Source organism: Pseudomonas batumici, assembly GCF_000820515.1.
GTDB classification, from domain to species: Bacteria; Pseudomonadota; Gammaproteobacteria; order Pseudomonadales; family Pseudomonadaceae; genus Aquipseudomonas; species Aquipseudomonas batumici.
On sequence record NZ_JXDG01000005.1, the window covers coordinates 57,672 to 103,109 of the forward strand.

Consider the following 45,438-nt stretch of genomic DNA (forward strand, 5'->3'; position numbering starts at 1 on the left):
TGAACATGTTCTTCGGCTCGGACCTGCAGTACCTGATCATGGAGGACATCCTAGTGGTCAAGGAGGGGGCGCAGGCCTATGACTCGCTTGGTTGATGGTGTCTGCCTGCATCACTGCAGCACGGAGAATGTATGAAGCCCCGCTTCAAGGTTTTGCAGTTACTGCCGGATTACCGGGTCAAGGAAAATGACTTTGCCGATCTGGGGGAGCAGATTGTCAAATCGCTTCCGGTAGAGCGCTTCGAAGTGACTTCGGCCTATCTCAGGGGGCGCCCGGAACCGGGGCAACCCTTGAGCGTGGCGGAGCACTCCAAGTACTTCGAGTTTCCCTATAAGGCCATCAAGGGAATACGTCGCCTGGGGGCCATGTGGCAGATCTACAAGTACTGCCGCGAGCAAAAGTTCGATGTGGTGATTTGCAACCGCTACAAGTCAGTGAACATGATGCTGACGCTCAACCGCTGGCTGAAAATCCCGCTGTGCATGGCGGTTGTCCATGGTGTCGAAGAATACGAGCGTGTCTATCGTCGTGTTCATCATCAGCGTTGGGTCAGTCCGAGCTGGCGATTTGTAGGTGTTTCACCGGCAGTCAGGGATTATCTCGTGGGGTTGAACTGCGGCTTTACGCTGCAGAACACCACCTATGTCACCAATGCCATCGATATCGAACAGTCCGAGGCTTTGCAGTTGTCACGCGAGCAGGCCCGCGAGGCATTGGGCCTTGCGCTCGGGCCGAGGGTCATCGGGGCATTGGGTCGCCTGGTGCCGATCAAGGGGCATAACCATTTGCTGCAGGCTTTTGCCTTGCTCAAGGACAAGTACCCGAACGCACAAGTGGCGATCATTGGTTCCGGGCGCGCCGAGGCGGACCTGCGGGCCGAGATCGAGCGTCTGGGGTTGACCGGCCGCGCGCATCTGGCAGGTTTTCGAGAAGACGCCATGAAGTACGTGCGGGCGTTTGATATCTGGACCATGCCCTCGCTGACCGAAGGGCTGGGTCTGGCCTTGCTGGAGGGGATGAGCGGGCACTTGCCGGTCATTGCTTCCAACGTCCCGGCGATGTTGCCGCTGGTGCAAGGCGCCGGCGGCCTGTCCCACGATCCGGGCAATGTGGAGCAGCTGGCAGCGGCGCTGGATACCTATCTGGCGATGAGTGACGAGCAACTGCGCGCCAAGGGCGAGCAGGCTTTCCAGTACCTGCAAGGGCACCACACCCTCAAGGAGTTCAGGCAAAAGTACCTGGATGTGATCGAAACCGGTCTGCGCGAGGCGGGTCGGGCATGAGTTCTCAGCCGCTGGTTTCGGTTGTCATCGCTTCCTACAACCATGGACCCTACATCGAGCAGAGCATCTTGAGCGTGCTGGGCCAGACCTACCCGAATATTGAGCTGTTGGTGGTCGACGATGGTTCGAAAGACGATAGCGTCGAGCGCATCACGCGTTTGCAGGCCGAGCATGGTTTTGATTTCCGGAGCCAGCAGAACCAGGGGCTGACGCGCACCCTCAATGGGGCCATTGCCCGGGCCAAAGGTAGCCTGATCGTCTCTTTCGGCTCCGATGACATCATGTCTCCCGAGCGGATCGCCATCCAGGTTGCACATATGGCGGATAAGCCCGAAGTGGGTATCTGTGCCGGTAACATGGAGCTCATTGATAGCCATGGCGAACTGAGGTCGGAAAAGCGCCAGCGCCGTGATCGGCCATTCCGGCGCCTGAACTTCGACGACATGTTCATGGGGCTCAAGTCGTTCCCGCCGGCGCCGACGCTGATGTTGCGGCGTGAGGCCCTGGACAAGGTCGGCGGCTTCGATCCGGATATTCCCCTGGAGGATCTGTGTATCGAACTCAAGATCACCCACGCCGGTTATTACATCGATGTCCTGAATGTGGTCATGGCCCAGTACCGCCAGCATGCGACCAACACGTCCAAGAATCATCGGTTCATGATCGAGAACGTGCTCAAGACCTATGCGTTGTTCAGTGACCATCCGGGCTACGATATCGCGCGTTACAAATTCCTGAATTCGATGTTTGTCAAAGTCGCCAATCGAGATCGAGCACTGGCCCGGGAGCTGCTCAAGCAGCTCCCGTTCAAATACTTCGATCGCAAGACCTTGCGCGGTTTGGGGCGCTTGTTTTTTTCATCGCGGCACAGCGGATAGATTGTCGCGACGGTGCAGATGGCGCCTGGGCAAACCGTGATTCAAGTTTGAGTTTGCCTCGTTTTTGCCAGTTGGCCGCGGCGGTTGACGATATTCAGTGCTGCGATCAGGGCTAGGGGAATCCACAGCAGGAACCAGTGTTCACGCGGGCGTGTGAGCACCGCGCCGCCTTCGGCCAAGCCGGCACCTATGCCATAGACCAGCAGCGTGGAGGCGAGGACGAACAGTGGTTGGAGGCGCTGTCGGTAGCTGCTGAGCAGGCCCCACACCAACACGAAGGCCCAAGGGATCATGCCGATGATCCCTATGTAGTAGAGAACCCCCAGAGAAAAACTGTGGGGCTCTACAAACGGAGAGCCCATACCGACATCAATGCGCAGCTCGGAGTCGTACCCATGACCGATCCAGGGGTGCTCGGCGATTCGCTCCAGGGCAATTTGCCAGATTTGTAGGCGATGGGAGCTGCCGCGGTCGCCCAGCATCTCCGGGAACAACAGCAGGACGACGGCAGAGCCCAGCAGCATGCCGGCGATCATTGCCAGGGCTCTTCGATTGCGGCTGACAATACTTAACCACACGATGGACAGGGCAATGGCTACCAGAGGGGTTCGCGAACCCGTTGCCAGGACGGCGACTAGCATGACGGCCATAGCCGGCACACTGAACCAGAGGGTCGACAGGCGCTGGCTGGAAATGCAGAGGCACAGCCAGTAGATACAGAAAAAGCCGAACAGATGAGAGCTCAGCAGCGGATTGGTGAAGGCTCCACCTCCGATCATGCGCTGATTGGGTGCATAGTTTTTTATAAAGGGTACGAGGTAGCTGATGGTTGCGACCAGGGCGATGATCGCCGCGCAGAACATCAGGGGCTTCAGGGCCTCGCTACGGTACTGGAGCAGCATGGCGCAACCGGCGAAGAGCATGAGGGGTTGCAGGGGAATTTTCATCATCCCGAAGTCCGGGTTCTCCGGAGGGCTCCACAGCAGGCTCAGGCACAGCCAGATACAGAGCGCCAGGAACCCGGCAATGATCGGCTCACCCAGCAGTGTCTTGATTTCCCTCGGGCGCAGACAGAGCATCAGCAGCGAGGGAATACCGAACAGCCCGAGGTAAAAAGAGGTCAGCGCGCTGCGGCTCTCGAGAAAGAACATTCCTGAAAGCAAAATCAGCAACCCTAGCGGCAGAATCCATTGACACAAGAAGTCGAAAATACAGTTTGACGCAGAGGTAAGACGATGGAATTGCATTCAGACAAGTCATTCCGCAGGAGGGGGCGGCGGCCATCATAGAGGGGTAGCATTTCAATGTCATCGGTCAAGGTCCGGGATTGTTGGTCAGAACGTGTGCAAATACACCCGGGAAGCTGTGCTAAAGTCAGCCTCCTTTTTCATGACCGCCGCGTGATATGACCGAATCCAGTCTCAGCGCAAGCCCCTCGAGCTTGAAAGTGTACTTCCGCCTCCTCGGCTATGTTCGGCCTTATATCGGCCTGTTCGCGCTGAGTATCGTGGGTTTCCTGATATTCGCTTCGACCCAGCCGATGCTCGGCTACATCCTGAAATATTTCGTCGACGGTCTTTCCGACCCACAAGCCGCCCTGTTTCCAACGGTGCCTTACCTGCGCGACCTGCGGTTGCTGCAGGCCGTACCGATACTGCTCGTGCTGATCGCCGCCTGGCAAGGGTTGGGTTCCTACCTGGGTAACTTCTTCCTGGCCAGGGTGTCCCTGGGCCTGGTCCACGATTTGCGGGTGGAGCTGTTCAACAACCTGTTGACCTTGCCCAATCGTTATTTCGATACCCACAACTCCGGGCATCTGATCTCGCGCATTACCTTCAACGTGACCATGGTCACCGGGGCGGTGACCGACGCGATCAAAGTGGTAATTCGCGAAGGCATGACCGTGGTGTTCCTGTTTCTCTCGCTGCTGTGGATGAACTGGCGCCTGACGCTGGTGATGGTTGCCATCCTGCCGTTGATCGCGGTGATGGTCAGCTCGTCCAGCAGGAAGTTTCGCAAACAGAGCAAGAAGATCCAGGTCGCCATGGGCGACGTCACCCATGTCGCCTCGGAAACCATCCAGGGCTATCGCGTGGTCCGCAGCTTTGGCGGTGAAACCTACGAGCAGCAGCGCTTTCTCAAGGCCAGCCTGAGCAACACCGACCGGCAGTTGCGCATGACCCGCACCGGGGCGATCTATACGCCGTTGTTGCAAATGGTGATCTACAGCGCCATGGCGGTGCTGTTGTTCCTGGTGCTTTACCTGCGTGGCGATGCTTCGGCGGGCGACATGATCGCCTACATCACCCTGGCGGGTTTGCTGCCCAAGCCGATCCGCCAGCTGTCCGAAGTCAGTTCCACGGTCCAGAAGGGCGTGGCCGGTGCCGAAAGCATCTTCGAGCAACTCGATGTCACCCCGGAAGTCGACAGCGGTACCGTGGAACGCGAGTCGATCAGTGGCCATCTGGAAGTGCGCAACCTGAGCTTTACCTATCCGGGAACCGACCGCCAGGTCCTGGACAATGTCAGCTTCAGCGTCGAACCTGGCCAGATGGTGGCCCTGGTCGGACGCTCCGGCAGCGGCAAATCGACCCTGGCGGCCTTGATCCCGCGCTTCTATCACCATGACCACGGCGAGATTCTGCTCGATGGCGTGGAGATCGAGGACTATCGGTTGCTGAACCTGCGTCGGCACATTGCCCAGGTGACCCAGCATGTCACGCTGTTCAGCGACACCGTGGCGAACAATATCGCCTACGGCGATCTGGCTGGGGCTCCCCGGGCCGATATCGAGGCGGCGGCGGCGGATGCCTATGCCAAGGATTTCGTCGAGCAGTTGCCCCAGGGTTTTGACACCGTCGTGGGTGAAAACGGTGTGCTGCTTTCCGGCGGTCAGCGCCAGCGTCTGGCAATCGCCCGGGCGCTGCTCAAGAATGCCCCGCTGCTGATCCTCGACGAAGCGACCTCGGCCCTCGACACCGAGTCGGAGCGGCATATCCAGGCAGCCCTGGATCATGCGATGAAAGGGCGCACCACCCTGGTGATCGCCCACCGCCTGTCGACGATAGAGAAAGCCGACCTGATTCTGGTCATGGACCAGGGCCGTATCGTCGAGCGCGGCACCCATGCCGAGCTGCTGGCCCAGAACGGTTACTACGCCCGGCTCAACGCCATGGGCCTGGACGAACCGGCACACGTCGGGATCGTCTGATCCATTGGCAGGGCGCGCAATGTCGATTGTTGCGCCCTGTTTTTGTCTAGGCAAGCCTTCGGCAACCCTGTGTTAATATCGCGCCCTTGTTCATTTTTTATGTGGGTTGCTCCATGAAGTTGTCCATGCCGCGATTCGATCAAGCCCCTGTCTTGGTGGTCGGCGATGTCATGCTCGACCGTTACTGGCATGGTGGTACCTCACGGATTTCCCCTGAGGCACCGGTACCGGTGGTCAAGGTCGAACACATCGAAGACCGCCCCGGCGGCGCCGCCAACGTTGCCCTGAACATCGCCGCCCTGGGTGCCCCGGCATCGCTGGTGGGGGTCACCGGGGACGACGAGGCCGCCGACAGCCTGGCCAACAGTCTCACGGGTGCCGGGGTCCGGGCCCTGTTCCAGCGCATTGCGCACCAGCCGACCATCGTCAAACTGCGGGTCATGAGCCGTCACCAGCAGTTGCTGCGGATCGACTTTGAAGAACCCTTCGCCACCGATGCCCTGGCCCTGGGGGCTGAAGTCGACGGCTTGCTCGAAGGCATCAAGGTGCTGGTGCTGTCCGACTACGGCAAGGGCGCGTTGAAGAATCATCAGGTCCTGATCCAGGCCGCCCGGGCACGGGGTATTCCTGTGTTGGCCGACCCCAAGGGCAAGGACTTTTCGATCTACCGTGGCGCGAGCCTGATCACGCCGAACCTCAGCGAGTTCGAAACCATCGTCGGTGGCTGTGCCGACGAGCATGAACTGGTGACCAAGGGGGCCCGGTTGATGCAGGACTTGGATCTCGGTGCCTTGCTGGTGACCCGTGGCGAGCACGGCATGACCCTGCTGCGCCCCGATCATCCGGCGCTGCACCTGCCGGCCCGGGCCCGTGAAGTGTTCGATGTGACCGGTGCCGGCGATACGGTGATCTCGACCCTGGCGGCCGCCATTGCCGCGGGCGAAGAGCTGCCCCACGCGGTGGCCTTGGCCAACCTGGCCGCCGGTATCGTCGTCGGCAAGCTCGGCACGGCAGCCATCAGTGCACCTGAGCTGCGTCGGGCGATCCAGCGCGAGGAAGGTTCCGAGCGCGGTGTGCTGGGCCTGGAGCAATTGCTGCTGGCGGTCGACGATGCGCGGGCGCACAACGAGAAGATCGTGTTCACCAATGGTTGCTTCGACATTCTCCATGCCGGTCACGTGACCTACCTGGAGCAGGCGCGGGCCCAGGGCGATCGGTTGATCGTCGCGGTCAATGACGATGCCTCGGTGAGCCGCCTCAAGGGGCCCGGGCGTCCGATCAATAGCGTGGACCGGCGCATGGCGGTGTTGGCAGGCCTGGGGGCCGTGGACTGGGTCATCAGCTTCCCCGAGGGCACGCCGGAAAACCTGCTGGTCCAGGTCAAGCCGGATGTGCTGGTCAAGGGCGGTGACTACGGCATCGACCAGGTGGTCGGCGCCTCCATCGTCACGGCCTATGGCGGTACGGTGAAAGTGCTGGGGCTGGTGGAAAACAGCTCGACCACGGCGATTGTCGAGAAGATCCGCAGCAACTGATAGGCGCCAGGCCCGTGCGATATGGGCCTGGGTTGATGCCTTCACTGTGGGAGCCGGCTTGCTGCGGGCGGCTCCCACAAGGAGAACGGTGTGCCGCCTTAGCGCCCGGTCTTCACCGGCACGATCTTGCGCAGGATCTGCCGCGCCTTGCCGGTCAGGCGCCTGATCTTCGAGTCCTTCTCGGGTTCCTCCAGCCCTTGCTGGCGGACCCAGTCCTTCCAGCGAATCCGCTCCTCGCGTACCACCCAGCCTTCCTGGCGGGCAAAGCTTTCCGCCAGGTACAGGCCGCGCGTGCTGGCCGGCTGCAGTTGATCCTTTTTCAGGGTATAGAGCTCGGCGCAGGGTTGCCCGTCCTTGAGCGGCATCAGGTACAGATCGGGCCTGCCGCGGTCCAGGCGCGCCACCAGCTGGTCGTTTTCCAGGCGCTCGTCGACATGGAACAGGCTCAGGGACTTGGCCTCGCGCGGGACTTCGAGACGCAGGTCATAGATCAGTTGCAATGAAGCGGTGGGCAGGTGCACGTAGGTCTGCGGTCGCTCCATGAGTTGCAGCGTGCCGCAGCGTACCGGCCGCGCCGCGCCGGACAAGGCAGTCAGGCGAAAGGGCAGGGCTTCGCGGTAATGCAGGGCCGCCGAGTAGGGGGTCGGCAACCAGGTGTCGTTGAAGCGGCCGCCGAGCCAGCCTTCCGGGGTTTCCAGCAGGCACTCCTCGGCGATTTCGGCGATGGCGGTGAGCAGGGGAATGGCCAGCTCATGGGCCGGGACATAGCCGGAGATCAGCTTGAGCACCACATCGCCGCGATCCTGGCGCCGCTGGCGTACCAGTACCCAGTAGTCGCGGTTGTGCCAGTGCAGGGTCAGCCGCACCGACACCCCGAGGTTGGCCAGCTCCAGGGCGAAACGCTGCGGGTCGGCCACACTGACCGGTTTGCGCTTGTGCAAGGTTTGCGCAAAGTTCAACGGCATCCCGACGCTCTGGTAACACAAGCCTTCGGGTGTCGCCTCGACGAATAACGGCAGGGTCTTGAAGTCGCTGGGGTTCTTGCGTATCAGCGTCCGCGGCATCTCGGCTCCTTCTCGCGTCGGGGTCGGCCGCCTGGGCGGCATCAGTTCTGGCGAATCACCCCGGCGACCGTCGCCACATTGTGGGCGAGATGCAGCGGGTTGATCGTGCCGACAATAGCACTGGCAACGCCGGGCTGTGCAAACAACAGTTCGAAGCTGGCGCGCACCGGGTCGATCCCGGGGGCCAGGCAGGCGTGACCGCTGGCCAGGGCCTTTTTCACCAGGATCGCCTTGCCGTGGCGGGCAGCATAGTCAATGACCGGCTTCTCGCCCTGTTCGTTCAAATTGTAGGTGATCATCGCGCAATCGCCTTGTTCCAGAGCCTTCAGGCCACCCTCGACAGTCTTGCCGGAAAAACCGAAAGCGCGGATCTTGCCTTCGCGCTTCAAGGCCTCGAGGGTCTGGTAGACATCGCTGTGTTCGAGGATGGCCAGATCGTTGCCGTCGGAGTGCACCAGCACCAGGTCGATAAAGTCGGTTTCCAGGCGTTGCAGGCTGCGCTCCACGGAAAACCGGGTGTGGGCGGCGCTGAAGTCATGACGCGACTGGCCGGCTTCGAACTCTTCGCCGACCTTGCTGACGATCACCCACTCCTGGCGTTGTCCGCGCAGCAGCGGGCCCAGGCGTTCCTCGCTGCGGCCATAGGCCGGTGCGGTGTCGATCAGGTTGATGCCCAGGTCGCGGGTCAGCTGGAGCAGTTGACGGGCTTGCCGGTCGTCGGGGATCTGGAAGCCGTTGGGGTATTTGACCCCCTGGTCGCGGCCGAGCTTCACGGTGCCCAGGCCCAGGGGCGACACCAGCAGGCCGGTGCTGCCCAGTGGCCGATGCAGGTCGTGCAAGGTTGGCTGGCTCATGGCAGCAGTTGCTCCCAGGGGGTTTGCGCCAGGGCCGGTTTCGGCAGTTCGGGCAAGGCGGTGGCCGGGCCGGGGCGGATACCGTCACGTTCCAGGCTGTTGATCACCCGATCGGCGAAGTCCGGCGCGAGGGCGAGCTTGGTCGGCCAGCCCACCAGCAGGCGCTCCTGCTCGGCGAGGAAGGCATTGTCCGGGCGGGTCAGGCCCGATTGCAGCGGTTCGGCGCGCTCCACCCGCAAGGTGGCCCATTGCGCCTGGCTCAGGTCGACCCAGGGCAGCAGGTTGCCCAGTTCCTTCTGTGCGCTGGCGATCTGCTCGGCGGGTTCGCGGGCGACGCCTTCGGCTTCGGCGATATCGCCGCCGAGGTACCAGACCCACTGGCCGTCGGCCGCCGGATGGGTGGTCACGGTAATACGCGGCTTGGGCCCGCCGCCCAGGCAATGGGCATACAGTGGTTTCAGGCTCGGCCCCTTGACCAGCACCATGTGCAGGGGGCGTGTCTGCATGGCCGGCTGGCTCAGACCCAGGGTCTCGAGCAGCGCGGCGTTGCCGGCCCCGGCGCTGAGTACGATGCGCTGGGCGTGGATGTCCCGGCCGTCGACCCGCAGGCCGACCAGTTGCGCGTTGTCCAGCAGCGGTTCGATGACCTGGCCGGCCAGCAGGCCATCACCAGCCAGCTCGGCCAGGCGGGTGATCAGGCTGGGCACGTCGACCACCAGTTCGGCCAGGCGATAGACCTTGCCTTTGAAGCGTGGGTCCTGCAGGGCGGGCGGTAGTTGTTCGCCCTTGACCTGGTCGACCCGGCCGCGCACGGCCTTGCTCGCGAAGAAACTGGTGAGGTTGCCGGCCAGGGTGCCGGGGGACCAGAGATAGTGGGCTTCGGACAGCAGGCGCACGCCCGACAGGTCGAGCTCGCCGTGGCCGGCGAGGGCTTCGCGCCAGCGCCGGGGCATGTCGGCGATGGCTTCCGAGGCGCCGGTCAGGGCGCCATGCAGGGCGTACTTGGCGCCGCCGTGGATGATGCCCTGGGACTTGACGCTCTGCCCGCCGCCGAGGCTGGCACGCTCCACCAGTACCGTCGAAAAGCCCTGGCGGCGCAGCCGCGCATTGAGCCAGAGACCGGCGACGCCGGCGCCGACAATCAGGACATCGGTGGAAAGAGCGGATGGCATGCGGCGACCTCGGTGTTCAAGACAAGGTTCGCAGTATACAGGTGACGAGCGGGCGTCCTAGTGCCCGGCGGTCTTCGAGAACAGCTGGATCACCACGACGCCGAGCACGATCATGCCCATGCCCAGCATCGCCGGGATGTCCAGCTTCTGGCCGTAGAGAAACAGCGCCGCGACGCTGACCATCACGATCCCCATCCCGGCCCAGATGGCATAGGCCACGCCCACTGGCACCGTGCGCACCACCAGGATCAGCATCCAGAACGCGGTGGTATAACCGATGATGATCAGCAGCAGGGGGATCGGCGTGCTCAGGCCCTTGACCGCTTTCATGGAAACGGTGGCGATGACTTCGGCGCAGATGGCAATGGCCAGGTAGTAGTAAGCGTTCATGGGGCGATCTCTCGTATTTGAGCCTGCTGATGAGGTTGGCATTCTAGAGACCGCACAGATGGGGTAAAGTCATTACCTATCTGAAATAAAGATGGGTTTGCCATGAGCATTCAGTGGAACCTGGAACAGATGCGCCTGTTTGTCCGCGTTGCCGAGCAGCGTTCGTTTTCCGCCGTGGCGCGTGAGCAGCGCAAGGCACAGTCGGCGGTCAGCAACGCGATCGCCCTGCTGGAAACGGACCTGGGGGTGACGCTGTTCGAGCGCAGCAGCGGCCGTCAGCCGAAATTGACCGAGGCCGGGACCGCCTTGCTGGAGGAGGCGCGGGAAGTACTGCGCCAGTGCGATCGTCTCAATGGTCGGGCGCTGGCCTTGATGCGTGGCCAGGAAGCCCGTTTGCGCCTGGCCCAGGACGAGGCCATGCCCTATCAGCCGGTGCTCGACAGCCTGGAAGCATTGTCGGAGCATTTCCCCAGTGTCGAGGTGCAACTGGCCAGCGGCGCGCAGGGCGACGTCGCGCGCAAGCTGGTGGAGCGACGGGCGGACCTGGGCCTGCTGTTCCACCACGAGCAGATGCCGCAGACCCTGGAGCGGCGGGCGCTGGGCAGTGTCGAAATGGTCACGGTGTGCGCGGTCAACCATCCGCTGGCGGCTTCGCTGCGGGTCAACCGCCAGCAACTGGCCCGGCACCGGCAATTGCTGATCGCCCCGCAACTCAGCGGTTATCCCGGGGGGGAACAGCTCAGCCCGCAGGTCTGGCGGGCGGACTCCTTCTACGTGATGGCCGAACTGTTGATGCGCGGCCTGGGCTGGGCCTGGCTGCCGCGCCACGTGGTGCAATACCCGGCGTACCAGAACCAGATGGTCGAGCTGAGCAGCGAATGGACGCCGCCGGCGCTGGTGGTGGAACTGGTCTGGCGTCGCGACGAGCCCCTGGGCCCGGCGGCGCGCTGGTTGGCCGAGCGGTTTGCCGAGCACTTGCAGGCGATCGGTTGAAAAAGTCGATAAACTCCGCCGCCATGAATAGAACTCTTTACTCCTTGCTGTTTCATCTGGGGCTGCCGCTGGTGGCGTTGCGTCTATGGCTGCGGGCGCGCAAGGCGCCGGCTTATGCCCGGCGCGTCGGCGAGCGGTTTGGCCGCGGCCTCTCGGCGCTGCGCCCGGGCGGGATCTGGGTGCACGCGGTGTCGGTCGGCGAGAGCATTGCCGCCGCGCCGATGATCCGCGCGCTGCTGGCGAAATATCCGCAGCTGCCGATCACCATCACCTGCATGACGCCCACCGGTTCCGAGCGGATCAAGGCGCTGTTCGCCGACGAGCCGCGGATCCAGCATTGCTACCTGCCTTATGACTTGCCGTGGGCGGCGGCACGTTTTCTCGATGCGGCCCGGCCGAAGTTGGCGGTGATCATGGAGACCGAGCTGTGGCCCAACCATATCCATCAGTGCGCCAGGCGCGGGATTCCGGTGGCGCTGGCCAATGCGCGGTTGTCGGCGCGTTCGGCCAGGGGCTATGGGCGCTTCGCCCGGTTGACCCGGCCGATGCTGGAGGAAATGAGCCTGATCGCCGTGCAGACCGAAGCCGAAGCCGAGCGTTTCCGGCAGTTGGGCGCGCGACCTGAATCCGTCGAGGTGACGGGCTCGATCAAGTTCGACTTGAGCATCGATCCGCAACTGCTCGTGCGGGCCGCCGAGCTGCGTGGACAATGGCAGGCCCAGGAGCGGCCGGTGTGGATCGCCGCGAGCACCCACGAGGGCGAGGACGCGGTGGTGCTGGCGGCCCACCGGCAGTTGCTGAGCAACTATCCGAACGCCTTGCTGATCCTGGTGCCGCGTCATCCGGAGCGCTTCGACAGCGTGTTCGCCTTGTGCCAGGAGCAGGGCTTTTCGACGGTGCGGCGCTCCAGTGGCGCGCCGGTCAGTGCGCAAACCTCGGTGCTGCTGGGTGACACAATGGGTGAGCTGCTGTTTCTCTACGCCTTGGCCGACAGCGCTTTCGTCGGCGGCAGCTTGGTGCCCAACGGCGGGCATAACCTGCTGGAGCCGGCGGCGCTGTGCAAGCCGGTGCTGAGCGGGCCGCACCTGTTCAATTTCCTCGAGATCGCCGCGTTGATGCGTGAGGCCGGGGCGTTGCAGGAAGTGGAGGATGCCGAAGGCTTGGCGGTGGCGGTGCAGCGTTTGTTCGAATTGCCGCGCGATGCGCAGAAGATGGGCGAGGCGGGGCTGAAGGTGATGAGGGCCAACCAGGGCGCGTTGCAGCGCTTGCTGGACGGCTTGGGGCGGCTGCTGTCGCTACCGCGTTAGCCCGGTCGAACGCGATTCCTGTAGGAGCCGGCTTGCCGGCGATAGCGGCCGATCAGACGATGCAAGGCTCACGGGCCTCATCGCCGGCAAGCCGGCTCCTACAGGTTTTGTGCTGTCCTCAAGGGCGCAATCAATACTTCGGACTGGCCTTGAGATTGGCCGCTGCCGCCTTCGCCAGGTCCGGTGGCAGGAAGTCCTTGTCCGGGTTGTAGTCGGCCTTCAGGTAGCGCGCCAGGTCGCTCAGGTCGCCCGGGTTCAAGGTGCCCGCCGCCTGCTTCAGGCGCAGGTTGTCGAGGATGTAGTCATAGCGGGTGTTGTTGTAGTCGCGCACCGAGGTGTACAGCTGGCGCTGGGCATCGAGCACATCGACGATACTGCGCGTACCCACCTGATAACCGATCTGGGTTGCTTCCAGCGCGCTCTGGTTGGAGATGATCGACTGCTTGCGCGCCTGCACCTGTTCCACATCGGTGTTCACCGCGCGGTGCAGGTTGCGGGTGTTTTCCACCACCTGGCGACGCAGGGCTTCACGCTGCTGCTCGGTCTGGCTCAGGCGCGAATAGGATTCACGCACCTGGGAGCTGGTCAGGCCGCCGCTGTAGAGCGGGATATTCAATTGCAGGCCGACCGTGGTCTGCTTCACGGGACCGGCATAGTTCTGGTTCAGCGCGTTGGGGTTGCTCAAACCGAAAGCGTCGTTGTCGCCGGCCTCGTACTTCGCCACCGCGTCGAGGGTCGGCGCGTGGCCGGCCTTGCGCTGCTTGAGGGTTTCCTCGGCGGCGTCGACGGCGTAGTTGCTCGCCAGCAGATTGAGGTTCTGCCGGGCCGCGGTGTCGACCCAGGCCTTGGCGTCGTTGGGGCTCGGCGCCAGCACCGGCAAGGTGTGGACGATGCCCTGGATCGAGTTGTACTGACGGTTGGTCAGGGTGATCAGGGCTTCGAAGGCGTCTTCCACCGAACGCTGGGCGGCGATCCGGTTGGCCCGCGAGGTGTCGTAGCTGGCCTGGGATTGCAGCACGTCGGTCTTGTCCGACAGGCCGACGTCGAAGCGCTCGTTGGACTGGTCGAGCTGGCGCTTGAACGCCGCTTCCTCGGCCTTGGTCGAGGCCAGGGTGTCCTGGGCGCGCAGCACCGCGAAGTAGCTTTCGGCGCTTTGCAGGATCAGGTTCTGCTCGGTGGCCGAGAGTTGCAGGGCGGCCTGTTCGTTGACGTCCTTGGCGGCCTGGTACTGGAACCAGCGGTCGGCCCGGAACAGCGGCTGGGCCAGGGTCGCCTGGTAGGTCGTGGCGCTGCGGTTCAGGCTCGTCGACGGCTGGTCGATGCTGGTGTGGACATTGTTCGAACTGGCCCCGGCCGACAGGTTCGGCAGCAGGCCGGCACGGGCCTGGGGCACGACTTCCTTGCGGGCGTCGTAGTCGGCGCGGGCGGCCGCCAGGTCGGCGTTGTTGCTCAGGGCTTCCTGGTAGACGCTGACCAGGTCGGTTTTGGTCGTCAGGGGCGTTTCAGCTGCCCAGGCCCATCCGTTGGTCGCACAAGACACGGCCAGGGCCAGTGAAAATTTGCGCAGCATGAGGCAATTCCTAGAGTGGATATTACAGTGGTAATGCGATGGCCGAGGCTACTGACCGGCTTGCCCAGCGTCAAGAAATAGCGAGTGTAGTGCCGGGCGCGGGTCGGCAACAATCCTGCATATCTGCCATTTATCCAGACGAATAAAGGGGAGATGGCATTATGTCGCGGTCTTGTCTAAACTCGCCTCGTTCTTGTCGGGGTGCCTTGCTATGGGGCTGAGATCGGATAATTCCGGATCCCGTTGAACCTGATCAGGTTAGCGCCTGCGTAGGGAACAAGATTTCTCGTCCACCGGCGAGTCCTCTTGTGCTCCGTCCGGGATGTTGTTCGACAATCGAGCAGCGTTCGCGAGGACTGGGCACAGCACCAGCCCTGGTGCGTCCGTGCCTTTCAGGTTCGTCCCGACAATCCCCCCTGGATGCCGTCTGGAGAGCCCGTGATGAGTACAAAATTAAAAGACGCCGCTGCCCCTTTGACTAAGAGCTTGAGCGAATCGGCCAAGGTCGACGAGCAGTCGGTTCAGCCCTTTACCCGCTCGCAAAAGATCTACGTGCAGGGCTCGCGCCCGGATATCCGCGTGCCGATGCGCGAGATCAGCCTGGATGTGACCCCGACCGACTTCGGCGGCGAGATCAACGCACCGGTGCTGGTCTATGACACCTCCGGCCCCTACACCGATCCGAACGTGACCATCGACGTGCGCAAGGGCCTGGCCGATGTGCGCTCGCCGTGGATCGACAGCCGTGGCGACACCGAGCGCCTGACCGGCCTGAGTTCCAACTTCGGCCAGCAGCGCCTGGCCGACCCGGAATTGACCAAGCTGCGTTTCGCCCACGTCAACAACCCGCGCCGGGCCAAGGCGGGCGCCAACGTCAGCCAGATGCACTACGCCCGCCAGGGCATCATCACCGCCGAGATGGAATACGTCGCCATCCGCGAAAACCTCAAGTTGCAGGAAGCCCGCGCCGCCGGTCTGCTCGAGCAGCAGCACCCGGGCCACAGCTTCGGCGCCAGCATCCCGAAAGAGATCACCGCCGAATTCGTCCGCGAGGAAATCGCCCGCGGTCGCGCGATCATTCCGGCCAACATCAACCACGTGGAGCTGGAGCCGATGATCATCGGCCGCAACTTCCTGGTGAAGATCAACGGCAATATCGGCAACAGCGCCCTGGGTTCTTCCATCGAGGAAGAAGTGGCCAAGCTGACCTGGGGCATCCGCTGGGGTTCGGACACGGTCATGGACCTGTCCACCGGCAAGCACATCCATGAAACCCGTGAGTGGATCATCCGTAACTCGCCGGTGCCGATCGGTACCGTGCCGATCTACCAGGCGCTGGAGAAGGTCAACGGCGTGGCCGAGGACCTGACCTGGGAGCTGTTCCGCGACACCCTGATCGAACAGGCCGAGCAGGGCGTCGACTACTTCACCATCCACGCCGGCGTGCTGCTGCGCTACGTGCCGATGACCGCCAAGCGCGTCACCGGGATCGTTTCGCGGGGCGGTTCGATCATGGCCAAGTGGTGCCTGGCGCATCACAAGGAAAACTTCCTCTACACCCATTTCGAAGAAATCTGCGAAATCATGAAGGCCTACGACGTCAGCTTCTCGCTGGGCGACGGCCTGCGTCCGGGCTCGATTGCCGATGCCAACGACGAAGCGCAGTTCGGCGAGCTGGAGACCCTCGGCGAGTTGACCAAGATCGCCTGGAAGCACGACGTGCAGTGCATGATCGAAGGTCCCGGGCATGTGCCGATGCAACTGATCAAGGAGAACATGGACAAGCAGCTGGAGTGCTGCGACGAGGCGCCGTTCTACACCCTCGGCCCGCTGACCACCGACATCGCGCCGGGCTATGACCACATCACCTCCGGTATCGGTGCGGCGATGATCGGCTGGTTCGGTTGCGCCATGCTCTGCTACGTCACGCCCAAGGAGCATCTGGGCCTGCCGAACAAGGATGACGTGAAGACCGGGATCATCACCTACAAGATCGCCGCGCATGCTGCCGACCTTGCCAAGGGCCACCCGGGCGCGCAGATCCGTGACAACGCCTTGAGCAAGGCGCGCTTCGAGTTCCGCTGGGAAGACCAGTTCAACCTCGGCCTGGACCCGGATACCGCGCGTTCGTACCACGACGAGACCCTGCCGAAGGACTCGGCCAAGGTCGCGCATTTCTGCTCCATGTGTGGGCCGAAGTTCTGCTCGATGAAGATCACCCAGGAAGTCCGTGAGTACGCGGCCAACCAGCGGATCGAAGCGGTCGATGCGGACGCCGCCCAGGGCATGGCGGAACAGGCGGAGCGCTTCAAGCGCGAAGGCAGCCAGTTGTACAAGAAAGTCTGAGTGAGTCGGCTCCCTGGCGGAGCCGAACCCTGTGGCGAGCGGGCTTGCCCGCGCTGGGGCGCGAAGCGTCCCTAAAGCCGATGAACTCGGTGTGTCTGGTAGACCGAGATGATCGGTTTTACGACTGCTTCGCAGCCGAGAGCGGCGGTGCGGCGTTCCGACAGGCCCGCTCGCCACAAGTCCGTCTGCATCCGGCATTTTTGCCTTCCTTGAGATAACCCTTTGAACACTCCCGGCAGTACCTATTCCCCCGATCTCGCGGTCCCGGCCGACAAGCGTGTCTTCGGCGCGCGCGATCTGTTTTCCCTGTGGTTTTCCCTCGGTATCGGCCTGATGGTCCTGCAAACCGGTGCCCTGCTGGCGCCGGGCCTGGGCCTGTCCGGCTCGTTGCTGGCGATTCTCCTCGGCAGCGTGGTGGGTGTCCTGCTGCTGGCCGCCGTCGGCGTGATCGGCAGCGACACCGGCCTGTCCTCCATGGCTGCGCTGAAGCTCAGCCTCGGCCAGTACGGCGCCAGCCTGCCGGCGCTGCTCAACCTGCTGCAACTGGTGGGTTGGGGCGCGTTCGAAATCATCGTCATGCGCGATGCGGCCAGCCTGTTGGCTGTCCGGGCGTTCGGCGAAGGCAGCCCGCTGGCCAACCCGCTGCCCTGGACCCTGCTGTTCGGGGCGCTGGCGACCTGGCTGGCGGTCAGCGGTCCCTTGACCTTCGTGCGCAAGATCCTGCGCAAATGGGGCATCTGGCTGTTGCTGGCGGCCTGTCTCTGGCTGACCTGGAACCTGTTCGCCAAGGCCGACCTGGCGGCGTTGTGGGCGCGGGCCGGTGACGGTTCCATGCCGTTTGCCGTGGGCTTCGATATCGCCATTGCCATGCCGCTGTCCTGGCTGCCGCTGATCGCCGATTACTCACGCTTCGGCAAGCGCGCGAAAAGCGTGTTCGGCGGCACGGCGCTGGGCTTTCTGATCGGCAACTTCTGGCTGATGAGCCTGGGCGTGGCCTACACCCTGGCGTTCGCTCCCAGCGGTGAAACCAATGCCTTGCTGCTGGCCCTGGCCGGTGCAGGGCTCGGTATTCCGCTGCTGCTGATCCTGCTCGACGAGTCGGAGAACGCCTTTGCCGATATCCACTCGGCGGCGGTGTCCAGCGGCATCCTGCTGCGCTGGAAGGTCGAACAGCTGGCCCTGGCCATTGGCGTGCTCTGCACCCTGATCGCCTGCGTTGCGCCCTTGGCGCAGTACCAGAACTTCCTGCTGCTGATCGGTTCGGTGTTCGCGCCGCTGTTCGGTGTGGTGCTGGTGGATCATTTCATCCTGCGCGGACGCGGCGCCGAGAGCGCCGCGTCGTTGTTGCGTTGGCCGGCGCTGCTGGCCTGGGTGGGCGGCGTGGCAACCTACCACCTGCTGGCCAACTTCCATCCGGAGCTGGGCGCGACCCTGCCGTCACTGGTACTGGCCGGGCTGCTGCAAGGGCTGCTCGGCCGGGTGTTCAGCTTCGGCCGGGGAACAGCTCGGGCCTGAGTACACCGTTGAGGCGCTGGTAGGGAATGTTCATTTCGATCAGGCCCATGGCGTAGGGGGCGATGGTCGTCACGTTGTACTTGAGGATCACGCCGTCGCTGGCCAGGGTGACGTTGGGGGTTTTCCGGAAGGGCCAGGACGCAATGAAGTCCTGGTCCAGCCGGTTGCCGATCTGCCAGTTGTTATGGGCGACCTTGGCGAGTTTCCAGAACGTCTCTTCCTGGCCTGGCAGCAGCATGTCCTGCAGGCTCAGGGCCTTGTGATCCTGGCGCGACCAGGTGATGAACCCTCGTCCCGGCATGCCGTGGGCGTCGCCGTCGTCCAGGTAGCTGGCGAGTTCGACGATCACCAGGCCGTCATGCTGCTCGCGTACCTTGGCTTGCAAGTAGCTGCTGTGGCGGCTTTCGGCGCTGGCGAGGAACTGTTCGCGATAGACCTTGAGCGAGGCCGGTAGCGGCGCGTCGGGCGAGGTGCGGGCCATCTGCAGCAATGCCCGTTCCACCGCGGCGTCCAGTTGGGGCTCGTCGGGGAAATGCACGGTATCGATGTTCACCAGCGGGCAATCCGGGTCGTTGCAGCCGGGCTTGATCTGTTCGGAGGCATCGCCCTTGACGTTCAGCGGGGCCTTCAGGCTCGGCTGGAACAGGCTTTGACAGGCACCCAGGGTCAGGGCGATTGCCGTCAGCGCGGCGATTTTAAAAAACGACATGGGTGTCCTTCGTCAGCGAAAGAAAGGTCAGGTGAGCGTGCTTCGACTGTCAGCGGCGTACTCGGTTCGCCACTAAGCTAATTAGAGTAGGTTTCGGGGGCGCCCGTCTATCCCGACGCGGGGAAAGTGGCTGCATCATGGCGCTTCGGCGCGTTAGGATGGCGCGAAGTCGAGGCAGGGCCTCGCCGCTATCGCAATGAGGATCATGATGACGGACACCACCAAGGCCGGCCCGACCCAAGTCGAGGTCATCCAACGGGAGAACTGCTTCAAGGGTTTCTACCGGCTCGATCGCCTGCACCTGCGCCACGAGCTGTTCGCCGGTGGCATGGGCAATCCGATCAACCGGGAAATTTTTGTCCGGCATGATGCGGTGTGTGTCCTGCCCTACGATGCCAGGCGCGATGAAGTGCTGCTGCTGGAGCAGTTCCGGGTTGGCGCCATGGGCAAGAGCGAGAACCCGTGGATGATCGAACTGGTCGCCGGTCTGATCGACAAGGATGAACAACCGGAAGAGGTTGCCCACCGCGAGGCACAGGAGGAAGCTGATCTGAATCTGACGGCCCTGTGGCCGATCTCCCGGTACTTTCCGTCGCCGGGTGGCAGTAACGAATTCGTGCATCTGTACCTGGGGCGTTGTGACACCGAGGGGGCTGGCGGCCTGTACGGGCTGGCGGAAGAAAATGAAGATATCCGTGCCACGGTCTGGGCTTTCGAAGATGCCCTGCAAGCCGTGCGCGATGGGCGAATTGCCAACGCGGCGTCGATCATTGCCTTGCAATGGCTGGCATTGAACCGTGCTGAAGTGAGGGGGTTATGGTCGTAAGTCTGCTGCGCGAACGTTACCGGGTTGACCTGATAGGGCTGCAAGCCGCCTGCGAGGCCAACTATGCGCGCCTAATGCGGTTGCTGCCGCAGATGCGCGAGCAACAGCGTGCGCGCCGCATTGCCATGACCCAGGGCGACCAGATGCTCGGCGTGCTGGCGCTGGAGGTGTTGCAGGACAACCCCTACACCACCACCCTGCTGGTACGCCAGGAGCACAGCCTGCCGTGGTTGCCGGTGCCGCAGTTGCAGGTGCAGGTCTACCACGACGCGCGCATGGCCGAGGTGATCAGTGCCGAGCACGCCCGGCGCTTTCGCAGTATCTATCCGTATCCGAACACGGCCATGCACCAGCCGGACGAAAAAGCCCAGCTCAATGTGTTCCTGGGGGAGTGGTTGAGCCACTGTCTGGCCTGTGGCCATGAGTTCGAGGCGGTTCGCTAGGCCGATAAGGCGTTGTAGGCTCTCGCATTCAGTGGTAGAGGGCGTCCCTCATAACGGGTAAAGTAGGCGCCCTGAAACCTTGAGACATGATTATATGACGACCTGCGAAATCATTGATCTCGCTGCGATAAAGACGACCCCGGTGCAGCCATCCCCTTTCCCCTACAGTGTTGTGGGTGACGCGCTGTCAAGCGACTTCCTGTCAAGGGTTCAGCGGGATTTTCCAGCGATTGAAGATGCCGGCAGTTTTCCCTTGGCGACCGTCCGGTATGGCGGGGATTTCGCCAAGTTAATCGATGAGTTGAAAGGCGATGCATTTCGTCAGGTGATTGCCGAAAAATTCGCGATGGACCTGACGGACAAGCCGGTGATGATCACCGTGCGGGGTCAGTCTGATCATAAAGATGGGCGCATTCATACCGACAGCAAAAGCAAGTTGATTACCGTGCTTTTGTATATGAATGAAGACTGGCAGCCTGACGGTGGCCGCTTGCGCCTGTTGAACAATGAACATGATCTGGACGATTACTTTGCCGAGATACCGCCGGCGGCAGGGACGATGTTGCTGTTCAAGGTCACTGAAAATGGCTGGCATGGCCATAAGACATTTATTGGTACGCGCAAAGTGCTGCAGTTGAATTATGTCATTGATGAAGCAGCCTTGAACAAGCATGCGGTGCGTCATAAATTTTCTGCGAAATTCAAAGCATGGCGCCGGCGTTTGCTGGGTAAAAAAACTTCATGAATGTTCTGGTTGTCAAGCTCACCTCCATGGGCGATTTGATTCACGCGCTGCCTGCTATTACCGATGCGGTTAACGCTATTCCCGGCATCCAGTTCGACTGGGTGGTGGATGAATCGTTCGCCGAAATTCCCAAGTTGCACCCGGCGGTGAATACGGTGATTACAACCGCTCATCGTCGCTGGAGACGCAATATATGGCAGAGCATTAAAAGTGGTGAGTTCTCTGCGCTGTGGAAAAAAGTTCGCGCGAAAAAATATGATGTCGTCATTGATGCGCAGAATAATTTAAAAAGCGCGGTGGTCATGAGTTTTACCCGTGGCTTGCGCTGTGGGATGGATCGGCACAGTGTCAGGGAAAAGTTTGCCCACCTGGTGTGCCACAAGACCTTCACCATCCCGCCTGAGCAGCACGCCGTGGCCAGGCAGCGTCAACTGTTTGCCAAGGCTTTGGGTTATGCCTTGCCCGACACCTCTCCTGATTTTGCTGTTCGGCAGCCCTTGCCGGCATTACCGATGACCTTGCCTGGGCCTTACCTGGTGTTCGTTCATAGCACCACCTGGGACACCAAGCATTGGCCGGAGCGCTATTGGCAGCAATTGATTCAACTGGCAGTACAGGCCGGTTATCACGTGGTCTTGCCGTGGGGGAATGCCAATGAGCAAGCGCGCGCGCAGCGGCTTGCCGAAGCTTCGCCTCAGGCAACCGTATTGCCGCGTTTATCGATCACCCAGCAAGCCACGATGATTTCACAATCGGCGGGCGCTATTTGTGTCGATACCGGGCTTGGGCATTTGACGGCGGCTCTCGATAAGCCGGCTATTCATCTTTATGGGCCAACGGATCCTGCCTTGATTGGTGCGACCGGATTGCACCAGCGGCATTTGTTCGCTGAAAGCGAGTGCGTACCTTGCTACCAGCAACAGTGCAAGTTCGGAGCGGAATCTGCCTGTTTCGTGAAAAGTATGCGACCCGAAACCGTATGGGCGCAATTTGTTGCGCAGCTTGAAGCCTCCTCGAGTCGAGCGATCCTGCACTCTTGAAGTCTTGCCGCCTTGTCGTCTGCGCAAAAGCGGGGGTGACGAGGTCGCGGGTTTCAATTCGCCCGGCAGCACGTTGGGCTCATGATCGGTGGACCACTGGTTGCTCGGAGTGGGCGAGCACACCGATTGCGCCGGCTCGCGGCGATTTCCAGGTTGTATCCGGCTAAATGTGAAGTGTGTCCGTTTCGGCTATTTCCTCTTTGCCGATTCCCTGACCATAATTGCCTCCTGTGCGACTATTAACCGAACAGTCCAAAACGACTACTCAGTATTTTGCAGGAGAGCCTCTTGCCGAGCGTATCCACTCAGCCCACCCCTGCGGACGCGGTGCTGCTGGTGCAACTGTCCGACAGCCACCTGTTTGCCGAGGCAGACGGCACGCTGCTGGGCATGAATACCCGGGACAGCCTGCAACGGGTCATCGATTGCGTGCTGGCGGAGCAACCCCGGGTCGACCTGCTGCTGGCCACGGGCGACCTGTCCCAGGACGGGACGGTGGCGTCCTATCGGCAGTTCCGCGAGATGAGCGCAGCAATCAGCGCGCCGGCGCGCTGGCTCCCGGGCAATCACGACGAGTGGCGGGAAATGGCCGAGGCCGCTCGCCACAGCGACCTGCTCGACCCGGTGGTGGATATCGGCAACTGGCGCATCACCCTGCTGGATTCCGCCGTGCCGGGTTCGGTACCGGGCTATCTGCAGGACGAGCAGCTGCAGTTGCTGGCGCAATCGCTGAGCGAAGCGCCGCAGCGGCATCACCTGGTGTGTTTCCATCATCATCCGATTTCCATCGACTGTCCCTGGATGGAGCCCATCGGCTTGCGCAATCCAGAGGCGCTGTTCGCCGTGCTGGACCGCTTCCCCCAGGTTCGGGCACTGCTCTGGGGGCATATCCACCAGGAACTGGACCGCGAGCGCAACGGCGTGCGTCTGCTGGCATCGCCCTCTACCTGCGTGCAGTTCGCGCCGGGCAGCGAGGACTTCAAGGTCGACGACAAGGCACCGGGCTATCGCTGGCTGCGCCTGTATCCGGACGGACGGTTGGAGACCGCGGTTTCCCGGGTCCAGGGCTTCGATTTCGAGGTCGATTACGGCGGCACGGGCTACTGACCACTTCTGCTTAACAAGTAGGAAACGTCTCAGGGCGAGTCAGGGCGCCGGAGTCAGGCTAAACTGCGCGTCTTTGTCTGCGCGGTGCCTGGCTTTTTTGCGAGAGCCTGCCAATGGAGAGCGATCACATGTCCGCTTCGATCCTGTATATCCACGGTTTCAACAGCTCGCCGCTGTCGCACAAGGCCAGCCAGTTGATCGCCCTGATGGAGCGTCTGGGCCTGGCGGCGCAGTTGCGGGTGCCGGCCTTGCATCATCATCCGCGCCAGGCGATGGTCCAGCTGGAAGCCGCGATTGCCGAACTCGGTCGTCCGCTGCTGGTCGGCAGCTCGCTCGGCGGCTACTATGCGACGTGCCTGGCCGAGCGCCATGGCCTGAAGGCGTTGCTGGTCAACCCGGCGGTTGCGCCGCACCGGATGTTCGATGGCCACCTGGGGCCCCAGCAGAACTTCTACAGCGGTGAAACCTGGGAGCTGACCCACGATCACGTGACGGCCCTGGCCGAACTGGAAGTCCCGGCCCCCCAGGACCCGCAACGTTTCCAGGTCTGGCTGCAGACCGCCGACGAAACCCTGGATTATCGTGCCGCCCAGCAGTATTACCGGGCCTGTGCCTTGCGTATCCAGGCCGGCGGCGATCATAGTTTCCAGGGCTTTGCCGAACAATTGCCGGCCTTGCTCAGCTTTGCCGGCATCGGTGCCGATACATACCAGGCGATCGATTTCTCGCGGCTCTGATGCCTGGCGGCACGGTGCCTTGAGAATGACCCCTATTCATAGACGACTGACGACGAGACCCCATGGCCACTCCCAGCGCTAGCTCTTATAACGCAGACGCCATCGAAGTCCTCTCGGGCCTCGACCCGGTGCGCAAACGCCCGGGCATGTACACCGACACCAGTCGGCCGAACCACCTTGCCCAGGAAGTCATCGACAACAGCGTCGACGAAGCCTTGGCCGGGCACGCGAAATCGGTGCAGGTCATCCTGCACGCCGACCATTCCCTGGAAGTGTCCGACGACGGTCGCGGCATGCCGGTGGACATTCACCCGGAAGAGGGCGTGTCGGGCGTCGAGCTGATCCTCACCAAGCTGCATGCCGGCGGCAAGTTCTCCAACAAGAACTACCAGTTCTCCGGTGGCTTGCACGGCGTGGGGATTTCCGTGGTCAACGCCTTGTCGACCCAGGTGCGGGTCAAGGTCAAGCGCGACGGCAACGAATACCAGATGACCTTCGCCGATGGCTACAAGGCCACCGAGCTGGAAGTGGTCGGCACCGTCGGCAAGCGCAACACCGGCACCAGCGTGTACTTTGCGCCGGACCCCAAGTATTTCGATTCGCCGAAGTTCTCCGTCAGCCGCCTCAAGCATGTGCTCAAGGCCAAGGCGGTGCTGTGCCCGGGGCTGTTGGTCAGTTTCGAGGACAAGGCCACCGGCGAGAAGGTCGAGTGGCATTACGAAGACGGCCTGCGCTCCTACCTGGTGGATGCGGTCAGCGAGTTCGAGCGCCTGCCGGACGAGCCGTTCTGCGGCAGCCTCGCCGGTAACAAGGAAGCGGTGGACTGGGCCTTGCTGTGGCTGCCGGAAGGCGGCGACAGCGTCCAGGAAAGCTACGTCAACCTGATCCCCACGGCCCAGGGCGGTACCCACGTCAATGGTTTGCGCCAGGGCCTGCTCGATGCCATGCGCGAGTTCTGCGAATTCCGCAGCCTGCTGCCGCGTGGCGTGAAGCTGGCGCCGGAAGATGTCTGGGAGCGGATTGCCTTTGTCCTGTCGATGAAGATGCAGGAGCCGCAGTTCTCCGGCCAGACCAAGGAGCGCCTGTCCTCCCGTGAAGCCGCCGCGTTCGTTTCCGGCGTGGTCAAGGACGCCTTCAGCCTCTGGCTCAACGCCAACCCCGAGCTGGGCATGCAACTGGCGGAGCTGGCGATCAGCAACGCCGGCCGGCGCCTGAAGGCCAGCAAGAAGGTCGAGCGCAAGCGCATTACCCAAGGGCCGGCGCTGCCGGGCAAGCTGGCCGACTGCGCCGGGCAGGACCCGATGCGTGCCGAGCTGTTCCTGGTGGAGGGCGATTCCGCCGGCGGTTCGGCCAAGCAGGCGCGGGACAAGGAGTTCCAGGCGATCCTGCCGCTGCGCGGAAAGATCCTCAACACCTGGGAAGTCGACGGCGGCGAAGTGCTCGCCAGCCAGGAAGTGCACAACATCGCCGTGGCCATCGGTGTCGACCCGGGCGCGGCGGACATGAGTCAGCTGCGCTACGGCAAGATCTGCATCCTCGCCGACGCCGACTCCGACGGCCTGCACATCGCGACCCTGCTCTGCGCGCTGTTCGTCCAGCATTTCCGTCCGTTGGTGGATGCCGGTCACGTCTACGTGGCGATGCCGCCGCTGTATCGGATCGACCTGGGCAAGGAGATCTTCTACGCCCTGGACGAAGCCGAGCGCGATGGCATTCTCGATCGCCTGGTGGCCGAAAAGAAACGCGGCAAGCCGCAGGTCACCCGATTCAAGGGCCTGGGTGAAATGAACCCGCCGCAACTGCGCGAAACCACCATGGACCCCAACACCCGGCGCCTGGTGCAGTTGACCCTGGACGATTTCGAGGCCACCGCGGAAATCATGGACATGCTGCTGGCGAAGAAACGTGCAGGCGATCGCAAGACCTGGCTGGAATCCAAGGGCGACCTGGCCGAGGTCCTGGCCTGATGCGCAACGGCCCCGGCGGCGAAGCTCCGCTGTCGGGCCCGTGCCTGTTGAACACCCCCGAATTCACCAGCGCGGCGCTACCAGCGCCGCGCCAGACTACGAACTGATGAGGCCCGCATGAGCGACTCCCTTGATCTCAGCCTGGATGGCGTAGAACGCCGGTCATTGGCTGACTTCACCGAACAGGCCTACCTCAACTACTCCATGTACGTGATCATGGACCGTGCGCTGCCGCATATCGGCGACGGCCTGAAGCCGGTACAGCGGCGTATCGTCTACGCCATGAGTGAGCTGGGGCTGGATGCCGACGCCAAGCACAAGAAGTCCGCGCGCACCGTCGGCGACGTGCTCGGCAAGTTCCACCCCCACGGCGACTCCGCCTGCTACGAAGCCATGGTGCTGATGGCCCAGCCGTTCAGCTACCGCTACACCCTGGTGGACGGCCAGGGCAACTGGGGCGCACCGGACGATCCCAAGTCCTTCGCGGCCATGCGCTACACCGAATCGCGGCTGTCGCGGTATTCCGAAGTGCTGCTCGCCGAACTGGGCCAGGGCACGGCGGACTGGGTGCCGAACTTCGACGGCACCCTCGACGAGCCGGCGGTATTGCCGGCGCGCCTGCCGAATATCCTGCTCAACGGCACCACCGGTATCGCCGTGGGCATGGCCACCGACGTGCCGCCGCACAACCTGCGGGAAGTCGCCAATGCCTGCGTGCATCTGCTCGATGAGCCCAAGGCCAGCGTCGAGGAACTGTGCAAGTTCGTCCCGGGGCCGGACTACCCGACCGAAGCGGAAATCATCACGCCGCAAGCCGACCTGCTGAAAATCTACGAAACCGGCCGTGGCTCGGTGCGCATGCGCGCGGTCTATCGCATCGAGGACGGCGATATCGTCGTCCATGCGCTGCCGCACCAGGTCTCCGGCGCCAAGGTGCTGGAGCAGATCGCCGCGCAGATGCAGGCCAAGAAACTGCCGATGGTCGCCGACCTGCGGGATGAATCCGACCACGAGCACCCGTGCCGTATCGTGATCATCCCGCGTTCCAACCGGATCGACCTCGACGAACTGATGCAGCATCTGTTCGCCACCACCGACCTTGAGTCCAGCTACCGGGTCAACATCAACATCATCGGCCTGGACGGCAAGCCGCAGTTGAAAAACCTGCGGACCTTGCTGGTGGAGTGGCTGGAGTTCCGCGTCAACACCGTGCGCCGCCGCCTGAAATTCCGCCTGGACAAGGTCGAGAAGCGCCTGCATCTGTTGGACGGTTTGCTGATCGCCTACCTCAACCTGGATGAAGTGATCCATATCATCCGCACCGAGGAGCACCCGCGGGCCAAGCTGATCGAGCGTTTTGCCCTCAGCGAGATCCAGGCCGACTACATCCTCGACACCCGCCTGCGGCAGTTGGCGCGTCTGGAAGAGATGAAGTTGCGCGCCGAGCAGGATGAACTGCTCAAGGAGCAGGCCAAGCTGCAGGCGCTGCTGGCCAGCGAAGCCAAGCTGAAGAAGTTGGTGCGCACGGAGCTGCTCGCCGATGCACAGACCTATGGCGACGACCGTCGTTCGCCGATCGTTTCCCGCGCCGAAGCCAAGGCCTTGTCGGAAAACGAGCTGATGCCGACCGAACCGGTAACGGTCGTTCTGTCGGAAAAAGGTTGGGTTCGTTGCGCCAAGGGCCATGATATTGATGCCACTGGGCTGTCCTACAAGGCCGGTGATGGCTTCAAGACCTCGGCCGCGGGGCGCTCCAATCAGTTCGCGGTGTTTATCGACTCCACCGGGCGCAGCTATTCGGTGGCGGCGCACACCTTGCCTTCGGCCCGTGGCCAGGGCGAGCCGCTGACCGGTCGCCTGACCCCGCCGCCGGGGGCGAACTTCGAATGCGTGCTGCTGCCGGAAGACGAGGCCTTGTATGTCATCGCGTCCGACGCCGGTTATGGTTTCGTGGTCAAGGGTGAAGACCTGCAGGCCAAGAACAAGGCCGGCAAGACGCTGCTGAGCCTGCCTAACGGCTCCCGGGTGATGGCACCCCGGCCGGTGACCGACCGTGAGCTGAACTGGCTGGCGGCGGTGACCACCGAAGGCCGGCTGCTGATCTTCAAGGTCAGCGACCTGCCGCAACTGGGCAAGGGCAAGGGCAACAAGATCATCGGGATTCCCGGTGAGCGGGTGGCCAGCCGTGAGGAGTACGTCACCGACCTGGCGGTGATTCCGGAAGGCGCGACCCTGGTGCTGCAAGCGGGCAAGCGCACCTTGTCGCTCAAGGCCGACGACCTGGAGCACTACAAGGGTGAGCGCGGCCGGCGTGGCAACAAGCTGCCGCGGGGCTTCCAGCGGGTTGATGCCTTGTTGGTAGAAGGTCTCAGTTAAGGCGGTTTAGCGTGTTCGTTCAGCGTTTTAGCAGGAAGATCGCTAGCGCGCACTGGAGTCACGGCGCATATTCACGGATGATATGCGCCTCTTGCGGCAGCCGCCCGGCGGCGTGCCCAAACGAATTTTTGGATCAGACTGTGGCAGGGCCTTCATGGCGGCCACTTGGATGGGATGATGACTGTTCTGCGCCTTCCTTTTATTGCGCTGCTGACCGGCCTGCTGGGCCTGGCGGGATGCAGCGTGCACCAGCCGGTTTCCCTGTACCAGTTGGACAGCGGCACCCCCGGCCAACCTCAGCAAAGCGCCGGGATGTCGGTGGTGCTCGGGCCGATCACCCTGGCCGATTACCTGCAACGCGAAACCCTGCTGCAGCGTCAGCCCGATGGCAGCCTGACGGCGGCGCCCGACGGTCGCTGGGCGGGCAGCCTGTCTTCCGACATCAATCAACTGCTGGTGCGCCAGTTGGCCTGGCGCCTGGACAGCCAGCGCGTGGTACTGGCGCCGGCGATTGCCGGGAGCACCCCGGATGTACAGGTATTGTTGTCGATTACCCGACTGGATTCCGGCGCCCGGCAACCGGCGATTCTCGACGCGCAGTGGCGTCTGCTCGACCGTCGTGGACAGGTGCGTGATAACCGCATCGTTCACCTGGAGCAACAGCACACCGGGACGTCGGCGGCGCAGGTCCAGGCCCAGGGTGAACTGTTGCAGCGCCTGGCCGAGCAACTGAGCGTGGCGGTCAAGCCGCTGGCCAATCAGGCGCCGCTGGTTGAAAACCGCAAGCCGCCGGCCCCGGCTCCGGTCAAGCAGGCCGAGCCCGGGAAACCGAAGATCCCGATGGCTGCGCCGATTCGCACGGATATGGAAGTGTTTCGCTTCTGAGGCCAGTGCCCAGCCAATAAAAAGCCCGCATCGAATGCGGGCTTTTTATTGGGGGAGGTACGCCGGACTATCGTCGTGCCTCGCCCCCTGTAGGAGCGCCGGTCGACGCTCGATTGCCAGCGATGAGGGCCGTAAGCCATGTGGCGATCCAGCGGACGCCATCGCCGGCAAGCCGGCTCCCACAGGGGGATCACTGTTGGGTTAGAAGGACCGTGATCAGCTTTTCGCCCGGGTCTCGTGCATCCGCGCCAGCTGCCGCTCCAGCATCGATGGGTACGGCTCCATCAAGCGTTCCACGCAGCAGGCGCCCTCAGGGCTGGCAATCGGCCGAATGCGCGCGCGCTGGCGAATCAGCGGGTCATCGCTGATCCGTCGCTCCACCAGCAGCAGGTTGCGGCTGTGTTGCGACAGCGCCAGGGCATCCTGGGCGGTTTCGGTCAACAGCAGGTCGATCTGGCTCATGCCGAACATCTCGTCGCCCAACGTCAGACCGAGCTGCAGTTGCAAGGTGATGCCGCTGTCGGCCACCTCGATCTGTAACTGGTGACCCAGTGCCCGGAGCAGCTCGCCACAGCAGATGGCGTTGGTCAGGTAGTCATCACCGCTGTCTTCGGTATGGAAGAGCATCAGGGTGCTGCCGTCGTTCAGGGTATGCAGCTCGCTCTCATACAGCGAGGCGGCCTGGTCCAGGCAGTCGCGGTAACGGTCCAGCAGTTCCGTCAGGCGTGCGCGTGGCAGGCGCCGCAACTGGTCCTGGGCACCCAGCTGCACCGCCAGCACCGCGCTGTGCTGTGGCTGGCTCGGCGCTACCGGCTGCGGCTTCACTGCCGCGCCGCTCGCGGCCCGTGGGCTTTCCCGCAGGTCGGCGAACGGGTCTTCATCATCCGACTCGTCTTCTTCAGTGCTGACGATATGCCGGGGCGCCGGCTTGGGCGTCGGCACCGCCGCCGTCTCGTCGAAGCTCGGATCGCGCAGGTTGCGGACCTGGAAGGCCGGCTCGGCGTCCGCTTCCTCGACGTCATCTTCGTCGTACTCGATTTCCGGCTCAGGCTCGGGCTCCGGTTTGACCGGGGCGAAGCGCGAATGCAGCTGGCGCGCCAGGTCGCCGATTTCATCCTGGCGCTGGGTCGCCGGGGTATGTTCGTCCATGTCCCGCAGCCAGACCCGCAGTTGCAGCAGCGGCGTGGAGATGTGCCGGCCCAGGCGCAGGCTCAGGGCCAGCGCCAAGGCCAGCAGGATCGCGCTGAGGATGCCCATGCTTTGCAGGCTGATGGTCATCGGTTGCTGGAATTGCGCCATGTCCAGGCTGATGCGCAGGTGTCCGGCGGTCACGTCCTGGAAGGTGATCTTGGTCTGGTAGAGGCCTTCGGCCTCGCCCAGCAGGCCGTTTTTCGGGCGCTGGCCGGCCTCGGCGAGGATGCGGTTGTCCACGCTGTAGATCGCCGCGTGGGCCACCAGCGGGTTCTTGGTCAGGTTGTTCAGCAGCACGTTGAGGCTGAGGATGTCGTTGGACACCAGCAGTTCCGTGGCGGAAGTGGCCGTCTGGGTGGTCAGGCTCTGGCCGACGGCGTCGGCCTGCTGGTGCATGGCTTCCTTGAATTGCAATCCCATCACGCAGGCGTAGATCACCAGCGCCAGCGCGACGAGAATCACGTTGTGGCTGGCAATGCGCAATGCGAGCGGTACACGGCGGTGACGCAATGCCCGGAAGATCAGCAGGAAGAAGTTATCGGTTTTGACTGGCGTGGGCCGGTTCACTGAGCGCGGCTCTTTTGTCCGTGAAGTTGACGCGCAGTATAGCGAGAGGCCCTAGACCGGCAAAGCGCTGGCTGTGCCCGATGGTCAGTGAAAGTGGGTAGAATGCGTTTTTTTTAACGAGCGGGGGTGCGCTTTGCGCGAAATCGTCCTGATCAGCATCAGTGGAGAGGACCGTCCGGGTCTGACCGCAGCCATTACTGGCGTGCTGGCACAAGCTGCTGTGCACATTCTCGATATCCGCCAGGCGGTTATCCACGGCAGCCTGGCATTCGGCATTCTGGTCGAATTTGCCAATGCAGCGCAGTCTTCGTCGTCGCTCAAGGACATTGAGGCCAGCATCTCGGGACGGGAGCAGCAGGTGCGTTTCACCCAGCTTTCCGAGGCCGAGTGCCAGGACTGGATGGCGAGCCCGGGCCAGAAGCGTCATGTCGTGACCCTGATGAGTCGCCATGTCACTGCCGAGCAGTTGCAAAGGGTGACCTCGATCACCGCGCGGCACGGTCTGGAGGTGGTGCAGATCGACCGTCTGTCGGCGCACGCGCCGGACACACCGTCGGCCCGGAGCAAGAGCTGCTTCGAGCTCTCCGTGCGTGGCGAACTGGCCGATCCGCAGGCCTTGCGTCGGGAGTTCCTCAACGCGGCCGAAGAGCTGAATGCCGATATCGCGCTCCAGGAAGACTCGCTGTTTCGTCGCCACCGCCGCCTGGCGGCGTTCGACATGGACTCGACCCTGATCGAGGCCGAAGTCATCGACGAACTGGCCAAGGCCGCCGGCATCGGTGACCTGGTCTCGGCCATTACCGAGCGGGCCATGGCCGGCGAGCTGGATTTTCGCGCCAGCTTCAAGGAGCGCCTGGCGTTGCTCAAGGGCCTGGACGTCAATGTGCTGGATGCCATCGGCGCTTCGCTGCGCCTGACCGAGGGCGCCGAAGTGTTGTTCGCCGAGCTGAAGCGCCTGGGCTACAAGACCGCGATCCTGTCGGGCGGCTTCACCTACTTCGCCAAGCAATTGCAGGCGAAATTGGGTATCGATTATGTCTTCGCCAACGAATTGGAAGTGGTGGATGGCAAGTGCACCGGCGTGGCCGTCGAGCCGATTGTCGATGCCCAACGCAAGGCCGACCTGCTGCGTGAGCTGGCCCACAAGGAAGGCCTGAGCCTGGAGCAGACCATCGCGGTGGGCGACGGCGCCAATGACCTGCCGATGCTGGCGATTGCCGGACTGGGCGTGGCGTTCCGGGCCAAGCCGTTGGTCAGGCACTCGGCCAAGCAGGCGATTTCGACCTTGGGGCTGGATGGGGTGCTGTATCTGCTGGGTGTGCGTGATGGGGACGGAAGACCCTAGAGGATCTTCCACAGCGAGCCGAAATCGTCTTCGGCAACGCCAAGGCCGCCGGCACTCGGATCGGTCTTTGGCGTCACCGGCTGTTCGAACAGGCGGTATTCGAACTGATTGAAGCTGCCGGTGCTGGCCAGGCGCTTGCTCAGCCCGGCGCGGCGCTCTTCACCGTTGCTGTTGATGAGGACTTTGTGCCCTTCCTGGAACGGCAAGCGCGGCGCCAGCAGCGTGGCGGGTACGCCGATGGCACTGATCTCCGGCAACAGCAGTGCCCGCAGGTACTGGCTGTTGCCTTCGCCGCCGCGCACCAGTTGCAGGCCGCAAGGCTGGGCATGCGGGGCCACCAGTTCGATGCCCATCTGCGTGCCGCCGCTGCGCACCTGGCGTATCCAGCGCACCACGGCCACGCTCCAGCCCTGGCTTGAAGGATCCTGAACCCCGACCATTTCGCCGGCCTGCAACTGGGCGGGCACCTCCCTGGGCCAGGCCAGGCAGTAACCGCCGGGGCTGTGGTTGATGATCTGCAGGCCATGGGTCGGGAAGTCTTCGGCACTATTGAAGGCCGCCTGACTGCTGTCGGCATCACTGACGTGATACTGGATTTCCTCGTAGGGCAGCAAGGTGTCGGCGCTGCCGGCGCGCTGGGCGTCGAAGGCGTGGCTCCAGGCATCCTTCTCTGCGCTGTTGGACAACTGCACCGCGAATTGCGCGGCCTTGCTGGCCGTCGGGATCTTGAGGATATCGCTGAAGGAGCGCTGGCCGCCCAGGTAGAAGTGCAGTGCGCTCATGCCGACACACAAGGTCAGGTTGCCCTGGCCCGGCGTGCGCTGGAAGGTGCGCTCGGCGGCTTCGCCCCAGGCGGCGCTCAGGTGCTGCAGCACGTCGAGGCTCAAGCCGTTGGGCACTTGCAGGCGCGACTGGCTGCGCAGGTCGGCGGGCAGTTCGAGGTATTCCTTGATGGCATCGACCAGGGCCAGGGTATCAATCCCGATCAGGGCCGGCAGTTGCTCGGCGGCGAACAACGACGTGTAGCGCGGCGGGGTGTCGCTGCCGGGCGCGACGGCGAACAGGCTCGAAGCCTGCTCGGCGCCTTGCAGCCTGACCAGCGCACTCCAGGGTTCGAGGACCTCGGCCAGCCGGGCAATGTGATTCTGGCGCATCTGGTTGCTGCGTGCGCAACCCAGCAGTAGCGCGACAATGTAGGTTTGTTCGACGCTCAGCGGCCGTGCCTGGCTGGCCTGTTCGTCGAACACCGGGTGGTTGTGGATCTGATGGGCAAGGGCCAGTTGATAGAGCTGGTGCACCTCGAACCAGAGGCTTTCCGGCACCGGACAATAGAGTTGGCTGGCACGCACCAGGGGCCCGTTGAGGCAGTGCAAGGCCCGTTGTATGGCGGTGGTCAGCAGGGTTGTGCGGTCCTTGCCACCCCGAGAGGCCACGCGCATGGCGATCTGTTTGTAGCCGATGGCCAGGTGGTTTTGCAGGGCCTGGCAGAGGTTGGCGACTTTTCTCGGGCGTTCGTCGAGGACGATCGACTGGTTGAGAAAATGCCGTTCCAGGTGCTTGCAGACGTAGTACACCTCGGGGCGCAGCAGTTCCAGCAGTTGCAGGCGGTTTTCGCTGGGGGTGCGCAGCAGGTTGAGTTCGCCCAGGCCCTGATACAGCAGGCGAGCGGTTTCCCCGAGGTTGGCTTTCGGCAGGCCGGCGATCCAGCGCTTGAGGTCGCGTGGTGTCGCATCGCAGAAAGACAAGCTCAACTGCGTAGGCGTCGGTGCGCGCAACAACAGATGGGGACTCGGATTGCTCATGTAGCGGTCCAGCTCCTGCAGCGAAACGACCTGGGCCGTCGACCGGCCAGGATGACTAAAATGATATCAATATAATGCCATCGCTTGGCGGGATTATGGGGCCTCTGCAGCCTGCCGGTCGAATCCGGTTGCGCCCTGTTGTCCCTGTCCAGGCCCGCGAGAATGACCCGCGAGCCTTTCAAGCCTAGTGCATATCAGGTTGGGGAGGCCAGGCCTTGGCCCATGCGCACGGGCGAGCCCGCCACCAGCCCTTCGGCCCATTGTACCTGCTGTGGCCCGAACAGCACGATGGCGGTGGAGCCTAGCTTGAAACGGCCCAGTTCCGCGCCTTTTTCCAGATGGATGGGCTGGCGGGCGGCTTCGTCGTAGCGCACGGTTTTCAGTTCGCGCTTGGGCGGTGTGACCAGTCCGGCCCAGACGGTCTCGATCGAGGCCACGATCATCGCGCCCACCAGGACCACGGCCATCGGCCCGCGCTCGGTATCGAACAGGCAGACGACACGCTCGTTGCGGGCGAACAGCTCCGGCACGTTTTCGGCGGTGGTCTGGTTGACCGAGAAAATGCGCCCTGGCACGTAGACCATTTCCCGCAGGGTGCCGGCCAGGGGCATGTGGACCCGGTGGTAGTCCTTGGGCGACAGGTAGATGGTGGCGAAGTCGCCGCCCATGAATGGTGCGGCGACGGCCGCGTCGCCGCCGAGCAGTTCCAGCACGCTGAAGCTGTGGCCCTTGGCCTGGAAGACCCGGCCGTGTTCGATCGGGCCGAGTTGGCTGACCGCGCCGTCCGCCGGGCTGAGGATCGCCCCCGGGGTTTCATCCAGTGGCCGGGCACCTTCTTTCAAGGCGCGGGTGAAGAAGGCATTGAAATGTTCGTAGGCGGTCAGGTCCTCGACCAGTGCCTGGGACATGTCCACCTGGTAGCGCTTGGCGAACCAGGCGGTAAAGGCGTTCTTGAACCAGCGCACGCGGCATTCGGCAATACAGCCGGCCAGGCGCGACAGCAGGTGGTGGGGCAGCAGGTACTGGCTGAGGATGAACAAACGCTTTTTCATCAAGGATCCTTGGAAATCTCAAATCTCTACGGGGGTGTCGGGGTGGTTGCCCCATTCGCCCCAGGAGCCGGCATAACCTTTGACGCGCGGGTAACCGAGCGCCTTGGCGACCAGATAGGTAAAGCCAGAACGATGATGGGTCTGGCAGTGGGTGATCACTTCCTTGTCCGGGGTGATGCCCAGGTCGGCGAGGATCTGCGGCATGTCGCGGCGGATGCGCAGCTGGCGCTCCTTGTCCATGCCGGCGGTCCATTCGAAATTCACCGCGCCGGGGATGTGCCCGGCCTTGGCGGCCAGGACTTTCTCGCCGCTGTACTCCAGCGGGCCGCGGGCGTCCCAGATGGCCAGGTCGGCGGCCCCGAGGCGGCTTTGCAGGTACTCGCGGGTCGCGGTGGGTTCGTCGTGCAGGGTCAGCGCCACGGGGCCGCCGACAGCGGCGGGGGTGTCGCAGGAGACCGGCAGGCCTTCGCCCAGCCAGGCGTGCAGGCCGCCGTCCAGGTAGTGGTAACGGCCGTGGCCGATGACGTCCAGCAGCCAGATGAAGCGTCCGGCCCAGCCGCCGCCTTCGTCGTCGTAAACCACGTAGACCGCGTTCGGGTTGTGGCCCAGTTCGCCGAACAGTGCCTCGAGCAGGTCCTTCGGCGGCATCAACCCGGGTGCTGGCGGCAGGCCCAGTTGGGTGCGCTTGGGATCGACGAAGCGGGCACCGGGAATATGCCCGCTGGCGTAGCGGGCGCTGCTGGTCAGGTCCACCAGGATCAGTTCGGCGGCGTCGAGACGGGGCAGCAGGTCGCTGGGCTCGATCACCAACGGCAAGCCAGAGAAGTCAGGCATGTGAGGTCTCCAGGGCGCAAAAGGGGCGATTGTAGCGCAGCGTCATGCGCCGCGGTTGGTAAAGGCGTGCAGCGCCTTCTCGATGCACTGTGCGGTTTTGCCGAAGGCCTGCACGGTCATTTCCGAGAACGGGCCACCGCCCTGGTCGGCCAGCACCAGCATGACCACCCGGCCATTGCAGCCCAGGGAGCGCAGCAGCAGGTGAGTGCCGCGGAACTGTGCCCGCAGGTTGGTGGGCAGCAGGGCCGAGAACTGGGCGTTGTTGGTCGGGGTCAGGCGAATCTGCGCCGGCTGGCTCAGCAGCCGTTGCAGGACCGGACTCGGGCTGACCTTCAGTACCAGGCCGGCCGACTCTTTCTCCAGCCCGGCGATCTGGTGCACCCGCAAGGTGCTCTGGGTGCGATCGGCCATCAGGATCATGATCCGGCGCAGGCCGCAGGCGTTCAACGCGTCGCGGGCGACACCGGTCAGGTGCATGGCGTTGGTGAACCGGCTGGGTTCGGCCAGCAGTTCGGCGCAGTGTTTGCGCCAGATCGCCAGGGCGGCGGGCGAAGGGTCGGCCGCCGGTAGCAGGTCGCTGTGGATGCGCCGCATGCTGCCGCGCCAGACCAGCGCTTCGGCCGGGTGCCAGAGGTCCGCCATGCTGTGCTGGTTGGCGCTCTGCGCCGCCTGCTGGTGCAGTTGCTGCTGCAACTCGTCCATGGACTGTTGCAGGTACAGGCTGGTCAGGTACTGCCAGCGCAGGTGGTGCGGACTGTCCCAGGCCTGTTGCGCCGAGAGGGCCAGGCCGTTGGCCAGCAGCACCGTATTGGCGGGTTGGTTGAACCAGCGGCGTAGTTCCGGATCGTCGTCGAGCTGCTGTTGCTGGTGCAGGCGGTCCTCGCTGTCGCGGGCAATGTGCAGCACCCGGGCCAGCATGCGCAATTCGGTTTTCACCAGTTGATAGCCCTGGGTGACCCAGTTCGGCAGGCGCCAGATATCGGCCAGTGCCTGGCACAGGTCCAGCAGGCGCACGCCGAACAGTTCCCGCTCGACGGCCGACGCCGACTCATTCCGGTGAATCACCCGCAGTTCCCAGTCTTCGAGCAGTTTCGGGTGAGTCACGGCCAGCGGCCAGAGGGGCGAGAGAAACAATAGGCTGCCCCAGTGGATGTCCTGCCAGAGCCGCGCCAGGCGGGCGGCGAACAGGCCGTTGGCCTGCTGGCTGGCGTGCTGGCTGATCAACTGGAGCTGGCGCAGGACCACGGGGATTTCTTCCGGAGCCCGGGCCGGCAGGCGCGCCAGCAGTTCCTCGGTGCGCTTCAAGCCTAGGCGATTGATGGCCACCTCAAGGTTTTCCGCCGGCTCGGTCATGCTGCCATGGGTGTGCTGGTTGGCTTCGCGGATGACGCTCAGCGCCAGGGCCGGGCTGTCCTGCATGAACTCGGCGATATCGCGCAGTGAGCTGCGGCTGTCGCGGATAGCGCGGCAGACACGGTCGTGACTGTCCTGGGGGACGGGCAAACGCACGGCTTGCAGCAGCTTGATCCAACCCTGCAGCGTGTTCGGTTTTTGCGTGGAGACAGTCGTTTCGTTAGCCATATTCGGACGCGATCATCATCACAATTGACGGGCCCGTAAGGGCTGGGTAGGCGCTGCGCAATCGGCCCGGCAAGGCGGCGCGTGGCCGGTTTACTGGCTTTTCACCTGAACTGACTATAGTCTGGCGCAGTTTTGCCGATAAGTAGAAGAAGAGATTTATTAACTTCCGAATATGACCTTGAACCCGACTCAGTAAGTGCTCTCTACCTATGGCTAAAATTATCGGCATCATTGTCGTATTCGCGAGCGTGCTCGGCGGGTACGTGCTTTCCCATGGCAAGATTGCCGCCCTGATCCAGCCCTTCGAGGTGATGATCATCGGTGGTGCGGCCTTCGGTGCGTTCCTCCAGGCCAACCCGGGCCACATGACCATGCACGTGGTCAAGAAATCCCTGGGCATGTTCGGTTCGCGCTTCAGCCACACCTTTTACCTCGAGGTGCTGGGGTTGATCTACGAGATCCTCAACAAGAGCCGTCGTGAAGGCATGATGGCGATCGAAGGGGATATCGAAGACGCCGCCGCCAGCCCGATCTTCGCCAAGTACCCGGCCGTGCTCAAGGACGATCGCATGACCGCCTATATCTGCGATTACCTGCGCATCATGTCCTCCGGCAACATGGCACCCCATGAGCTGGAAGGGTTGTTCGACATGGAACTGTTCTCCATGAAGGAAGAACTGGAGCATCCGGCCCATGCCGTGACCGGTATCGCCGACGCCATGCCCGGCTTCGGTATCGTCGCGGCGGTACTGGGGATCGTGGTGACCATGGCCTCCCTGGGCGAAGGCGACCAGAAGTCCATCGGCCTGCACGTGGGTGCGGCGCTGGTGGGGACCTTCTTCGGTATTCTCGCCGCCTACGGCTTCTTCGGCCCGTTGGCGACGTCCCTCAACCACGATGCCAAGGAAGAGCTGAACACCTATGAAGCGATCAAGGCTTCCCTGGTAGCCTCGGCCTCCGGCATGCCGCCTTCGCTGGCGGTGGAGTTCGGGCGCAAGGTCCTGTATCCGAAGCACCGTCCCAGCTTCGCCGAGCTGGAACAAGCGGTTCGCGGTCGCTGAGTCATGGAAAACAATCAGCCGATCATTATCAAGCGCGTCAAGCGCTTTGCCGGCGGGCATCACGGCGGCGCCTGGAAAATCGCCTTCGCCGACTTCGCGACGGCGATGATGGCGTTCTTCCTGGTGCTGTGGCTGCTGTCCACCGCCACCCCTGAACAGAAGATCGCCATCGCTGGTTATTTCAAGGACCCGATCGGTTTCTCCGAGAGCGGTACGCCCTACATTATCGACCTGGGCGGCTCGCCGGTGCTGGCGCCGGACAAGACCCTCAACCCGGAGGTCAAGTCCCAGCCGCAGCCGGACAAGGTCACGGTCGACACCGATCAGGTCGAGAGCATGGCCGAGCAGGTGGAGAAAGAGCGCCTGGAACTGCTGCTGCAGGAATTGCAGAAAAAGGTCGACGAGAGCCCGGAACTGCAGAAATTCAAGGACCAGATCCAGTTCGAGATCACCCCGGATGGCCTGCGGATCCAGATCACGGACGCGGAAAACCGGCCGATGTTCGACTCCGGTAGTGCGCGTCTGAAGCCTTACTTCGAAGACATCCTGCTGGCCATGGCCGACACCATCAAGGCGGTGCCGAACAAGATCAGCATCAGCGGTCACACCGATGCCAAACCCTACGCCGGCACGGGCGACTTCGGTAACTGGGAGTTGTCGGCCAACCGCGCCAACGCCGCCCGTCGGGCCCTGGTGGCCGGCAGTTATCCGGACAAGCAAGTGGCGCGGGTGGTGGGTTATGCCTCGTCGTCGCTGTTCGACAAGGCCAATCCGTTCAATCCGGTCAACCGGCGCATCGATATCGTGGTGCTGACCAAGAAGGCCCAGAAGGCCATCGAAGGCGAGCAGGGCGCGGATGATGCCACGCCTGCGCCAAGCTCGGGGCAAGGTGCTCCGGGCGAGGTACCGGCGGACCCGAACGCACTGCCGGCGGACCAGCAGCCGCTGCCGGCCCATGAGCTGCGGCAACGCTTGAACATCTTCGAGGATGGCGTATTGAAGATGGATGAGCCGGGCAAGCCCAAGACGGGCTCGTAAGCCAGACAACAAGGCCGCGATGATCGCGGCCTTGTTGTTTCACTCGCCTCAGTAGCTGTCTTGCGGCAGGCTGGCGATGATCGAGCGGTAGCTGTTCATCCGCTGCTGCTGTACGCGGCCGTCTTCCAGGGCCTTGAGCAGGGCGCAGCCGGGTTCGCGGTCGTGCTTGCAGTCGCGGAAGCGGCAGGTGCCGATCAGGTCGTTGAATTCGATGAAGCCGGCTTCGACATCGGCACGGCTCACATGGCCCAGGCCGAATTCGCGAATCCCCGGGGAGTCGATCAGTTCACCGCCGCCGGGGAAGTGGAACAGCCGCGCGGTGGTGGTGGTGTGGGTGCCCTGGCCGGACAGCTCGGAGAGCGGGCCGACGCGGGTGTCCACCTCGGGCAGCAGGCTGTTGACCAGCGAGGACTTGCCGACCCCGGACTGGCCGACGAACACGCTGATGCGCCCGTCCAGCTGTTGCTGCAACTGTTCCATGCCATTGCCGTGATGGGCCGACACTTCCAGCAGCGGATAGCCCAACTGCCGATAGACCGCCAGCAGGGCATTCAGGGCCGGGGCGTTGTGCTCGTCGATCAGGTCGAATTTGTTCAGTAGCAGCAACGGCCGGATGCCGGCGTGCTCGGCAGCCACCAGGTAGCGGTCGATCAGGTTGGCATGGGGTTCGGGCAGTGGCGCGAAGACGATCACGATCATGTCGACGTTGGCGGCCACCGGCTTGAGCTGGCCGCGGCTGTCCGGGCGCTTCAGTTCGGTGGTGCGCGGCAGTTGCGCGACGATCACGCCGATACCCTGGTTGCCGGCACGCCAGACCACCTGGTCGCCGGTCACCAGTGCCGGCAGGTTGGCCCGCAGGTGGCAGCGGAACACCTGGCCCTTGAGCTCGCCCTCCAGCGCCTCGACTTCGACCTGCACCCCGAAGTGCGCGATCACCAGGCCCGTCTGCTCGGGTCCCAGGTCGCCGCCTTCCAGCGCTTCCACGGCCTGGGATTCGCGTTTGGCGGCGCGTGCGGCGCGTTCGCCCTGGATCTTTTCGATGCGCCAGTTCTGGCGGCGGTTGAGCTGGCGTTTGGCCATGGGTGTTCCGTGTCGTTGAATCGGCGGTAGGGGTCGAGCGGTCGCGAGTTTAGCACGCCCGGCAAGCGCGGCCTGCGCTAAACTGTGCGGCTACGCCGAGGAGCCAACCCATGCAAAACCCACAGAACCTGATCTGGATCGACCTGGAGATGACCGGGCTGAACCCGGACACCGACGTCATCATCGAAATGGCGACTATCGTCACTGACAGCAACCTCAATACCCTGGCTGAAGGTCCGGTGATCGCGATCCATCACAGCGATGAGATCCTGGCCGGCATGGATGAGTGGAACACCCGCCAGCATGGCGGTTCGGGGCTGACCCAGCGCGTGCGCGAGAGCCGCATCGACATGGCCGAGGCCGAGGCACGGACCATCGCCTTCCTGGAGCAGTGGGTGCCCAAGGGCAAGTCGCCGATCTGCGGCAACAGCATCTGCCAGGACCGGCGCTTTCTCGCCCGCCATATGAAGGCACTGGAAAGCTATTTCCACTACCGCAACCTGGATGTGTCCACCTTGAAGGAGCTGGCCGCCCGCTGGGCGCCGGAAGTGCGTGACAGCTTCCAGAAGGGCAGCACGCACCTGGCGCTGGACGATATTCGCGAGTCGATCGCCGAGTTGCGGCACTACCGCGAGCATTTCATCAAGTTCTGATCAGCACCGGTGATGACTGCGCTGCGCTCTTTTGGGGCGCGGCGCAAATCAGTAGACTGCGCGCCTTCTCCTGCCCGGATCGCCATCATGTTGCTGATGCTCTACCTCGTCGCCATTACCGCTGAAGCCATGACCGGCGCCCTGTCGGCCGGACGGCGCGGCATGGACTGGTTTGGCGTGGTGCTGATCGCCTGTGTCACCGCACTCGGCGGTGGCTCGGTGCGTGACGTGCTGCTGGGGCATTACCCGCTGACCTGGGTCAAGCACCCGGAATACCTGGTGCTGACCTCGATCGCTGCAATGGTGACGGTGTTCATCGCCCCGTTGATGCGCCACCTGCGCTCACTGTTCCTGGTGCTCGATGCCCTGGGCCTGGTGGCCTTTACCCTGATCGGCTGCATGACGGCCCTGGAAATGGGCCAGGGCCTGATGGTGGCCTCGGTCAGCGGGGTGATCACCGGGGTGTTTGGCGGGGTGCTGCGAGATATCTTCTGCAACGATATTCCGTTGGTCTTCCGTCGCGAACTCTATGCCAGTGTCTCTTTTGCGGCGGCCTGGTGTTTCCTGGGTTGTACTTATTGGCAGCTGCCTAATGAACAGGCGATTTTGATCACGCTGTTCGGTGGTTTTCTACTGCGTCTTCTGGCGATTCGTTTTCACTGGGAAATGCCGAAGTTTGTTTATAATGACGAAGCCTAGTGGGCGTATATATCTACTTCTTTAAGCCTCATTATTGATTCGTTCGGGTAGTGTCTGATCAACAAATTCCGTTTTTCTTTTGAAAAGGACTGCGCGTAGCCTTGTGACTCATAAGGAGTAATAAGGATATTGCGATGTTAGAGTCTTTTCCCCCTGGCAGCCTCCCTTCGCGCCCCCTTGTGCAGGGCGGAAAACTACTGTTCGACTATGGCGTGAACCACTATGAGGTCGCGGGTGGTGGATTGAACAAAGACAGCCTGACCTGCCTGGAAGCGGTTCGGCGCACGTTGAAAAAATATGATGTTTCCTTGCCGGGGCTTTATCTGAAGGGTAAGGAGATCTACGCCGCCCTGGGCGAAAATGCCTATGTCCTGGGTCGGATTTATACGCAGGGAGCGAATGAGCAACGCATTCTTTATCCTTGTTTTCGAGATGATTTTGTATTCGATTTTCTGAAGGAAATGCCGGACTTTTCTCTTTGGAAAGCGATGAGTGAAGAATCAAGGGAGGCGTATACAGTCCTTAAATCGCAGTTGCTGAAGACGCCCGGCGCCGAAGAACATCGGATCAACTTCGTGCTGACCCAGGACTTTACGAACCAGGCCAGTCTGGAGGGCGGGAATTTCAGGGGAAAAAAAGAAGAGCTTGAATTTTTGCATGGGCTCCTTTCTCTTTGTCAGGTGGGTGTCGCACAGGCAAGGATGAGGGTATTTCGAGGGGTGGTCCTGACGAATGCCGTGGTCTCCGCTACGAAAAACAATCGGCGTAAACGAGCCGTCGAACACTCGTTGAATCTGCTGGTGGGGGATGACGTTGCCGATATCAGGCTCTATCAGGTCATCGCGCTGCAAAATGTTGCCAACCGTAGGACCATGCAGTTGCTTTCCACGTACTATAAACGATGGAAAGGACGCATCAAAACACGACAAGACTTTATAAGTTTCCTGTCTGCCCTCAATCTTCGCTCAATGCCCATCGGTTACTTTACCGGCCTTCACCAGTTAATTGCATTGAGAGAGCATAATCTGGCCCAAACCCTTCTTTCTCTCCCCAACGTAGACTCTGTTGAGTGGCGGCGGATGCTGCTCAGTATCCACGAGGAGTTTGCTATTTTTAGAGAAAGAACCCTGGATAATCTAATCACTCCTGGCGGTCGCGTTTATTTTGCTTTGGGCGCGGATTATACGCTAAGCAATAACCACCTGGTGATCGGGTACGCTTCTTCCGCCGTGACGGGCGTACCTTTTGATGGGACTGTCAATGTTGTAGGGCATGGCATCGATATAGAGGGGCGTGTTCTCGGACACGCAGAAAAGGTAGCGAATTGGCTATACAGTAATTTGCTCGCGACCTATACCGAGGCGGGGTTCAAGAAATTAAAGGTTGTCAATTTTCAGTCTTGTCATATTTCTCAAGTGCTGGCCACCCACATCACGCTTCTTCTTCTGGAGAAAGCGCTGCCTCATTTTGAAGCAGATAAGATCCCCAATGTGCTTGTCGTCAGTAGTCCCACGGCATCTCTTGCCTTAACCGTCGACCCTACACTCGGGCATCTGTCGAGCCGCTGGCAAGAGCATCATCTCGTTTTGCCGGGCCATGTTCTCAAGGCGTTCAGGTTTCTCATCAGTACCTACCCCTATATTCAGTTGGCGGTCAGGGAGCATTTTGAATGGCCGGGCCATGAGCTTAATTTGAGCAACCCTTCATTCGTGGAGTACTTGAGGAGTACCAATGTTCTCAAGGTGAGTCGGATATCTCCCGTCGCGGGTGCTGAGTTGGAAACCGTATCGCTCAGGTATTTCAGGGGTGTTGTAACTGAGTTTTTTAATACTCGGCAGCGCGGTGTTGATGAGTATACCCGGCTCATCCGCGAACATTTTCCCGAGTCCGTTGACGCGATTCGCTCATTGGTCGCGGTCGCCTCTATAGCGGAGGCATCACAGCTATTGCCCGTCGGTGAAATCAAGACAATCAGAAAAGTAGTAGAGTTTCTGGTGAGTTTGAAGGTGGCCAGGGAACGACGTGATTTCGTGGGCGGCTATAATCTCTATACGACCACCAAATTAAAATTCCTGATTGATCCTTATGATCCTGTCGGTCCGTTGAAGATAAGGAGTTTCACGGATGTGATTTTCCGGCTGTGTGGTAGCCCGGTACCTAGCAGCGAGTCGAATTACCAGCTTGCTTACAAGAAGATGTTTGTACTCGATAAGCGGGATTACTTCGAGATGACCAACATCAATATCGATGCGGCCGCCCGTGAGTTTTTCAAAAATATACCCCATGTAGAATTCACTCCGGAGATATTCCTTTCTTTTCAAGATGCGAGCCCGCAGTCGAACACTATAGTGGTGGACACGGCCCTGCGACAGAGTCTTGTGGGCAGCGAACAGTTTGGCGTGTCGACGCGGGACCTGAGAGCAGCACTCGAATCAGGCGAGGAACCGCGGATTCTTCCCGCCATCGATCAGCTGGAAAACAGCCTGAAACGCAAGAAGGCGCTGCTGCAGGACTCGGCGTCCTTGAGAAACCTGCAAGAGACCCAGGAAAACCTGGGCCGTGCCAAGACCGCCCTCGAGAAGAAACAACTGTCCCCCGCCGTCCTGAAGACCACCGCGCGCATGGCCGCCGGCTCCAGTCGCTTGCTCGGGGCATTCGGGGTTTTCGTGGACTTCCGGACCCAGCCCTTTCACCTCGATTTTTCTTCGGTCAAATCGGGCCTGTTCAGCACCAGCGATTCACTGGCGGTGGTCAAGGGGGTCTTTGATTTCACCTCCGATGTCGGGCCGGCGCTGGCCTTGCGCCTGGCCTCCAGCGCTTCGCGAGCGCTCTGGCAGCCCAGGCTGGATCATCTGTTCTTCAAGATGAACAAGGTGCTGCTGCCCCTGGATGTGCTGTTCACGGCGGTCAGCCTGTATCGCAATGTCGAAGGCGCGCGGTTGGCGAAGACTGCCGAAGAGCAGGCGCTCTATATCACCATGACGGTGATCGACGGGGCCTCGTTTGGGGTGAGCCTGTCGGGATTTATCCTGATTGGTGTGCCCGGGGTGGGAGTGGCCTTGATCCTGGTGGGGATGGCCCTGGCCGTCGTGAATATCCTCTTGAATGCCATCGTCAGTCTCTCCCAGCTGGAGAACTATCGCTGGGACGAGAAGGTGGGGCTGTTTTTCAGCAACCTGTTCGGCGCTTCGGCGCTGCCGGGTATTTTGACCCAGCAGCAGATGCGCCAAGCGGCGGATCAACTGTTCACAGGCTTGCGGGAAGAGGGCATCGATCTGTTGCTAACGCCGATGATCAATGACGCGGACGATCACGATCAGACCAACCCGCTCAAGGATATTGGGGCAGTTAGCCAGAACACCAGCGTTCGCCAGCAGCCCAGGGGCTATACCTTGTCCCCGTCGGGACTGACCTCGGATGACTTGAGATTCTGGGCGGACTCCAAGGACAAGGAAAAGACCGAGCAGGTCCACAAGGGCTGGTACCTACGGCGCCGGGAGTCTCGCCGGGGGCGGGAGCGCAAGCTGATGGTGACGATGCCCTCGACGCCGAGCACGCGGCTGGAGGTGCTGGATTTTGGCC

General features: G+C 62.4%; 37 protein-coding genes and 1 riboswitch (1 of these 38 cut by a window edge). Of the genes, 24 read left to right on the forward strand and 13 right to left on the reverse strand.

The features are described 5' to 3' along the window. The 3 genes in view from UCMB321_RS03070 to UCMB321_RS03080 are tightly spaced (at most 36 nt apart) and all read left to right on the forward strand, a layout consistent with a single transcriptional unit that may run on beyond the window. On the forward strand, positions 1 to 95 hold the final stretch of the coding sequence (locus UCMB321_RS03070) for a carbamoyltransferase family protein (RefSeq protein ID WP_040063781.1). 1,663 nt of this gene lie to the left of the window's left edge; only the last 95 of its 1,758 coding nucleotides appear in the window; its start codon lies beyond the left edge, outside the window; the stop codon is at positions 93 to 95. 36 nt (positions 96 to 131) lie between these two features. Next, positions 132 to 1,283 (forward strand): glycosyltransferase family 4 protein, encoded by a 1,152-nt coding sequence (locus UCMB321_RS03075; RefSeq protein WP_040063783.1) that lies wholly within the window; start codon positions 132 to 134, stop codon positions 1,281 to 1,283. Further along, on the forward strand, positions 1,280 to 2,161 hold the full coding sequence (locus UCMB321_RS03080) for a glycosyltransferase (protein ID WP_040063785.1): 882 nt from the start codon (positions 1,280 to 1,282) through the stop codon (positions 2,159 to 2,161). Before UCMB321_RS03075 ends, UCMB321_RS03080 begins: the two co-directional genes overlap by 4 nt. 41 nt (positions 2,162 to 2,202) lie before the next feature. Here UCMB321_RS03080 and UCMB321_RS03085 read toward each other — a convergent pair whose 3' ends face one another. After that, a complete protein-coding gene (locus UCMB321_RS03085) occupies positions 2,203 to 3,408 on the reverse strand; it encodes an O-antigen ligase family protein (RefSeq protein WP_084614789.1) in 1,206 nt (401 codons plus the stop codon). Between the two features lie 158 nt (positions 3,409 to 3,566). Between UCMB321_RS03085 and msbA the strand changes: the two genes are divergently transcribed. Continuing rightward, entirely contained in the window at positions 3,567 to 5,372 is a 1,806-nt protein-coding gene (gene msbA / locus UCMB321_RS03090) for a lipid A export permease/ATP-binding protein MsbA (protein WP_040063786.1), read from the forward strand. A gap of 113 nt (positions 5,373 to 5,485) precedes the next feature. Then, positions 5,486 to 6,907: a bifunctional D-glycero-beta-D-manno-heptose-7-phosphate kinase/D-glycero-beta-D-manno-heptose 1-phosphate adenylyltransferase HldE gene (gene hldE / locus UCMB321_RS03095; protein WP_040063787.1), complete on the forward strand. Its 1,422-nt coding sequence runs from the start codon at positions 5,486 to 5,488 to the stop codon at positions 6,905 to 6,907. Positions 6,908 to 7,005: 98 nt separating this feature from the next. On the opposite strand, the gene UCMB321_RS03100 is transcribed toward hldE, so the two are convergent. Genes UCMB321_RS03100 through UCMB321_RS03115 form a run of 4 tightly spaced genes read right to left on the reverse strand, consistent with a single transcriptional unit; the run spans position 7,006 to position 10,387 of the window. Then, positions 7,006 to 7,971 carry a hypothetical protein gene (locus UCMB321_RS03100; RefSeq protein WP_040063789.1) on the reverse strand — a complete coding sequence of 322 codons (966 nt, stop codon included), beginning with the start codon at positions 7,969 to 7,971 and terminating at the stop codon, positions 7,006 to 7,008. A gap of 41 nt (positions 7,972 to 8,012) precedes the next feature. Further along, positions 8,013 to 8,825: an aldo/keto reductase gene (locus tag UCMB321_RS03105; protein WP_040063791.1), complete on the reverse strand. Its 813-nt coding sequence runs from the start codon at positions 8,823 to 8,825 to the stop codon at positions 8,013 to 8,015. Further along, positions 8,822 to 9,997 (reverse strand): NAD(P)/FAD-dependent oxidoreductase, encoded by a 1,176-nt coding sequence (locus UCMB321_RS03110; RefSeq protein ID WP_040063792.1) that lies wholly within the window; start codon positions 9,995 to 9,997, stop codon positions 8,822 to 8,824. The genes UCMB321_RS03105 and UCMB321_RS03110 overlap by 4 nt, the downstream gene beginning before the upstream one ends. Positions 9,998 to 10,054: 57 nt before the next feature. Continuing rightward, positions 10,055 to 10,387, reverse strand: a complete 333-nt coding sequence (locus UCMB321_RS03115) for a DMT family transporter (protein ID WP_040063794.1) — start codon at positions 10,385 to 10,387, stop codon at positions 10,055 to 10,057. Positions 10,388 to 10,495: 108 nt separating this feature from the next. Between UCMB321_RS03115 and UCMB321_RS03120 the strand changes: the two genes are divergently transcribed. Continuing rightward, on the forward strand, positions 10,496 to 11,380 hold the full coding sequence (locus tag UCMB321_RS03120) for a LysR family transcriptional regulator (protein WP_209437123.1): 885 nt from the start codon (positions 10,496 to 10,498) through the stop codon (positions 11,378 to 11,380). A 23-nt stretch (positions 11,381 to 11,403) separates the two neighbouring features. Continuing rightward, the gene (waaA, locus tag UCMB321_RS03125; RefSeq protein ID WP_040063798.1) at positions 11,404 to 12,687 is read left to right on the forward strand and encodes a lipid IV(A) 3-deoxy-D-manno-octulosonic acid transferase; all 1,284 of its coding nucleotides are present in this window, start codon (positions 11,404 to 11,406) and stop codon (positions 12,685 to 12,687) included. A gap of 130 nt (positions 12,688 to 12,817) precedes the next feature. Here waaA and UCMB321_RS03130 read toward each other — a convergent pair whose 3' ends face one another. Next, positions 12,818 to 14,257: a TolC family outer membrane protein gene (locus UCMB321_RS03130; protein ID WP_040063799.1), complete on the reverse strand. Its 1,440-nt coding sequence runs from the start codon at positions 14,255 to 14,257 to the stop codon at positions 12,818 to 12,820. A 187-nt stretch (positions 14,258 to 14,444) separates the two neighbouring features. After that, positions 14,445 to 14,550: riboswitch (TPP riboswitch) on the forward strand. A gap of 148 nt (positions 14,551 to 14,698) precedes the next feature. On the opposite strand from UCMB321_RS03130, the gene thiC reads away from it, so the two are divergent. Both thiC and cytX read left to right on the forward strand, forming a co-directional pair. After that, entirely contained in the window at positions 14,699 to 16,603 is a 1,905-nt protein-coding gene (gene thiC, locus UCMB321_RS03135) for a phosphomethylpyrimidine synthase ThiC (RefSeq protein ID WP_040063801.1), read from the forward strand. 222 nt (positions 16,604 to 16,825) lie between these two features. Then, positions 16,826 to 18,118 (forward strand): putative hydroxymethylpyrimidine transporter CytX, encoded by a 1,293-nt coding sequence (gene cytX, locus UCMB321_RS03140; RefSeq protein WP_040063803.1) that lies wholly within the window; start codon positions 16,826 to 16,828, stop codon positions 18,116 to 18,118. Here the strand turns inward: cytX and UCMB321_RS03145 are convergent. Continuing rightward, a complete protein-coding gene (locus tag UCMB321_RS03145; protein ID WP_040063805.1) occupies positions 18,087 to 18,827 on the reverse strand; it encodes an RsiV family protein in 741 nt (246 codons plus the stop codon). The two genes, cytX and UCMB321_RS03145, sit on opposite strands and share 32 nt — an antisense overlap. 208 nt (positions 18,828 to 19,035) lie before the next feature. On the opposite strand from UCMB321_RS03145, the gene UCMB321_RS03150 reads away from it, so the two are divergent. From UCMB321_RS03150 to UCMB321_RS03190, 9 genes are all read left to right on the forward strand, one after another. Next, complete coding sequence (locus UCMB321_RS03150) at positions 19,036 to 19,653, forward strand: NUDIX domain-containing protein (protein WP_040063806.1); 618 nt, start codon at positions 19,036 to 19,038, stop codon at positions 19,651 to 19,653. Further along, the gene (locus tag UCMB321_RS03155) at positions 19,644 to 20,096 is read left to right on the forward strand and encodes a DUF1249 domain-containing protein (protein WP_040063808.1); all 453 of its coding nucleotides are present in this window, start codon (positions 19,644 to 19,646) and stop codon (positions 20,094 to 20,096) included. Before UCMB321_RS03150 ends, UCMB321_RS03155 begins: the two co-directional genes overlap by 10 nt. Positions 20,097 to 20,190: 94 nt before the next feature. Continuing rightward, positions 20,191 to 20,841 (forward strand): 2OG-Fe(II) oxygenase, encoded by a 651-nt coding sequence (locus tag UCMB321_RS03160; protein ID WP_040063810.1) that lies wholly within the window; start codon positions 20,191 to 20,193, stop codon positions 20,839 to 20,841. Beyond that, a complete protein-coding gene (gene waaC / locus UCMB321_RS03165) occupies positions 20,838 to 21,881 on the forward strand; it encodes a lipopolysaccharide heptosyltransferase I (protein WP_040063811.1) in 1,044 nt (347 codons plus the stop codon). The genes UCMB321_RS03160 and waaC overlap by 4 nt, the downstream gene beginning before the upstream one ends. A 288-nt stretch (positions 21,882 to 22,169) precedes the next feature. Beyond that, a complete protein-coding gene (cpdA, locus tag UCMB321_RS03170; protein ID WP_040063812.1) occupies positions 22,170 to 22,988 on the forward strand; it encodes a 3',5'-cyclic-AMP phosphodiesterase in 819 nt (272 codons plus the stop codon). 128 nt (positions 22,989 to 23,116) lie between these two features. Continuing rightward, positions 23,117 to 23,725: a YqiA/YcfP family alpha/beta fold hydrolase gene (locus UCMB321_RS03175; protein WP_040063814.1), complete on the forward strand. Its 609-nt coding sequence runs from the start codon at positions 23,117 to 23,119 to the stop codon at positions 23,723 to 23,725. A 62-nt stretch (positions 23,726 to 23,787) separates the two neighbouring features. Then, on the forward strand, positions 23,788 to 25,692 hold the full coding sequence (gene parE, locus UCMB321_RS03180) for a DNA topoisomerase IV subunit B (RefSeq protein ID WP_040063815.1): 1,905 nt from the start codon (positions 23,788 to 23,790) through the stop codon (positions 25,690 to 25,692). A 117-nt stretch (positions 25,693 to 25,809) separates the two neighbouring features. Continuing rightward, positions 25,810 to 28,068: a DNA topoisomerase IV subunit A gene (gene parC / locus UCMB321_RS03185; RefSeq protein ID WP_040063816.1), complete on the forward strand. Its 2,259-nt coding sequence runs from the start codon at positions 25,810 to 25,812 to the stop codon at positions 28,066 to 28,068. Positions 28,069 to 28,245: 177 nt separating this feature from the next. Continuing rightward, positions 28,246 to 28,953 (forward strand): PqiC family protein, encoded by a 708-nt coding sequence (locus UCMB321_RS03190; protein WP_209437122.1) that lies wholly within the window; start codon positions 28,246 to 28,248, stop codon positions 28,951 to 28,953. Positions 28,954 to 29,169: 216 nt separating this feature from the next. Here the strand turns inward: UCMB321_RS03190 and UCMB321_RS03195 are convergent, their stop codons facing one another. Then, positions 29,170 to 30,711: an AhpA/YtjB family protein gene (locus tag UCMB321_RS03195; protein ID WP_040063818.1), complete on the reverse strand. Its 1,542-nt coding sequence runs from the start codon at positions 30,709 to 30,711 to the stop codon at positions 29,170 to 29,172. Between the two features lie 133 nt (positions 30,712 to 30,844). Between UCMB321_RS03195 and serB the strand changes: the two genes are divergently transcribed. Next, positions 30,845 to 32,056, forward strand: a complete 1,212-nt coding sequence (gene serB, locus UCMB321_RS03200) for a phosphoserine phosphatase SerB (protein ID WP_040063819.1) — start codon at positions 30,845 to 30,847, stop codon at positions 32,054 to 32,056. Here serB and UCMB321_RS03205 read toward each other — a convergent pair. The 4 genes from UCMB321_RS03205 to UCMB321_RS03220 all read right to left on the reverse strand — a co-directional run bounded on the left by UCMB321_RS03205 (position 32,053) and on the right by UCMB321_RS03220 (position 37,325). Continuing rightward, positions 32,053 to 33,858 carry a hypothetical protein gene (locus tag UCMB321_RS03205; RefSeq protein WP_040063820.1) on the reverse strand — a complete coding sequence of 602 codons (1,806 nt, stop codon included), beginning with the start codon at positions 33,856 to 33,858 and terminating at the stop codon, positions 32,053 to 32,055. The two genes, serB and UCMB321_RS03205, sit on opposite strands and share 4 nt — an antisense overlap. A 194-nt stretch (positions 33,859 to 34,052) precedes the next feature. Continuing rightward, positions 34,053 to 34,910 carry an archaetidylserine decarboxylase gene (gene asd / locus UCMB321_RS03210; RefSeq protein WP_040063821.1) on the reverse strand — a complete coding sequence of 286 codons (858 nt, stop codon included), beginning with the start codon at positions 34,908 to 34,910 and terminating at the stop codon, positions 34,053 to 34,055. Between the two features lie 18 nt (positions 34,911 to 34,928). After that, complete coding sequence (rhdA, locus tag UCMB321_RS03215) at positions 34,929 to 35,744, reverse strand: thiosulfate sulfurtransferase (RefSeq protein ID WP_040063823.1); 816 nt, start codon at positions 35,742 to 35,744, stop codon at positions 34,929 to 34,931. A 42-nt stretch (positions 35,745 to 35,786) separates the two neighbouring features. After that, the gene (locus UCMB321_RS03220; RefSeq protein ID WP_040063825.1) at positions 35,787 to 37,325 is read right to left on the reverse strand and encodes an HDOD domain-containing protein; all 1,539 of its coding nucleotides are present in this window, start codon (positions 37,323 to 37,325) and stop codon (positions 35,787 to 35,789) included. A gap of 209 nt (positions 37,326 to 37,534) precedes the next feature. Between UCMB321_RS03220 and motA the strand changes: the two genes are divergently transcribed. Then, positions 37,535 to 38,386, forward strand: a complete 852-nt coding sequence (gene motA, locus UCMB321_RS03225) for a flagellar motor stator protein MotA (RefSeq protein ID WP_040063826.1) — start codon at positions 37,535 to 37,537, stop codon at positions 38,384 to 38,386. A 3-nt stretch (positions 38,387 to 38,389) separates the two neighbouring features. Then, positions 38,390 to 39,424: a flagellar motor protein MotB gene (motB, locus tag UCMB321_RS03230; protein ID WP_040063827.1), complete on the forward strand. Its 1,035-nt coding sequence runs from the start codon at positions 38,390 to 38,392 to the stop codon at positions 39,422 to 39,424. A 48-nt stretch (positions 39,425 to 39,472) separates the two neighbouring features. On the opposite strand, the gene rsgA is transcribed toward motB, so the two are convergent. After that, positions 39,473 to 40,504 (reverse strand): small ribosomal subunit biogenesis GTPase RsgA, encoded by a 1,032-nt coding sequence (gene rsgA / locus UCMB321_RS03235; RefSeq protein ID WP_040063829.1) that lies wholly within the window; start codon positions 40,502 to 40,504, stop codon positions 39,473 to 39,475. Positions 40,505 to 40,614: 110 nt separating this feature from the next. On the opposite strand from rsgA, the gene orn reads away from it, so the two are divergent. The 3 genes from orn to UCMB321_RS03250 form a co-directional block, all read left to right on the forward strand. Further along, positions 40,615 to 41,157: an oligoribonuclease gene (gene orn, locus UCMB321_RS03240; protein ID WP_040063830.1), complete on the forward strand. Its 543-nt coding sequence runs from the start codon at positions 40,615 to 40,617 to the stop codon at positions 41,155 to 41,157. 84 nt (positions 41,158 to 41,241) lie between these two features. Further along, complete coding sequence (locus UCMB321_RS03245) at positions 41,242 to 41,856, forward strand: trimeric intracellular cation channel family protein (RefSeq protein WP_209437124.1); 615 nt, start codon at positions 41,242 to 41,244, stop codon at positions 41,854 to 41,856. Between the two features lie 134 nt (positions 41,857 to 41,990). Further along, positions 41,991 to 45,438, forward strand: a 3,448-nt coding sequence (locus UCMB321_RS03250) for a hypothetical protein (RefSeq protein WP_052451063.1), incomplete at its 3' end; no start/stop codon positions are given.

What these genes read in the sequence shown, in the direction of transcription:
- UCMB321_RS03075 (WP_040063783.1), top strand. Translation starts at nt 132, where the DNA reads ATGAAGCCCCGCTTCAAGGTTTTGCAGTTACTGCCGGATTACCGGGTC.
- UCMB321_RS03080 (WP_040063785.1), top strand. Translation starts at nt 1,280, where the DNA reads ATGAGTTCTCAGCCGCTGGTTTCGGTTGTCATCGCTTCCTACAACCAT.
- UCMB321_RS03085 (WP_084614789.1), bottom strand. Translation starts at nt 3,408, where the DNA reads ATGCAATTCCATCGTCTTACCTCTGCGTCAAACTGTATTTTCGACTTC.
- msbA (WP_040063786.1), top strand. Translation starts at nt 3,567, where the DNA reads ATGACCGAATCCAGTCTCAGCGCAAGCCCCTCGAGCTTGAAAGTGTAC.
- hldE (WP_040063787.1), top strand. Translation starts at nt 5,486, where the DNA reads ATGAAGTTGTCCATGCCGCGATTCGATCAAGCCCCTGTCTTGGTGGTC.
- UCMB321_RS03100 (WP_040063789.1), bottom strand. Translation starts at nt 7,971, where the DNA reads ATGCCGCGGACGCTGATACGCAAGAACCCCAGCGACTTCAAGACCCTG.
- UCMB321_RS03105 (WP_040063791.1), bottom strand. Translation starts at nt 8,825, where the DNA reads ATGAGCCAGCCAACCTTGCACGACCTGCATCGGCCACTGGGCAGCACC.
- UCMB321_RS03110 (WP_040063792.1), bottom strand. Translation starts at nt 9,997, where the DNA reads ATGCCATCCGCTCTTTCCACCGATGTCCTGATTGTCGGCGCCGGCGTC.
- UCMB321_RS03115 (WP_040063794.1), bottom strand. Translation starts at nt 10,387, where the DNA reads ATGAACGCTTACTACTACCTGGCCATTGCCATCTGCGCCGAAGTCATC.
- waaA (WP_040063798.1), top strand. Translation starts at nt 11,404, where the DNA reads ATGAATAGAACTCTTTACTCCTTGCTGTTTCATCTGGGGCTGCCGCTG.
- UCMB321_RS03130 (WP_040063799.1), bottom strand. Translation starts at nt 14,257, where the DNA reads ATGCTGCGCAAATTTTCACTGGCCCTGGCCGTGTCTTGTGCGACCAAC.
- thiC (WP_040063801.1), top strand. Translation starts at nt 14,699, where the DNA reads ATGAGTACAAAATTAAAAGACGCCGCTGCCCCTTTGACTAAGAGCTTG.
- UCMB321_RS03145 (WP_040063805.1), bottom strand. Translation starts at nt 18,827, where the DNA reads ATGTCGTTTTTTAAAATCGCCGCGCTGACGGCAATCGCCCTGACCCTG.
- UCMB321_RS03150 (WP_040063806.1), top strand. Translation starts at nt 19,036, where the DNA reads ATGACGGACACCACCAAGGCCGGCCCGACCCAAGTCGAGGTCATCCAA.
- UCMB321_RS03155 (WP_040063808.1), top strand. Translation starts at nt 19,644, where the DNA reads ATGGTCGTAAGTCTGCTGCGCGAACGTTACCGGGTTGACCTGATAGGG.
- UCMB321_RS03160 (WP_040063810.1), top strand. Translation starts at nt 20,191, where the DNA reads ATGACGACCTGCGAAATCATTGATCTCGCTGCGATAAAGACGACCCCG.
- waaC (WP_040063811.1), top strand. Translation starts at nt 20,838, where the DNA reads ATGAATGTTCTGGTTGTCAAGCTCACCTCCATGGGCGATTTGATTCAC.
- UCMB321_RS03175 (WP_040063814.1), top strand. Translation starts at nt 23,117, where the DNA reads ATGTCCGCTTCGATCCTGTATATCCACGGTTTCAACAGCTCGCCGCTG.
- parE (WP_040063815.1), top strand. Translation starts at nt 23,788, where the DNA reads ATGGCCACTCCCAGCGCTAGCTCTTATAACGCAGACGCCATCGAAGTC.
- parC (WP_040063816.1), top strand. Translation starts at nt 25,810, where the DNA reads ATGAGCGACTCCCTTGATCTCAGCCTGGATGGCGTAGAACGCCGGTCA.
- UCMB321_RS03190 (WP_209437122.1), top strand. Translation starts at nt 28,246, where the DNA reads ATGACTGTTCTGCGCCTTCCTTTTATTGCGCTGCTGACCGGCCTGCTG.
- UCMB321_RS03205 (WP_040063820.1), bottom strand. Translation starts at nt 33,858, where the DNA reads ATGAGCAATCCGAGTCCCCATCTGTTGTTGCGCGCACCGACGCCTACG.
- asd (WP_040063821.1), bottom strand. Translation starts at nt 34,910, where the DNA reads ATGAAAAAGCGTTTGTTCATCCTCAGCCAGTACCTGCTGCCCCACCAC.
- rhdA (WP_040063823.1), bottom strand. Translation starts at nt 35,744, where the DNA reads ATGCCTGACTTCTCTGGCTTGCCGTTGGTGATCGAGCCCAGCGACCTG.
- UCMB321_RS03220 (WP_040063825.1), bottom strand. Translation starts at nt 37,325, where the DNA reads ATGGCTAACGAAACGACTGTCTCCACGCAAAAACCGAACACGCTGCAG.
- motA (WP_040063826.1), top strand. Translation starts at nt 37,535, where the DNA reads ATGGCTAAAATTATCGGCATCATTGTCGTATTCGCGAGCGTGCTCGGC.
- motB (WP_040063827.1), top strand. Translation starts at nt 38,390, where the DNA reads ATGGAAAACAATCAGCCGATCATTATCAAGCGCGTCAAGCGCTTTGCC.
- rsgA (WP_040063829.1), bottom strand. Translation starts at nt 40,504, where the DNA reads ATGGCCAAACGCCAGCTCAACCGCCGCCAGAACTGGCGCATCGAAAAG.
- orn (WP_040063830.1), top strand. Translation starts at nt 40,615, where the DNA reads ATGCAAAACCCACAGAACCTGATCTGGATCGACCTGGAGATGACCGGG.